Origin of the sequence: Streptomyces sp. NPDC049887 (assembly GCF_040656535.1) — a bacterium.
Taxonomy (GTDB): domain Bacteria; phylum Actinomycetota; class Actinomycetes; order Streptomycetales; family Streptomycetaceae; genus Streptomyces.
Map to the genome: position 1 here is coordinate 205,610 of NZ_JBFAMM010000009.1, position 54,865 is coordinate 260,474.

Consider the following 54,865-nt stretch of genomic DNA (forward strand, 5'->3'; position numbering starts at 1 on the left):
AACGCCAAGGTCAAGGTCGTCCAGTCCGGCACCGATCGCTGTGACCAGCCCAAGGACAGTATCTGCCGCCAGACCCCGGCCGACGGTCAGATGAACCAGGGCGACACCGTCCAGGTGGTCGTTTCCGAGGGCGCGCCGTTGGTCAAGGTGCCGGACGTCACGAAGGACTCCGAGGAGGACGCGACCAAGGAGCTCAAGGACAAGGGCTTCGATGTCGAGACCGAGTCCGTGGAGTCCGACCAGGAGGCCGGCACGGTCGTCGAGCAGGACCCCGAGGGCGGCACCCGGGTGGAGAAGGGTGAGACCGTCACCCTGAAGATCGCCAAGCAGGCCACCAGGCCGGTGCCGGACGTGGTCGGCAAGCCGTTCGACCAGGCCAACCAGCAGCTGACGCTCCTGGGCTACACGGTGGTGCGGCAGGACGTGGACTCGAACGAGGCCGCGGGCCAGGTCACCGCCCAGAGCCCGACGGCGGGTTCCAAGGAGGCCAAGGGCGTCACGATCACCCTCCAGGTCTCCAAGGGTCCGCAGACACCGCAGAGCCAGGTGCCGGAGGTGCGGAACCGTACTCTGGGTGAGGCCAGGGCCCTGCTGCAGCAGGCCGGCTTCAACAACATCCAGGTGCAGGGCGAGCAGAAGGACAACGCCCGGGTGATCCAGCAGACCCCGCAGCCGGGAACCCAGGGTGACCCCGCTCAGACCCAGGTGGTGCTGTTCACGATCCCCGGTGGTGACGGCAACGACGGCGGCGGCAACAACGGCGGGTTCATCGGCGGACGCGGCGACGACTAGCCTCCCGGCCACCGCGCTCCCGGGACACGGGAAAGAAGCCCCGGCACCTGATGGGTGCCGGGGCCTTCCCATGTCCGACGGCGGTCCTCAGGTTCGTCCGTGCGAGCCCCCGCCACGCCCGTACGAGCCCCCACCCGGTCGCGGGTCCTCCTCGCGGCAGCGGCCCGCGGTACCACCCGCCGGGCCCTGGGCCGGGCACCGTCGCGTACGGTGACGCGGCTCACCCGGGTGAGGTCACGACCTCCCGGTCACCGCTCCGGTCCCGGGACGCAGGGCACCGGTCGCGGTGCCGCGGATTCGCCGCGCCGCGCTCGCAGCGGCCTCGCTCACGACTGCCGCAGCTCCGCCGGCGGTGTACGGTCCCGGTCGACCCTCTCCGTGCGCTCGAGTTCGCCCCACACGATGTAGCGGTAGTCCGAGGTGTAGATCGGCGTGCAGGTGGTCAGCGTGATGTAGCGGCCCGGCTTCGTCCGGCCCGACTCCTTGGGCACGGGCTGGAGCACGTCCACGTTGTACTTGGACGTCTCCTTGAGGTCCTTGAAGACCTTGTAGATGTACCAGGTGTCCAGGGTCTCGAAGACGATCGAGTCGCCCGTCTTGATCTTGTGGATGTTGTGGAACTTGGCGCCGTGGCCGTCCCGGTGGGCGGCGAGGGTGAAGTTGCCCTGCTTGTCGGCCGGAAGGGCCGACTCGATGGGGTCGACGTAGTAGCCCGCCACACCGTTGTTGAGGGTCTTGGGGTCGGTGCCCTTCTTGACCAGGACTTCGCCGTTGCTCATGGCGGGCACGTGCAGGAAGCCGATGCCGTCCTTGGTGTCGAGCGCACCGGGCCCCCCGGCCCAGCGGTCGCGGACACGCTCGCCCTGCTCCGCGGCCTCGCGGTCGGCGATGACGTTCGTCCACCACAGCGAGTAGACGACGAAGAGGGCCAGCACCAGCCCCGCGGTGATCAGCAGCTCGCCGAAGACACTGATGACGCCGGCGATCCGGCTGCGCGCACGTGCCACTGCACCTGTCCCTGTCCCAGTCCCTGTTGTTCCCGCCCGGAGCCACGCCCGTGCGTCAGCCGACGAGCGCGTCCGGCTTGCCCTTGCTCCGCGGGCGTTCGTCGACCATCTTGCCCCACACGATCATGCGGTACGTACTCGTGAACTCGGGCGTGCACGTCGTGAGCGTGATGTACCGGCCGGGCCCGGTGAAACCGGAGCCGGCCGGCACGGGAGCGATCACCCCGACGTTCGAGGGCGAGGTCTGCGGCAGGATGCTGTGCATCTCGTACGTGTAGTACGTGTCCTGCGTCTCGACGACGATCGGGTCGCCCTGTGCGAGCCGGTTGATGTACCGGAAAGGCTCGCCATGGGTGTTGCGGTGCCCGGCGACCGCGAAGTTGCCCTGCTTCTCCTCGGGCATCGCCGTCCTGAGCCCGCCCTCGGCGTAGTGGCCGACCATGCCCCGGTCCAGCACCCGGTGCTTGTCGATGCCCTCGGCGATCGGCACGACGACGTCGAGCTTGGGGATGTGCATGATGGCGAATCCCTGCCCCGGTTCGAACTCGCCCGGAGCCCGGCCCTTCGCCCAGTCGTCCTGGATCCTGCTCGCCGCGGCGTTGGCCTGCTGGCCGGCCAGGATGTTGGTCCACCACAGCTGGTACGTGACGAACAGCAGCATCAGTACGCCGATGGTGATGAACAGCTCGCCGAAGGCCCGGCTGGCGATCACGGCCGGGCTGTCCTTGGCCGCGCGGGCCGCCCGCCGAGCCTCCACGCGGGACAGCGGGGCCCCCGTCTCCGAGGGTCTGGGCGTCGCACGCGGGGCGGTCGGTGCCCGGCGTCTACGGCCCCGTCCCCGCGCCTTGGCCGCCCTGCGGCGCTCGGCGCGGCCTCCGGTGGGCCGCTCGGGCTCCGACGGGCCGCCGGGCACCCGGAGCCCCGCGGTCTCGTCCTCGGGCGGGAAGAACGGCGAGGGCACGGCCGCGGTCGGACGGTCGGCTCCCGTCCCCGGCTGCGCCGCACGACCCGCCCCCGTCATGGAGCCGGTCCGGCCCCGGGACTGCTCCTGGAGCCGGGGTGTCTCCTCGGCCCGGGGATACGCCTGCTGTCCGTACCAGTCCTCCTGGTACGACGCCGCCGGGTACCGGTCGTGGTCGGGCCACTCCTGCGGCGTGGACTGCTGCGGCCCGCGCTGCCCGGGAACGTCCGGAGCGCGGTACCACGGCGGTCCCCCCTCGCCGTTCACGCCAGGGCCTTGCCCACCACCGGCGCGAGCCCCGCCGACCGGCCCACCGCCCCCGTGTCACCGCATTCCACCAGCCAGTTGGCCAGCATCAGATGGCCGTGCTCCGTGAGCACCGACTCGGGGTGGAACTGGACACCCTCGACCCGCTTGCCCCTGTGGCGCAGGCCCATGATGATTCCGTCCTCGGTGCGGGCCGTGACCTCGAGCTCGTCCGGTACGGTCGCCGGCTCCGCCGCCAGCGAGTGGTAGCGCGTCGCCGTGAAGGGCGAGGGCAGCCCGGCGAACACGCCCTTGCCCTCGTGCCGTACGAGCGAGGTCTTGCCGTGGAGCAGTTCGGGCGCCCGGTCGACCACCCCGCCGTAGGCCACGGCCATCGACTGCATGCCGAGGCAGACGCCGAAGACGGGGACGTCGGTGGCGGCGCAGTGACGGACCATCTCGATGCACACCCCGGCCTGTTCGGGGGCACCCGGCCCCGGGGACAGCAGCACCCCGTCGAAGCCGTCCTGCGCATGCGCGGTGGACACCTGGTCGTTGCGCACTACCTCGCACTCGGCGCCCAACTGGTACAGGTACTGGACGAGGTTGAAGACGAAGCTGTCGTAGTTGTCGACGACGAGAATCCGCGCGCTCACTGGCCGTCCACCGTCACGTCGTTGAACGGAAGCAGAGGCTCCGCCCAGGGGAACACGTACTGGAAGAGCGCGTACACGACCGCGAGGACCAGCACGAGCGAGATGAACGCCCGCACCCACGCGTTGCCCGGCAGATGCCGCCAGATCCAGCCGTACATGCCGTCCCTTTCCTTTCGGTACGGGACCAGATTAAAGGGCGCGGGGGGCCCGTGGGTCAGCTGTGGAAAGCTTCCGGTTTGCCGTGGGTCACAGGCCGTGTGGAGTCGAGGTGCGCCCAGACCACCAGTCGGTGGCTGCTGCCCCACTCCGGATCGCAGGTGGTGAGGGTGAGGTAGCGGCCCGGTCCGTCGAATCCGGACTTCACCGGAACGGCGTCGACGACTCCCACGTCCCCGGGCACGGTGCGGTACGGCTTGTTCCGGATGCGGTAGGTGAACCAGGTCGTCCCGTCGTTGAGGACGACCGCGTCGCCGGGACGAAGCCGCGGGAAGTCCCTGAACGGGTCCCCGTATGTCCGGCGGTGCCCGGCCACCGAGAAATTCCCCGTCGCGCCGAGCCGGGCGCTGCCCGCGTAGTGCCCGAGCCCCTTCTTCAGGGTTTCCGCGTCGGTGCCCTCCAGTACCGGCCAGTCCCAGCCGGCGCCGAAGCGCGGCACGTACATCACCGCGAAGGGCCTGCCGCGCTCGTACGGCCTCGCCGCCGGCGGAGCGGGATCCGCGGCGGGCGGCGGGGAGGCGGGGGGTCCGCTCGCCTCCGGTGCCGCGGACGGCGCCGGTGGTTGCCTCGCCCATTCCTCGTGGAGCCGGACGATCTCGTCGCCGGTCGCGCCCTCGGCCTTCACACCGGTCCAGAACAGCAGGTACGCCACGAACAGCACGATCACTGCGCCCGTGGTGATGCATATCTCACTCAACGTCCGGACGATCAGTCGCACCGACACGGGCCGGCCTCCCCGGGACTACTGCACGGGCTTCGCGTAGTGGAGATCCACTGTGCCCGAGTAGCCGGGGAGAGTCACCGCCTCGCGCTCGTCGACTTTCCAGCCCAGCCCGTACGCCTTCACGTAGAGCTGGTAGTTCTGGACCGCCGGGGAGGCGGTCAGCGCCCGCTTGAGCCGGTCCGGGTCGCCCACGGCGGTGACCTTGTACGGCGGTGAGTAGACCCTGCCCTGCAGGATCAGCGTGTTGCCCACGCAGCGAACGGCGCTGGTGGAGATCAGCCGCTGGTCCATGACCTGGATGCCGCGGGCGCCGCCCTGCCAGAGGGCGTTGACCACGGCCTGCAGGTCCTGCTGGTGGATGACCAGGTCGTTGGCCTGCGGTTCCGGGTAGCCGGGTGCCGCCTGGGCGTTCGGGGGAGCATCATTGAGGGTGACGGAGACCGCCCGGCCGCTGAGTTTCTCGGTCCCCGCGGCCGTCTCCAGCGCCCGGAGCTTCTCGTCCTCGGCCGCGGTGGAGCCGTCGTCGCGCCGGGCGAGGGCGTCGACGTCCTCACGGACCGCCGACGTGGACTCGTCGAGTTCGGCGTTCTCGTGGCTGCGCTGCTGGATCAGGTCGGAGAGCTTCAGCAGTGAGTCGTCGGTCCGGAGGTTGGTGCCCTTGGCCGTGTTGAAGCTGGTGACGAAGATCAGTCCGGCCAGCGCGAAAACGGCAGCGGTCAGCAACCGGACCGGCCGCCACGAGGAGCGTCGGACCGGCCCACCGGGGGAGTCGGCAGAATTGCTCAACGTACCCTTACCCTTCAGGCGCTGCGGAAGGACTACGCTAACGGACGCCCGGGGGAGGACCAGGTCCCCCTCATCCCCCGCCGGCGCCAGCCACAGTTTCCCCTGCGCGGTCACGCAGCGCATCGACAGGAGAGTCCCTCGTGCCGAAGTCACGTATCCGCAAGAAGGCCGACTTCACGCCTCCGCCGTCCTCGAAGCAGGCGACCAGCATCAAGCTGACCAACCGCAGCTGGGTCGCTCCGGTGATGCTGGCGCTGTTCCTGATCGGGCTGGCCTGGATCGTCGTCTTCTACGTCACCGACGGCTCGCTGCCCGTGAAGACCCTCGGCAACTGGAACATCGTGGTCGGCTTCGGCTTCATCGCGGGCGGCTTCGCCGTATCCACCCAGTGGAAGTAGCCGCGAGCGACGGCGGAGCCGGCGGACCGGTCGCTGTCAAGCTCTGCCCCTGAGTTATCCACAGCGTCGTCCACAGATGAGGAAAAGGTCTGACGATCTGTGGATAACTCTCCGGATGTTGACGCCGGTGTGACCACCAGGGCCGATCCAGCGACAAGCGCCCACCTTGTGCGCCCCCTGCCCTTCCTGGGAAAACCCAGGTCAGGGACAGGGGGCACAGTTGTTCCCCACAAGGCGCACAAGATCCGCCACACGCTGTGGACAACTTTGGGGAAAGCTCCCGCTCAGGCGAGCAGCGACTGGGTCCTCAGCACGATGGACAGGACCGAGGCGACCAGGACGAGGGCGCAGACGCCGACCTGTACGAGGACCCGCCGCTCACGAGGGGCGTGCACCATGCCGAACGCGATCACCGTGCCGCCGACCAGACCACCGACGTGGGCCTCCCAGGAGATTCCCGGCATGGTGAAGGTGATCAGCAGATTCAGCGCCAGGAGCGCGATCACCGGACGCAGGTCGTAGTCGAGCCGACGCAGCAGCACGGCCGTGGCGCCCAGCAGGCCCCAGATCGCCCCGGAGGCGCCGAGCGCACCCTGGTTCGGCTCCGCCAGCAGATAGACCAGCGCGCTTCCCGCCAGTCCGGAGAGCAGGTACAGCGCGAGATACCGCGCCCGGCCGAGCGCCGCCTCCAGCGGTCCGCCCAGCCACCAGAGCCCCAGCATGTTGAAGGCGATGTGCCAGATCTCCTGGTGCAGGAACATCGAGGTCACCAGTCGGTACCACTCGCCGTCGGCGACTCCCACGACCTCCTGGATCCGCGGGTTGAACGCCAGCCCGATGAGATCGAGCCGGTCCGCGATGGTCTGGTCGGCGAACACCGCGAGGAACACCGCGGCGTTGACACCAAGAAGGATCTTGGTGACGAGCCGGGGGTCACCCGAGGTGAGTTCGGCACCAGCGATCGTGCGGGGACGGCTCGCGGACGGGGCGTGTCCGGTGCCCGAACCCGTACGCACGCACTCCGGGCACTGGAAGCCGACCGACGCGCTGACCATGCAGTCGGGGCAGATCGGCCGCTCGCATCGGGTGCAGCTGATACCGGTCTCCCGGCCCGGGTGCCGGTAGCAGCTGGGCAGTCCGTGCGCGGCCCGGGGCCGGTCCGGGCTTCCTGGCACCTGATCCATGAGGTCCCCTCGTCTTCCGCGCGGGCTCCCGCGCAATGCTTCGCCCCGCTCGTCTTACGGACGAGCGGGGCGTAAAGGTTCCCGTACGGAACCCGGCTTCCGCGGACGATTCCCGCCGCGGCCCCCTGGGGGTCAGCCCTGGCGGGTCTCGATCACGACGGACTCGATCACCACGTCGTTCATCGGTCGGTCGGTGCGCGGGTTGGTCGGAGACCCCGCGATGGCGTCCACGACCTTCCGGCTGGCCTCGTCCGTGACCTCGCCGAAGATGGTGTGCTTGCGGGTCAGCCAGGCGGTGGGGGCCACGGTGATGAAGAACTGCGAGCCGTTGGTGCCCGGGCCGGCATTGGCCATGGCCAGCAGGTACGGCCGGTCGAAGGCCAGGTCGGGGTGGAACTCGTCGGCGAACTCGTAGCCCGGGCCTCCGGTGCCGTTGCCCAGCGGGTCACCGCCCTGGATCATGAAGCCACTGATCACCCGGTGGAAGACCGTGCCGTCGTACAGCCTGTCCGTCGACTTCTTCCCGGTCGCCGGATTGGTCCACTCACGCTCACCGGTGGCGAGCTCGACGAAGTTCTTCACCGTCTTCGGTGTGTGGTTCGGCAGGAGCCGGATGTCGATGTCGCCGTGGTTGGTCTTCAGGGTGGCGTGGAGCTGCTCGGCCACGATCTGCCTTCCGTAAGTCTTCTCTGACGTCCTCAGATCCTCCCACGGGAGAGTCGTGGACGCGGAAAATGACCCGGATGCCCGTCCCGCATGCCGTGCCGTCCCCCAACGGGCATGATTTCGAAAAGGGTGGAAAGGCGGATGGTGCCTTTGCTGGGTCGACAAACGCCCCAGACGCCCGCGAACGCCACCGAGGAGGAGGATCCCGTGACCCGCATGGACAGCGTGCGCGCCGCGACGGACACGGCCAAGGAGAGCGTGCTGCACGCCGCGGAAGCGGTGGCGCCGTACGCCGGCACGGCCAAGGACCAGGCCGCGGTCTACGCCCACCAGGCTCGTGTCGCCCTCGAGCCCAAGGTGAAGAAGGCCGCTCGCCAGGCGCGTCACCAGGCCCGCGTCCAGTACGAGTCCCATGTCGCACCGCACGTTCCGCCACAGGTGGACGACGCGGCTCACCGGGCCGCCGTCATGACCCGGAATGCCGCACGCCAAGCGGCGGACTACACGACCCCGCGCCTCGAGCACGCCGTCGCGGTGGCCCAGCCCGTGGGGCAGGAGGCCGTCACCCGGTCCGCCGCCGCCCTTGCCGCGCTGCGCGGTTCGGTCACGGCCGAGGACATCAAGAAGCTCGCGAGGAAGAACGAGCGGCGTGCGAAGTGCGGTCGCGCCGCGAAGGGCGCGCTGGTGGTCGGCGCCGTCGCCGCGGGACTGTTCGTGGTGTGGAAGTGGTGGGACAAGCAGGCGAATCCGGACTGGCTGGTGGAGCCTCCCGCCGCGACCGAGGTCCCGGACCGTTCACCGTCGTCGGTCGAGGGCGGCGATCAGTCGGTGCTGGACCCGGAGGTTCAGGCCAAGCAGGCGGAGAACGAGGCCGACTCGGACCGTGAGGACCGCCGCTGACGTTCCGGAGCGTCCGTCACCGGCGTTCTCCCGGCAGCACGGTCACCGGCCGGTCCTGCGGACCGCTGGGGGTGGCCCTGCCTGAACGCTGGTGCACGGCTTCGGCGGACCGTCGGGGGTTCGGCTCCGAGGACCGTCGCCCGTCCTGGGCGGAGGACTCGCGCCGGGGGTTGCGGGAGGATGCGCACCGGCCGGCCTCGCAGGGCCGTGGGCCCACACCCTTCGACCTCACCGTTCCCGACGACGTCGTCCTGCCTCCACCGATCGGTCCGGGCGGCAGGGGTTCCGGCCGCCTCGCACCGTCCCGGCCACACACGACATCGCTGACGACGCGTGGTGCAGGACGGTCGGGTCCGGGCGGGCGGAGCGCCTCGCGGCGCCTCATGCCGCTGCCGGAACGCGCGCCTCGTCCTCGAAGTGCGAGGACTCCCGCCGCGCCTCGGCCGCCTCGTCGAGGGTGGGCACCTTCCGGACGGCGGGCGAGGCACCGTGGGCCTCGGCACGGATCCGCTGCTTGATGGTCGGCGGCAGAGCGCGGTCGCGAGGGGTCCTCTGCCGCACCACCTGGTACCAGAAGCCGTGTACGGCCATGGTCCCGTGCGTCCCGGCTGCGGCCGGGGGCACCGGGCGCGCACCGGCGGAACGCTCGTGCGCCCCCGCTCTGCTGCCCGCGCTCCGCGCGCCGGGGACGGTGGGCTTGCGCTCCGCCGGGCCCTCCGGCTGACGGGGGCCGGCCGACTGCTCGGCGGCCTTGGCGGAGGGGGTGAGACCGAGGGAGGTGAGCAGGGTGACGATCAGGGAGACGAAGGCGGTCCACAAAGAGGTGACCTTGACGGCGGCCATGGCTCCTCGCTTTCGGATTGGGCGTTTTACATACGTTCCTCATGATGTGGACGCACCTCGAAAATCGTGGGACCTCGGCGTCGGGTCGGCGGATCTTCCGATGAACACCACCCGTGCGGCCTACCGGCCATGAGCCGCCGTCAGGACGGAACCGAGCACCCCACCCCCTGCCCGCCTGCGGAAACAGCCCGTGCCCGGCGCGCGGGCGATGCCTAACGCGGCGCCACGCATCCCGCAACCCGGAACGGATACCGGCCGCTGCTCCGGACGGGAATCGGAACGGGCACCCGGCGGGGAGGCCGCCGCCCGGCGGGCGGGGCCCTGGGCACGGGGCCGCGCGCCGCGGCGGACCCGTGCAGGGCTGGACGAGCGGCCCGGGGGTGCACGCCCGTCGGGGCCACGGGGGGACGCACCGGCCGCCCCGGCTCCGTCGCCCCGGCCCTCAATCATGGAAAAAGCCCTCTGATCTGCGCTTCCGCAGGTCAGAGGGCATTTCACCGGGTGGAGCCTAGGGGAGTCGAACCCCTGACATCTGCCATGCAAAGACAGCGCTCTACCAACTGAGCTAAGGCCCCGGAACGGAGACCAGAGTACCGGGTAACCCCCGGGATCTTCCAAAAGGATTAGGGCTCCCGGTATTCGACCACTCTCCGTAGGATGCTCGTCGGGTTCGCACCAGCGAAGCCACGCCAGGGGAAGCGATGGGGAGACGCAATATGGATGCAGCACAGCAGGACGCGACCGCCAGAGCGAGAGAGCTCCAGCGCAGCTGGTACGGGGAGCCGCTGGGGGCGCTCTTCCGACGGCTCATCGATGATCTGGGCCTGAACCAGGCCCGTCTTGCCGCGGTGCTCGGACTCTCGGCCCCGATGCTCTCCCAACTGATGAGCGGCCAGCGCGCCAAGATCGGCAACCCGGCGGTCGTCCAGCGTGTCCAGGCCCTGCAGGAGCTGGCCGGTCAGGTCGCCGACGGCAGCGTCAGCGCGGCCGAGGCCACGGACCGCATGGACGAGATCAAGAAGTCCCAGGGGGGTTCCGTGCTCACCGGCACGGGGCAGTCCACGACGAGCTCGGGAGCTCCGACCGTGCGCCGGGTCGTGCGGGAGATCCAGTCGCTGCTCCGTTCGGTGTCGGCGGCGGGCGACATCATCGACGCGGCGGACTCGCTCGCCCACACCCATCCGGAACTGGCAGAGTTCCTCCGGGTGTACGGCGCCGGGCGCACCGCCGAGGCGGTCGCCCACTACGAGTCGCACCAGAGCTGATCGAGGCCGGACGAGGGCGGGCGGGAAGCACGCCGGACGAAGCAGGACGCCGGAACAGGGAACCGGGAGCGGGCGCAGCGCATGGGTGAGGTCTTCGCTGGTCGGTACGAGCTGATCGACCCGATCGGACGCGGTGGGGTCGGCGCCGTGTGGCGCGCCTGGGACCATCGGCGGCGGCGCTACGTCGCCGCCAAGGTCCTGCAGCAGAGCGACGCCCACTCGCTGCTGCGCTTCGTCCGCGAGCAGGCCCTCCGCATCGATCACCCGCACGTCCTCGCCCCGGCCAGCTGGGCCGCGGACGACGACAAGGTGCTGTTCACCATGGACCTGGTGAGCGGCGGGTCGCTGGCGCACGTCATCGGCGACTACGGCCCGCTGCCGGCACGGTTCGTCTGCACCCTGCTCGACCAGCTGCTGTCGGGGCTCGCCGCGGTGCACGCGGAGGGGGTCGTGCACCGCGACATCAAGCCCGCGAACATCCTGCTGGAGGCCACCGGCACCGGGCGGCCGCATCTGCGGTTGTCGGACTTCGGCATCTCGATGCGGAAGGGCGAACCTCGGCTGACCGAGACGAACTACGTCCTGGGGACGCCCGGTTACTTCGCGCCCGAGCAGATGCTGGGCGCGGAGCCGGACTTCCCCGCCGACCTGTTCGCCGTGGGGCTGGTGGCCCTGTATCTGCTCCAGGGCCAGAAGCCCGACTCCCGGGCCCTGGTCGAGCACTTCGCCGCGCACGGCACCCCGGGCGCCCCGCAGGGGATTCCGGAGCCCTTGTGGCAGGTGCTCGCCGGCCTGCTCCAGCCCGATCCACACGCCCGCTTCCGTACGGCGACCGGCGCTCGGAAGGCCCTCACCTCGGCCGTCGAGCTGCTGCCGGAACCCGCCGTCGACGACGAGCCGGTGGAGGTCTTCGACCAACTGGGGCCGCTGCCCTCGGGCTTCGGCCCCGACGGCCCGGCGGGACGCGGACCGGCCGGGACGCGGACCGAAGCCGCGCCGGGCGGAGAACCGACGGGCGGGGAACCGGCGGGCGGGGAACCGACGGGCGGCCGCACCGGCCGCACCGGCCGCACGGACAGCGCTGGGCAGGCGCAGGAAGCCGCACAGGGCGACCACGCGGACTCCTGGTCGCCCCCACCCCGGCCTCAGCCGGATCCAGAGCCGCAGCCCGCGCCCGAGCAGACCGGACAGGCGCTCCGGGGCGGGCTCGGCACCCCGGGCGCCCCGCAGGGGGCTCCCCCGCCGACGCCGTCGGATACCGGCTCCTTCCATCTGCCCCCGCCGCCCCCGCGGCCGGCGCCGTCCCCCGCCGGGGATCTGCCGTCCGCCCCCGCGTCGCACGGCGCCCCCGCACCGGTGTCCACCCATGCCGGCTTCCCGCAGTGGCATCAACCACCGGCACAGGACTTCGCCCAGGCGCCGACCTCTGCGGTTCCGCACGAACAGCCCCTCACCCGCCCGTACACCGGCCACGGGCCCCAGGTCCCGGGTCAGGCGCATCCGGTGCCCTACGCGCCGCCCCATGCCTCCTCGGCCGTGCCTCTGCCCACGGCACGCAAACGACCGGGACCGCCCCCGAGGGTGGCGGTCCCCGTGCTGCTCGTCGCGCTGATCTGTTTCGCGGTCGGGATCTGGGCCCTCGCCCAGGCGTGAGCATCGGCGCGGGCACGAGGCGCACGGTCGCCGCGTGCGGCGGGCGCGGTCGCCGCGTGCGGCGGGCGCGGTCGCCGCGTGCGGCGGGCGGGGTCACCGGACGGCGGGCGGGGTCACCGGGCGGGAGGCGGGCCGTAGTCCGTCCGTGCCGTACCGTCGGCCTGTCCCGTACCCCCCGGACGACCGGATCCGGCGGCGGGCCCGTACCCGTGTCCGTACGGACCGTGCCCCGTGGTCTGCGCCCCACCGGGGCCGACCGGGGGACCGGGGGTGGGGAGCGGGGTGCCCGCCGGCACGCGCGGTGTGCCGAGCCCCTGCCCGGCACCGGCGGACGGCCCGTCCCCCGGTGGTGCGGCGGCCCGCCGCCGCGCCAGCAGCGTCCACGCGCCCAGGCCCAGGACCAGCACCGTCCCCGTGCCCACTCCGGCCACACCGACCAGCCGCATCGTGTCGCTCTTCTCGGCCTTCTCGCCCTCGGAGACGCCGAGGTCGCCGACCGGCTCCGCGTACGGCGGCGCGGCCTTGGCCTCGCCCTCGACGTTGACCCGCAGCGTCACGCCGAACTGCTTCTTGCCGAACTTCTGCTCCAGCTGGGGATTCAGGCTGACGGCGAGGTAGTAGTCGCCCTTGAGCCGCATGCCTTCCACCTTGTCGTCGCTGCCGAACCGGTTCTCGTAGGCGACCTCCGGCAGCGGGTCCAGTACGGCCTGCTTCTGCCGGCCGTCGTACGACCTCGTCCCGGCGTCCTCGACCAGAGCGCGTACGGGGTTGTACAGCCGCATGGTCAGGGCCTCGCTGACGAAGGTGGGGCCCTTGGTGTTCGTGCTTCCCAGGGAGGCGGTACCGAAGATCCGCTGCCCCCAGTCGAGCTCGACCCGGTAGAAGTAGGTGCGCCCCGCCTCCAAGCGGCCGCTCCACTCGCCCTCGGCGATCTCTGCCGCGTCGTTGAACCCCGTTCCGCCGGCGGCCTCCCTCGTCCCGCCCCCGGGCAGTCCCGGTGAGGCGGAAGGCCAATGGGTGGGGGCCTCGGTGGGTCCCTGCTCCTTCAGCCCGGGCTCGGTGACATGCCGGATCTCCAACTCCCAGTCCTCTGGGGCGGAGGCGCCGGCGGACGTGGGGTCCGCGTCTCCGGTCCTCTCCACGACCACGTTGTAGGCGCCGCCCTCCTGGCAGGTCGAAGGGCCGTTCCCGATCGTGCGGTGCGCGGTGGCGGCGAGCGGTCGGGCGAACCTCCCCGGCCCCACCTTGTCGTCGGCGCTGCTGCAGTCGGCACCCTGGCCGTTCTGGAGGCTGACCTCGATGCCGGAGTTGTATGCGAGCCCGGTCCCCGGGCCGGGGACGGCCACGACCGAGACGTACGCGTTCCGCTCGGCGTCCAGATCGACGCGGAAGTTGAGCTTCCCGCCCGGCCCGATCGAGGAGCGGTAGGTCGTACCGGTGTTCAGCTCCTCGGCGTCGGTGCTGCTCTCCGCGCCCTCGATCCGCTGTGCGCCCGCGCCGAAGACGTACGGGTCCGGCCGGTCGGCCGCCCCAGCCGGGGCAGTGGCCACTGCCGTCGCCGCGCACACCGCCGCCGTCACGACCGGCGCCACCCTGCCCCTGCTGCGCTGCCTCATCTCCGCGCTTCCCCTTGTCGTCTCCGCCGTCGCCCCGGGGACGCCGGCTGCCCGTACGGCCCGTAACGGCGCTCACGCATCCTGGCCGCGATCACCGGGCGGGACCGTCTGCCGCCGGGGCGGTCGTGGTGCCGGTCCATCCTGCCCCGCCGTCCGGGCCGCTGTCTTCGCGCGGTCGCGAATCGCCACCCCTGCCGCACGCGACCCGCGGAGGCCCCCGGGCAAGCAGACTTCACTCATGCAAGCAATCTATTTGCTCAAGCGAATTCAGGAGAGCTCGAAGCCACAGCGGCACGGACAGCACGGAGCCCCGGCCGCTCGGCGGCCGGGGCTCCGTCACTCTCAGACTGTATGCGTCTCACACACCCGAACCTGCGGGCACGGAGTCGGTCGCCTCCGTCCACAGATCCTGCTCGGCGCGATCCGCCTGGATCTGGCGGTACACGAGGAGCCCGCCGATGGCGGCCAGTGCGACCAGGAGAAGCTTCTTCACCGCGCGACCTCGTCTTTCCTTGACGTAGGGGACTTCTGGCGCCCGACTATACACACCGATCGATACCGATCGGTGACCTGCGTACGCCCCGGCCGGAGCCCCCCGAGTGGCCAACTCCCCCCACCGACACCAGGGATGGCCCGCCCGGGGGCACCGCCGATCCCGCCGCGGTACGTCACAGGGCGTGAACCGGACGCCCCGCCCCTCTCCCCCGTCCCGCCCTGCGCACCGCCCCCGGGCGTCTCCGGCGCCGTGACCGCCGCCGGGCGGACGACGGCGCCGGAGACGCCCCCCTCCGGCCCGTGCCCGTCCCGGCAGGCCCACCGCCAGGGCGGAAACCGGGGAGCGCCTCCCCGAGGACACGGGCATGTGCCGTCGCGGTCCGCGAAGGGTCCGGCCAGGTCCGGTGACGGTCGGCCCCGGCGAAGCGCAGCGCTCCCGGCTCCGCGCATGGGCGATCACGACCTGCCGACCGATCCGGCCGGTCCACTCGTCGCCGATTCGGCCATGAACGCCGAAGACCCCCGACCGTGATCGACCGGGGGTCTTCGTGCTGGTGGGGCTAACAGGATTTGAACCTGTGGCCTCATCCTTATCAGGGATGCGCTCTAACCAACTGAGCTATAGCCCCGCCGCGCTGCGCGCTGACCCCTGAAGGTTAGCGCACGTGGGGGGCAGTCCCAAAATCGGTTATCCACCCCCCGGGACCTCGGGCTATTCGTCCTCGGCCAGCGTGAGCTCGACTCCGCCCACGAACCCGGCGGAGAGGTTGTAGATGAAGGCGCCCAGCGTCGCCAGCGCCGTCGCCAGCACCACGTCGATGACCGCGATCACCGACGTGAAGAGGAGGACACGGGGGAGCGAGAGGAACGACTGGAGGTCGAAGCCGTTGCTCTCGTTCGAGCCCGTCGCCTCGCTGATCGTCCCACCGACCGTCGAGAAGACGCCCATGGCGTCCATGACCATCCACAGCACCGCCGCGGCGACGATCGTGCAGATGCCCAGGGCGATCGAGAGCAGGAAGCTGACCTTCATCACCGACCACGGGTCGGCCTTGGCCACCCGCAGACGGGCCTTGCGCGTACGGGGCTGTGTGGTCGCCCCGGTGCGCGGCCGGCGGACCGCCGCGCCCGCGCTCGTCTGCTGTCCAGGATGCTGCTGGCCGCCCTGCGTCCCCCCAGGAGGGGAGGGGTACGCCTGGGGCGGGTGGTACGGCTGGGTTCCCTGCTGCACCGCTTGCTCCCCACCATAGGTTTCGTGCGGGGGCTGCGGCCCCCGGGTGTCGGTCACGGTCGTCCCCCTGCCCTCGGCGGGGGCGCCCCCGGCCGGGGAGTTCGAGGCGGAGCCACTGGCGCCGTTCGTTCCGGAGGCGTCGCCGGCATCGGCCGATCCGGCGCCGGTGGCTCCACTCACGCTCTACTCCTCGTCGTGCTCTCCGGCCGAGGGCTCCGCGCCCTGGCCGTTCTCGGCGGCCTCAGCGGCCACGGCAGCCTCGGGGGTCCCGGCCTCGGCGCCCGCTTCGGCGTCCCCGACCCCGTCGACCTCCTCGGCCTCGCGACCTGCCTCCGCGTTGCGCGCGATGCCCACGACGGCATCGCGCTTGCCGAGGTTGATCAGTTGGACGCCCATGGTGTCACGGCCCGTCTCCCTGACTTCATTGACTCGCGTACGAATCACACCACCGGACAACGTGATGGCGAGGATCTCGTCGGTCTCCTCGACCACCAGCGCGCCGACCAGCGAACCGCGGTCCTCCACGATCTTGGCGGCCTTGATGCCGAGGCCACCGCGGCCCTGGACGCGGTACTCGTCGACGGCGGTCCGCTTGGCGTATCCGCCGTCCGTGGCAGTGAACACGAAAGTACCGGGCCGCACCACATTCATCGAGAGCAGTTCGTCGCCCTCGCGGAAACTCATGCCCTTCACACCCGACGTGGCACGGCCCATCGGGCGCAGCGCTTCGTCCGTCGCGGTGAACCGGATCGACTGGGCCTTCCTGCTGATCAGCAGCAGGTCGTCCTCGGCCGACACCAGCTCGGCCCCGATCAGCTCGTCATCGCCGCCGTCCTCCTTCTCGCGGAGGTTGATGGCGATGACACCGCCGGAGCGCGGGGAGTCGTAGTCCTTCAGCGGGGTCTTCTTCACCAGGCCCGCCTTGGTGGCGAGGACCAGGTAGGGCGCGGCCTCGTAGTCGCGGATCGCGAGGATCTCGGCGATCTGCTCGTCCGGCTGGAAGGCCAGCAGGTTGGCGACGTGCTGGCCGCGGGCGTCGCGGCCGGCGTCCGGCAGCTCGTACGCCTTGGCCCGGTAGACCCGTCCCTTGTTGGTGAAGAACAGCAGCCAGTGGTGCGTGGTGGAGACGAAGAAGTGGTCGACGATGTCGTCTTCCTTGAGCTTCGTGCCCCGCACGCCCTTGCCGCCGCGCTTCTGCGAGCGGTAGTCGTCGGTCTTCGTGCGCTTCACATAGCCGCCACGCGTGATCGTGACGACGATGTCCTCCTCGGCGATCAGGTCCTCGATGGACATGTCGCCGTCGAAGGGCACCAGCTTGGAGCGCCGGTCGTCGCCGAACTTCTCGACGAGGGCGGCCAGCTCCTCGCTGACGATGCCGCGCTGCTTCTCGGGGGAAGCGAGGATCTGGTTGTACTCGTTGATCTTCGCCTGGAGCTCGTCGTGCTCCTGCACGATCTTCTGGCGCTCCAGGGCGGCCAGCCGGCGCAGCTGCATCTCGAGGATCGCGTTGGCCTGGATCTCGTCGATCTCCAGCAGGCCCATCAGGCCGCCGCGTGCGACCTCGACCGTCTCGCTGCGCCGGATCAGCGCGATGACCTCGTCGATCGCGTCGAGTGCCTTGAGCAGACCGCGCAGGATGTGGGCGCGCTCCTCGGCCTTGCGCAGCCGGAACTTGGTCCGGCGGACGACGACCTCGATCTGGTGCGTCACCCAGTGGCGGATGAACGCGTCCAGCGACAGCGTGCGCGGCACCCCGTCGACCAGCGCCAGCATGTTGGCGCCGAAGTTCGTCTGCAGGTCGGTGTGCTTGTACAGGTTGTTGAGGACGACCTTGGCGACGGCGTCGCGCTTCAGCACGATGACGAGGCGCTGACCCGTGCGGGACGAGGTCTCGTCACGCACGTCGGCGATGCCGCCGATCTTGCCGTCCTTCACCAGGTCGGCGATCTTCTGCGCGAGGTTGTCCGGGTTGACCTGGTACGGAAGCTCCGTGACCACCAGGCACTGGCGGTTCTGGATCTCCTCGACCTCGACGACCGCGCGCATGGTGATGGAGCCGCGGCCGGTGCGGTACGCCTCCTCGATGCCCTTGCGCCCGACGACCAGCGCACCGGTCGGGAAGTCCGGGCCCTTGATCCGCTCGATCAGCGCGTCGAGGAGCTCCTCGTGGGTGGCCTCCGGGTGCTCCAGGGCCCACTGGGCTCCGGCCGCGACCTCGCGCAGATTGTGCGGCGGAATGTTGGTGGCCATACCGACGGCGATACCGGCGCTGCCGTTGACCAGGAGGTTCGGGAAACGCGACGGCAGGACCGTCGGCTCCTGGTTGCGGCCGTCGTAGTTGTCCTGGAAGTCGACGGTCTCCTCGTCGATGTCCCGGAGCATCTCCATGGACAGCGGCGCCATCTTGCACTCGGTGTAGCGCATGGCGGCCGCCGGGTCGTTGCCCGGGGAACCGAAGTTTCCGTTCGAGTCCACCAGCGGCATCCGCATCGACCACGGCTGCGCGAGACGGACCAGCGCGTCGTAGATCGAGGAGTCGCCGTGCGGGTGGTACGTACCCATGACGTCACCGACGACGCGGGCGCACTTGTAGAAGCCCTTCTCGGGCCGGTAGCCGCCGTCGTACATGGCGTACAGCACACGGCGGTGGACGGGCTTGAGGCCGTCCCGCACGTCGGGCAGCGCACGCGACACGATGACGGACATCGCGTAGTCGAGGTAGGAGCGCTGCATCTCCGTCTCGAGCCCGACGGGCTCGATCCGCAGCTGCTGGCCTTCCTCTTCGGTGCCGGTGGTGACGGGAGCGGGGGTGTCCCCGTTGGGGACGGGGGAGGTCTCGTCGGCCATTGCTGGTCTTCAGTCCTTTCGAGCGGTCAGCTGAGACCGACTCAGATGTCGAGGAAGCGGACGTCCTTGGCGTTGCGCTGGATGAAGGAGCGCCGTGCCTCGACGTCCTCGCCCATCAGCACCGAGAACAGGTCGTCCGCCTGCGCGGCGTCGTCCAGCGTGACCTGGCCGAGGACTCGGTGCTCGACGTCCATCGTGGTGACGCGCAGTTCCTCGGCGTTCATCTCACCGAGACCCTTGAAGCGCTGGATCGAGTCCTCCTTGATCCGCTTGCCCTGCTGCTTGCCGAGCTCGACGAGGGCGTCGCGCTCCCGGTCCGAGTACGCGTACTCGAAGTCGTCGCGGCCCCACTTGATCTTGTAGAGGGGGGGACGGGACAGGAACACGTGGCCCGCCTCGACCAGCGGCCGCATGAAGCGGAAGAGGAAGGTCAGCAGCAGGGTGTTGATGTGCTGGCCGTCGACGTCGGCGTCCGCCATCAGGATGATCTTGTGATAGCGCAGCTTCTCGATGTCGAAGTCTTCGTGGATACCGGTGCCGAAGGCCGAGATCAGGGCCTGGACCTCGGTGTTCTGGAGGATCTTGTCGACCCGCGCCTTCTCGACGTTCAGGATCTTGCCCCGGATCGGCAGGATGGCCTGGTACATCGGGTTGCGGCCGGACTTGGCCGAGCCGCCGGCGGAGTCACCCTCGACGATGAAGATCTCGCACTTGGTGGGGTCGTTCGACTGGCAGTCGGACAGCTTCCCCGGCAGCGAGGCGCTCTCCAGCAGGCCCTTGCGGCGCGTCAGGTCGCGGGCCTTGCGGGCGGCGACACGGGCCGTGGCGGCCTGGATGCCCTTGCGGACGATGTCCGCGGCCTCGTTGGGGTTGCGGTCGAACCAGTCGGTGAGGTGCTCGTTGACCACCTTCTGGACGAAGGTCTTCGCCTCCGTGTTGCCCAGCTTGGTCTTGGTCTGGCCCTCGAACTGGGGCTCGCCCAGCTTGACCGAGATGATCGCGGTCAGGCCTTCGCGGATGTCCTCACCCGTGAGGTTGTCGTCCTTCTCGCGGAGCAGCTTCCGGTCCCTGGCGTAACGGTTGACCAGGCCCGTGAGCGCGGCGCGGAAGCCCTCCTCGTGGGTACCGCCCTCGTGCGTGTGGATCGTGTTCGCGAAGGAGTAGACGCCCTCGCTGTACTGCGAGTTCCACTGCATCGCCACCTCGACGGAGAGCAGCCGCTCCTTGTCCTCGGCCTCGATGTCGATGACCGTGGGGTGGATCAGCTCGCCCTTGCGCGAGTTCAGGTACGTAACGAAGTCGACGATGCCGCCCTCGTAGTGGTACTTGACCGTGCGCGCCTGGGGCTCGGCCGCCGCCTCCGCGTCCGGGTCGTCGGCGCCGACGGTCGCCTTCGCGGACTCGCGCTCGTCCGTCAGCGTGAGGGTGAGGCCCTTGTTGAGGAAGGCCATCTCCTGGAAGCGGCGCGAGAGCGTCTCGAAGGAGTACTCCGTCGTCTCGAAGATGTCCGGGTCGGCCCAGAAGGTGACCGTGGTGCCCGAGTCCTCGACCGCTTCGTGCTTCGCCAGCGGGGCGGTGGGCACGCCCGTCTTGTAGTCCTGCGTCCACCGGTGGCCGTCCCGCTTGATCTCCACCGAGACCCTGGTGGAGAGCGCGTTGACGACGCTCACGCCGACGCCGTGCAGACCGCCGGACACGGCGTAGCCGCCGCCCCCGAACTTGCCGCCAGCGTGCAGGACCGTGAGGACGACCTCGACGGCCGGCTTCTTCTCCACGGGGTGGATGTCGACGGGGATACCACGGCCGTTGTCCACGACCCTGACCCCGCCGTCGGCGAGGATGGTCACGTCGATCGTGTCCGCGTGCCCGGCGAGGGCCTCGTCCACGGAGTTGTCGACGACCTCCTGGACGAGGTGATGAAGACCACGCTCACCGGTCGACCCGATGTACATGCCGGGGCGCTTGCGGACCGCGTCCAGACCCTCGAGGACGGTGATCGCGCTGGCGTCGTACGAGGACGGCCCCAGGCCCTCGCGGGTCTCGTCGGCGGCAGTGGAAGGAATGTTCTCGTTGGGGTTGCCGGAATCGGCCACGAAGCGCCCTTTCTGGCACAGCACAAACCGTTCTCCGGGCAGGCCGGACCGGCTGCGTCGTTCGGCTGTAATCGACGTGTCCCGCACAGTGGCGGGATTCTCCACCAGTCTACCGGTACCTCAGACACGAATGGGGGTTTGCCGGTACCTGAGTCCGCATGTGCCGCCCTCAACGGGCGGCTGCCGACTCCCCATATTCGGGAAGGGCCCCCAGGAGGCTCACACGGGCTTTGAGAGCTTCGGCCTGTCAACCTCCCGCTACGGTGAGGGACACCCCTTGCGCCCCATGAGCACCACCGCTCCCGAGAACGAGCCGACGGGCGGCGCGGGCACGGGGATCGGAGGCGCATCTGGAGCGCCTGCGGGGCATCTGACCTGCGGCGATGATCGCCGTCGGCCGGCTCGGGGTCTCGCGGCAGAGGGGTGGAGGGCGCGGAGGGGCTCGGCGCTCCCCGACGGGCGGGGCCGTCCGGCTCCGGGGGGAACGGGTCACCGCGCCTCCGGGACCGTGTCCGCCGGGCGGCTGTCCACAGGCTGGGGACCGCGCCAGGAACCGCAGGAACCTGCCCGCAACCCGCCCGCGCGGCAGCCTGCGGCGGGAGGGAGGCGAGGCGCGGATGTGATGCGGACCACTACGCGAGGGCGGCGGGGGACGGCCCGTCGGTCGTGGCGGCGGCCCGCTGCTTACGGGACGGCGCGAGGTCCCGCGCCGGCCGGCGGCTCAGCCGTAGGTGTCGCCGGGGCCCGTACTCCCGGGCGCGCGCAGGGGGCCGAAGCGGCGGGCGGGGCCGCCGGGACCCAGAACCTTGATCATCCGGACCGTGCCCTGACCGAGGTCCTCGTTCAGCCGGGCAACGAGCCGGGGCGCGAGCAGCCGCAGTTGGGTCGCCCACGCCGTCGAGTCGCACTGGACCGTGAGGACGCGCTGGTCCGGATCCTCGTCGTACCGCAGCGGAACACAGTGCTTCGCCAGGTCCTCGCCCACGATCTGCGGCCAGCGGCCCATCACACCGCCCACCGCCGCGGGCGTCTCCCAGCCCCGCTCCGTGATCAGCCGGTTGATCGCCGCGCCCAGCGGCAAGGGGTCCCGGCCGTCCGCACGTGCCCCGGACCGCAGTCCGCCGCCCCGCCTGGCCTGACGCTTCTCCTGCGCGGCCGCGCCCCGGGCGCGGGCCTGCTCCTTCGCCGCGCGCAGCGCCACACGCGCGAGGTCGACACCGGAGGGCTCGGGCACCGGGTTCGACGCGGGCCCCTGCATCGGGCCCGTCCTGGACGACGACGGGATCTCGTTCCCGCTCATACGCGTTCCACCGCTCCGTCCGCGACCCTGTACCGCGCCCCCGCCAGCACTCCCGGAACGTCGTCGTCCACCGCCGCCGTCACCAGCACCTGTTCGCCCGGAGCCACCAGCTCCGCCAGCCGCTCCCGCCGCCGGGCGTCGAGTTCGGCGAACACGTCGTCGAGCACCAGCACCGGTTCGTTGCCCTCGGCCCGCAGCAGGTCGTACGAGGCCAGCCGCAGCGCGAGCGCGTAGGACCAGCACTCGCCATGACTGGCATAGCCCTTCGCCGGCATCTCGCCCAGCCTGAGCAGCAGCTCGTCGCGGTGCGGTCCGACGAGAGTGACCCCGCGCTCGATCTCCTGCCCGCGCGCCTCGCCCAGCGCGGCCACGAGGTGCTCGCACAGCTCCTCGCGCGACTGGGCCGGGCCGCCGCCCGCCGACCCGCGGTACTCCAGCGTGACCGGACCACCCCCGGGCGCCAGCTGTTCGTAGGCCTTGTCGGTCAGCGGCTGCAGGGTGGCGATCAGATCCAGCCTTCGTGCCAGCAGCTCCGCTCCGGCCCGGGCCAGGTGCTCGTCCCAGACGTCCAGGGTCGACAGGTCCATGGAGCGGCCGCCGTGCCGGCGCGCCATCGCCGCCGACTTCAGCAGGGTGTTGCGCTGCTTGAGCACCCGCTCGTAGTCCGACCGCACTCCGGCCATCCGAGGAGAGCGGGCCGTGATCAGCTCGTCCAGGAAGCGCCGGCGCTCGCCGGGATCGCCCTTCACCAGGGCCAGGTCCTCCGGCGCGAACAGCACGGTCCTGACGATCCCCAGCACGTCCCTGGGCCTGACCTGCGATGATCTATTGATCCGCGCCCGGTTCGCCTTCCCCGGGTTGAGCTCCAGCTCGATGAGCTGGGACCGCTCCCCCTGGGCGACCGCGGCCCTGATGACCGCCCGTTCCGCCCCCGTCCGCACCAGCGGCGCATCCGAGGCGACACGGTGGCTGCCCAGCGTCGCGAGATAGCCGACGGCTTCCACCAGATTGGTCTTGCCCTGCCCGTTGGCCCCCACGAAAGCGGTGACGCCCGGCTCGAGCGGGACCTCGACCCGGGCGTACGAGCGGAAGTCGGCCAACGACAGATGCGTGACATGCATATGGACGCCGACCTCCCCCGGCCTACCGCTTACTGCTCCGAACAGACCGCTTGCCGCAGCCTGTGGATGACTAGTTGCTCTCGACCGCGTGCCCGCCGAACTGGTTGCGCAGGGCCGCGATCATCTTCATCTGCGGGGAGTCGTCCTGACGGGACGCGAACCGCGCGAACAGGGACGCGGTGATCGCCGGAAGCGGCACCGCGTTGTCGATCGCGGCTTCCACGGTCCACCGGCCCTCGCCGGAGTCCTGCGCGTAACCGCGGATCTTCTCCAGGTGCTCGTCGTCGTCCAGCGCGTTGACCGCGAGGTCGAGCAGCCAGGAACGGATGACCGTGCCCTCCTGCCACGAGCGGAAGACCTCGCGCACATCGGTGACGGAGTCGACCTTCTCCAGCAGCTCCCAGCCCTCGGCGTAGGCCTGCATCATGGCGTACTCGATGCCGTTGTGGACCATCTTCGCGAAGTGGCCGGCGCCGACCTTGCCCGCGTGCACCGCGCCGTGCTCGCCCTCCGGCTTCAGCGCGTCGAAGACCGGCTGGACCTTGGCGACGTTCTCCTCCGAGCCGCCGTACATGAGCGCGTAGCCGTTCTCCAGGCCCCAGACGCCTCCCGACACACCGCAGTCGACGAAGCCGATGCCCTTGATGCCCAGCTCGACGGCGTGCCTCTCGTCATCCGTCCACCGGGAGTTGCCGCCGTCGACGACCACGTCGCCGGGCGACAGCAGTCCGGCCAGCTCGTCGACGGTGGCCTGGGTCGCCGCGCCGGCGGGGACCATCACCCACACCACCCGCGGGCCCTCGAGCCTGTCCACGAGTGCCTCGAGGCTGGGGACGTCGGAGAGGTCCGGGTTGCGGTCGTAACCGATGACGGTGTGGCCTGCGCGGCGGATGCGCTCGCGCATGTTGCCGCCCATCTTGCCGAGGCCGACGAGACCGAGCTCCATCAGAAAGAATCCTTACGGTGTGGCGTTTCGTACCCGCGTCCGAGCCTACGCCGGGACACGGGCACACACCTGTGGGGGCCGGCGCTCATAAGTACAGGCCGGACAAGGGCTGAAGCGGTCCGGCAGCCCGGCCGGACCGGGGCTCAGCCGCTGAGACGCACCGGCATGATCAGGTACTTGTACGCCTCGTCCGCCTCCGCGTCCACGGCGGGCTTGCCACTGAGCAGCGCCGGCTTGGTGGAGGTGGTGAAGGAGAGCTGCGCGACCGGGGAGTCGATGGCGCTGAGCCCGTCCAGCAGGAACGTCGGGTTGAAGGCGATCGAGATGTCGTCGCCCTCCAGCTGGGCGTCCACGCGCTCCACAGCCTGTGCGTCGTCGCTGGAACCCGCCTCCAGGATCAGCACGCCCTGCTCGAAGCTGAGCCGCACCGGGGTGTTGCGCTCGGCGACCAGGGCGACGCGCTTGACGGCTTCGACGAACGGAGCGGTCTCGATCACGGCCACGGAGTTGAACTCGGTGGGGAAGAGTGTCCGGTACTTCGGCAGGTCGCCCTCGAGCAGACGAGTCGTCGTCCGCCGCCCGGCGCCCTCGAAACCGATCAGCCCCTCCCCGGCACCGGAGCCGGACAGTGCCAGTGTGACCGTGTCACCGCTGGTCAGTGCCTTGGCGGTGTCGAGCAGGGTCTTGGCGGGCACCAGGGCGACCGCGGAGGCGTCCGGGGACTCCGGCTTCCACAGGAACTCGCGGACCGCGAAGCGGTAGCGGTCGGTGGAGGCCAGGGTGACGGTGTCCCCCTCGATCTCGATCCGCACACCGGTGAGCACGGGCAGCGTGTCGTCACGGCCGGCGGCGATGGCGACCTGGGCCGCGGCCGAGGCGAAGACCTCGCCGGGGACGGTGCCGGTCGCGGTGGGCATCTGGGGCAGCGCCGGGTACTCCTCCACAGGAAGGGTGTGGAGTGTGAAGCGGGAGGAACCGCAGACCACGGTCGCCCGTACACCGTCCGTGGAGATCTCCACCGGGCGGTTGGGGAGGGCGCGGCAGATGTCGGCGAGAAGGCGGCCGGAGACGAGGACCGTCCCGTCCTCCTCGACCTCGGCCTCTACCGAGACCTTCGCGGAGACCTCGTAGTCGAAGCTGGAGAAGCTGAGCGCGCCGTCCTCCGCCTTCAGAAGAAGGCCCGCGAGAACGGGCGCCGGCGGACGTGCCGGGAGGCTCCGGGCCACCCACGCCACCGCCTCCGCGAGTACATCGCGCTCCACCCGGATCTTCACCGGAACCGCCTCCTGCTGTTGCTCGCTCGCCCTGCCGGTCTTCTTCGGCACACGGGACCCCGACCGGTGGTGGGGTCCGATGCCGGGGACCAGTCTGACGCACGGCACGGACACTCGGTGCGGCTCGGGGTCAAGTCGAGACGAGCGGCAGCCGGGGCTCCGGCAGCGAGTTGTGCACAGGCCCCCCTTCCAAACGAATTCCCCGGTATCTCTGAGTGGGAGTAGTAGTAGGGGCTGTGGAAACCGTGGATAACGCCATCCACGCAGGTCAGACCCTAATTTTTGTCCACCGGGCCTGTGGGTGGGAGCAGTGGACAACCGGGGCGCGCTGTGGACACCGGAAAGTTCTGCACACCCGATGCACAGGTCACAGGGACTTCTCCCCAGCGCCGTCCCCAGCTTTACCCACGTTCCCCACAGGCCAACCCGGCGCCTTGGTGTGACGCCTTTCACTCGCTCCAGTGAGCACGGGCGTTTCGTTGCCGAACAGTGGACAGGCGTGTGGAGAAGCTGTGGGCAACGCCGCCGTGCCTGTGGGCCGGGTGGGGACAACGCGGTTCCAGTCCTGTGGACGGCCTGTGCGTCCACAGCCTGTGGAGCACGGTTGGACACAAATCCACACGCTGCTGACCTGCCATGATCAAGTCCAGAGCGCCACTCCTGTGGACACAATCTGAACAACTCACAGGTCCCCAGGCTGTGGATGGAAGATTCTTCCCACTTCTGTGGAGAACGGCCGCGCCGAGCCACCTAATCGAACAGCGAGAGGGCCTCGCGGTGCCGGCGGCCTGGAGGGGCTGGAGCGGGACGGGGCGGAGAGGGCCGGATACGGCGGGGTGCGCCGGGAGCAGACGTCGGGTCACCGGGCAAAGGACCGTCTGCCCGGTGCCCACCGGGCGGACGGGGATCGGAACCACACGGGTGGCGGCCCGCGTATGCCGCCGGGCCGGCGCAGTACGGGGGCAGCCGCGGGTGCGGAGGGAGGCAGCGTCCCCGCCGACCGGGTCCTTCGGGCGCTGGGGCGGGGGACACGGACGCGGTGCGCGCCCGCGCGGCCGGGCCGCGGAGCGGTCCGAGTGGCCGCGGGCCCCTGGTCCGTCAGCCGTTCTTGATGCGGTTGGTGAGCTCGGTGACCTGGTTGTAGATGGAGCGTCGCTCGGCCATCAGTGCGCGGATCTTCCGGTCCGCGTGCATCACCGTCGTGTGGTCCCGCCCGCCGAACTGCGCACCGATCTTCGGCAGCGACAGATCCGTGAGCTCCCGGCACAGGTACATGGCGATCTGACGCGCGGTCACCAGTACCCGGCTGCGCGAGGAACCGCAGAGGTCCTCCACCGTCAGCCCGAAGTAGTCGGCGGTCGCCGCCATGATCGCGCTTGCGGTGATCTCCGGGGCGGAGTCCTCCCCGCCCGGGATGAGGTCCTTCAGGACGATCTCGGTGAGGCCGAGGTCCACCGGCTGCCGGTTCAGGCTCGCGAACGCCGTGACCCGGATCAGCGCGCCCTCCAGCTCGCGGATGTTCCGCGAGATCCGGGAGGCGATGAACTCCAGCACCTCCGGGGGCGCGTTGAGCTGTTCCTGCACCGCCTTCTTGCGCAGGATCGCGATACGGGTCTCCAGCTCCGGCGGCTGGACGTCGGTGGTGAGACCCCACTCGAAGCGGTTCCGCAGCCGGTCCTCCAGAGTCATCAGCTGCTTGGGCGGCCGGTCGGAGGACAGCACGATCTGCTTGTTCGCGTTGTGGAGCGTGTTGAAGGTGTGGAAGAACTCCTCCTGGGTCGACTCCTTGCTCGCGAGGAACTGGATGTCGTCGACCAGCAGGATGTCCACATCGCGGTAGCGCTTGCGGAAGGTGTCGCCCTTGCCGTCGCGGATCGAGTTGATGAACTCGTTGGTGAACTCCTCCGAGCTCACGTACCGCACCCGGGTGCCGGGATAGAGGCTGCGCGCGTAGTGACCGATGGCGTGCAGGAGGTGGGTCTTGCCGAGCCCCGACTCCCCGTAGATGAAGAGGGGGTTGTACGCCTTCGCCGGTGCCTCGGCCACCGCGACGGCGGCCGCGTGGGCGAACCGGTTGGAGGCGCCGATGACGAAGGTGTCGAAGAGGTACTTGGGGTTCAGCCGGGCGTGCGGCTCACCGGGGCCCGGGGCCGGCGCGGGCTTCGCGCCGAGGGGACCGGGCGCACCACTTCCACCGGGCGCACCCGGAACCGGCGCTCCGGACCCCGTGCCGCCGTGCCGCGGGGCCCCGGGGTCGGGGAGCTCGTGCCGGTCGTGGCGCTGGTGGTCATGGCGCTGGTGGTCGTACTGCCCGCGGTCGGGCATGGGCGAGCGGTAGTCGTGCTGCGGTTGCGGGGGGCGGGCCGTGGCGTAGGGGTCGCGCTCCTGGAAGCCGCCGAGCCGTGGCTGCTGCCAGGACAGGTCCTCCTGGGTGCGCGGCCAGGCGCCGGGCTCCGGGCGCTGCTGCTGGTACTCGGGATAGGCGGGGCGGGCGCTCGGCAGACCGTCGTCGTCCCCGGACCGATGGCCGTAGCCGTCGTAGGCGTCGCCGTGGCGCGGCTCGTCGTGCTGCGGACCCGGGTAGCGGGAATGCTGCTGCACGGGCGGCGGCGACGCGGCGACGGGCTCGGCCGCGGAGTCGTCGACAGTGATCGCGATCCGGATCGGGCGTCCGCATTCGCGGCTGAGGGTGTCGCTGATCAGCGGCGCCAGCCGACCCTCGAGCACGCGCTTGCCCCATTCGTTGGGGACGGCGAGGAGAGCGGTGTCGGCCACCAGCGCCAGCGGCTGGCAGCGCTCGATCCACTGCTTGTCCTTGGGCTCGATGCCCTGCTGGCCTTCTCCGAGAAGCTGTTCCAGCACTCGTGGCCACACTGCGGCAAGATCGGCAGGTACGTCAGCCACAAGGCACGCTCTCTCACAGGTCCCACGAATATGTGGTTCTCGGGACGGGTCGGTCAGGCCCGGCAGGCGGGTAGGAAAGGAATTCGAGTCCAGTCACGGTAGTCAGGGCGACCCGTGCGGTTCAAGTTGTTGTCCACAGCCTGTGTACAGTCGGTGCCGCAGTGACCCTGGTTTGACCGGATGGCGTAGCCGCGCGTACCGTAACCAGGTCGAGTTGTCGATGGCTGCTGCCGCCTGCCTCCGATGGGCAAAGATCACGATCAATGGATCACGATCGGTGATTGTGAAGCGGTGCACTCGGGCGTATTGCGAGCTACTCGTGGGCGCACGGTGACAGCCAGGCGATGCCCCGCCACCACACGAATCATTACTGGAGCCCCCGAGTGAGCAAGCGCACCTTCCAGCCGAACAACCGTCGTCGCGCGAAGACCCACGGCTTCCGGCTGCGGATGCGCACCCGTGCCGGCCGCGCGATTCTCGCGTCCCGCCGCAGCAAGGGTCGCGCCCGCCTGTCCGCCTGATCTGCAGCACAGGTCATGACGTGCTGCCTACCGAAAATCGGCTGAGGCGGCGCGAGGACTTCGCGACCGCGGTACGCCGGGGACGCCGGGCCGGACGCCCGCTTCTCGTCGTCCATCTTCGCAGCGGTTCAACGGACCCGCACGCGCCTGGGGAGAGCGCTTCCCCGACGCGTGCGGGTTTCGTCGTGAGCAAGGCGGTAGGTGGTGCGGTGGTGCGGAACCGGGTGAAGCGGCGGCTTCGCCATCTGATGCGCGAACGACTGTCCGAGCTGCCCCCCGGTAGCCTGGTGGTCGTACGGGCGCTGCCCGGAGCGGGCGACGCCGAGCATGCACAGCTGGCCCGAGACCTGGACGCCGCTCTCCAGCGGTTGCAGGGAGGGGGCGCGCGATGAAGTACCCGCTGCTGGCTCTGATCAAGCTGTACCAGTGGACGATCAGCCCGCTGCTGGGCCCCGTCTGCCGGTACTACCCGTCGTGCTCCCACTACGGGTACACCGCCATCGACCGGCACGGCGCGGTGAAAGGCACGGCACTGACTGCCTGGCGCATCCTGCGGTGCAACCCGTGGTCGCCCGGCGGTGTGGACCACGTCCCTCCCCGTAAACGACCTCGTTGGCACGAGCTGCTGCGCGGTGGCAAGGGCGGGCAACCCCCTGAGACCAGCCCGGCCGCAGAGACCTCGCCCAATGCTCAAGGAGCCTGATTAGTGGACACGATTGCCAGTCTCTTCAGCTTTATCACCACACCCGTCTCCTGGATCATCGTCCAGTTCCACAAGTTGTACGGGGCGATCTTCGGCCCGGACACGGGCTGGGCATGGGGACTGTCCATCGTGTCCCTGGTGGTGGTCATCCGTATCTGCCTGATCCCGCTCTTCGTGAAGCAGATCAAGTCGATGCGGAACATGCAGGCGCTCCAGCCCAAGATGAAGGCGATCCAGGAGCGCTACAAGAACGACCGACAGCGTCAGTCCGAAGAGATGATGAAGCTGTACAAGGACACGGGTACCAACCCGCTGTCCTCGTGCCTGCCCATCCTCGCGCAGTCGCCGTTCTTCTTCGCGCTGTACCACGTGCTGAGCAAGATCGCCTCGGGTGACACCATCGGCGTCCTCAACCAGCAGCTGGTGAACAGCGCACGCGAGGCCCACATCTTCGGTGCGCCCATCGCCGCGAAGTTCACGGACTCCGCGGAGAAGGTCGCGGCACTCAACGCCTCTGTGACGGACGTCCGGGTCGTCACCGCGATCATGATCGTCCTGATGTCCGCGTCCCAGTTCTACACGCAGCGCCAGCTGATGCAGAAGAACGTGGACCTCACGGTCAAGACGCCGTACATGCAGCAGCAGAAGATGCTGATGTACATCTTCCCGGTGATCTTCGCCGTCACGGGTATCAACTTCCCGGTCGGTGTCCTCGTCTACTGGCTGACCACCAACGTGTGGACCATGGGCCAGCAGATGTACGTGATCAACCAGAACCCGACGCCCGGTTCCAAGGCGCAGGACAACTACCTGCAGCGTCTGCTGAAGAGCGTCAGCTCCCATGGCGAGGTTCGTGGCCGTCGCAGGCGTTCGGTCGTGCAGGCCATTGTGGCCAAGGGCGCGGACCGCAATGACAACGAGCGCAAGTTCATCGCCGGCCTGGCCAAGGCGGGCTTCGCAGCTCAGGCGGACGGCACCGTGATCAAGAGCGACACGGTCACGGCGGATGCCGAGGGCGGCGCCGCCGCCCGGCGTCAGCAGCCCAAGCGCCAGAGCAAGGCCCAGCGCCAGTCGGGCGGTACCCATCAGACGGGCGAGACCAAGCCTTCGCTGGAGAAGCAGCAGGACACACCGCCGAAGCCGGCGGGCAAGAGCTCTCCCGGCACCCCTCGCCAAGCCAAGTCCGGACAGCGCAAGGGCTCGCAGCGGCCCAAGCACCCGTCGTCCAAGAAGTAAGAAGGAGTCCATCCGTGACGGAAGGCACCACCTCCGCCGCCGCCGAGGGTGGCGACACCCTGACCCGCCTGGAGCAAGAGGGGGAGATCGCCGCTGACTACCTCGAGGGCCTGCTCGACATCGCCGATCTCGACGGCGACATCGACATGGACGTCGAGGCGGACCGGGCCTCGGTATCGATCATCAGCGACTCGGGCAGCCGTGACCTGCAGAAGCTCGTGGGCCGCGATGGCGAGGTGCTGGAGGCGCTCCAGGAGTTGACCCGGCTCGCCGTCCACCGGGAGACCGGGGACCGCAGCCGTCTGATGCTGGACATCGCGGGCTTCCGTGCCAAGAAGCGCGCCGAACTCGCGGAGCTCGGCGCCAAGGCCGCGGCCGAGGTCAAGAACACGGGTGAACCCGTGAAGATGAAGCCGATGACCCCGTTCGAGCGGAAGGTCGTTCACGACGCGGTCGCGGCCGCCGGTCTGCGCAGCGAGTCCGAGGGCGAGGAGCCGCAGCGCTTCGTCGTCGTCCTCCCTGCCTGACCTACAGCGTTCTGTCGGCCCCGTCTGTTCGCAGGCGGGGCCGAACTTTGTCAGCCTGATAATTCAGCCACTACAGCGCGGTGCGGTACGGAAGGACGGTTCCGGTGACGGAGGCAGCAGAGCTTCCCCAGGCGCCAGAAGAGGCGCGGACGGTATTCGGTGAGTTCTTCCCTGAGGCCGTCAGGTACGCGGAGCTGCTCGCGGATGCGGGAGTCAAGCGCGGCCTGATCGGCCCCCGTGAGGTGCCGCGGCTGTGGGAGCGGCACCTCCTGAACTGCGCGGTGCTGTCCGAGGTCGTCCCCGAGGGGGTGACGGTGTGCGACGTGGGCTCCGGTGCCGGACTGCCCGGCATTCCACTGGCTCTCGTGCGGACTGACCTCAAGATCACCCTGCTGGAGCCGCTGCTGCGTCGTACGAACTTCCTTCAGGAAGTCGTGGAGCTGCTGGGGCTGGACCATGTCACGGTGGTGCGTGGCCGGGCCGAGGAAATGCTCGGCAAGCTGCCCCCCGTGCACGTGGTCACCGCGCGCGCTGTGGCGCCCCTGGACCGCTTGGCCGGTTGGGGCGTACCGCTGCTGCGGCCCTATGGGGAGATGCTTGCTCTCAAGGGCGACACCGCCCAGGAGGAACTCGACGGGGCACGGGCGGCGCTGAGCAAGCTCGGTGTGGTGGAGACCTCCGTGGTTCAGGTCGGACAGGGAATCGTCGATCCCTTGTCCACGGTGGTCCGTGTCGAGGTCGGGGAGAGCCCGGGCGGGGTGCGGTTCGCCGCCAAGAGGGCCAAGGCCGCTCGCGCCGGCCGCGTCCGTCGCCGCCGCTGAGCTGTTCCGCCACCGCAGTCCGATTGCGGCCCGGCGTCCCCGGTACGTACGCATTGCGGAGTGTCGCAACGATGTGACCCTGCGGCGTGTGCATCGTGTTTCACGTGAAACGTCGCTCACTGCTGCAGGGAATCATCAGCCGTGGCCGTGCGGCCGCCGCGCCGCGTGACCGCAAGCCGCTCGCGAGGGTTACTGACTTGTCCACAGAGGTGGAATTCTCCACAGAACCACCGGCCTCGCTGGTTCGGGACCCCGAAACCATGGCAGGCTCTGTTCATCGCGAGCCTGAAGTCGAGGAGAGTGAATCCTTGCGGTCCGACGCCAACATCGCGGGACCGATGACCGATCCGGTCCCTGGTCCCCGTACCGAGTCGGCGGGGGAGGATGTTTCACGTGAAACACCGCCGCCGATGGACGACACCCCCATTGGTCGTGCTGCCCAACTGGCGGTGGAGGCTCTGGGTCGTGCCGGTGAGGGTCTCCCCCGACCTGAGCAGACGCGCATCATGGTCGTCGCCAACCAGAAGGGCGGGGTGGGCAAGACGACGACGACGGTCAACCTTGCCGCCTCGCTGGCGCTGCACGGTGCGCGTGTCCTTGTGATCGACCTCGACCCGCAGGGAAACGCATCCACAGCCCTGGGTATCGACCACCACGCCGAAGTGCCCTCGATCTATGACGTCCTTGTCGAGAGCAAGCCGCTCTCCGACGTGGTCCAGCCCGTCCCGGATGTCGAAGGGCTCTTCTGCGCCCCGGCCACCATCGATCTCGCCGGTGCGGAGATCGAGCTGGTGTCCCTGGTGGCACGGGAGAGCAGACTGCAGCGAGCTATCCAGGCCTATGAACAGCCGCTGGACTACATCCTGATCGACTGCCCACCGTCGCTCGGCCTGCTGACCGTCAATGCGCTCGTGGCAGGTGCCGAGGTGCTGATCCCGATCCAGTGCGAGTACTACGCGCTGGAGGGGCTGGGGCAGCTTCTGAGGAATGTCGATCTGGTGCGTGGACATCTCAACCCAGCGCTCCATGTCTCCACGATTCTGCTCACCATGTACGACGGTCGCACCAGACTCGCCTCCCAGGTCGCGGAGGAGGTGCGCAGCCACTTCGGCGATGAGGTGCTGCGAACGAGCATTCCGCGATCCGTCCGCATCTCCGAGGCGCCCAGCTATGGGCAGACCGTTCTCACCTACGACCCGGGCTCCAGCGGCTCGCTGTCGTATCTTGAGGCTGCCCGTGAGATCGCGCTGCGCGGTGTGGGGATCCACTATGAGGCCCATCCCGCCCATGTGCTCAGCCAGAACAGCCAGCAGAGTTTGTCGGAGGGGATCCAGTGAGCGAGCGACGTAGAGGTCTGGGGCGTGGGCTCGGTGCGCTGATCCCGGCAGCTCCACAGGAGAGGCCGGACTCTTCGGAGGCGGCAGCAGGCTCCCCGGTCCTGACGACGGACCGGGGTGTGGCCGCGGCAAAGGTCACCACACTCCCTGCCGGCCCTCTCGCCCCGGAGCAGCGTGTGGCCGAGCCGGAGGCGGAGGTCCTTTCCGAGCCGAATTCGGCCGGTGCGCACTTCGCCGAGGTGCCGCTGGACGCCATCACCCCGAACCCCCGGCAGCCGCGCGAGGTGTTCGACGAGGACGCGCTCGCCGAGCTGGTGACCTCCATCAAGGAAGTGGGGCTTCTTCAGCCGGTCGTCGTACGGCAACTGGGAGCCGAGCGGTACGAGCTCATCATGGGAGAGCGCCGCTGGCGAGCCTGCCGAGAGGCGGGCCTCGAGCGCATCCCTGCGATCGTGCGTGCAACCGACGACGAGAAGCTCCTGCTGGACGCGCTTCTGGAGAATCTCCACCGGGCACAGCTGAACCCGCTGGAAGAGGCTGCCGCCTACGACCAGTTGCTGAAGGACTTCAACTGCACCCACGACCAGCTGGCCGACCGGATCGGACGCTCGCGTCCTCAGGTTTCCAACACTCTGCGACTGCTCCGTCTCTCCCCTCCCGTGCAGCGCCGGGTGGCGGCCGGCGTGCTGTCCGCCGGTCATGCCAGGGCACTGCTCTCGGTGGAGGACTCGGAGGAGCAGGACAAGCTGGCCCACCGCATCGTGGCCGAGGGCCTCTCGGTGCGAGCCGTGGAAGAGATCGTGACCCTGATGGGGTCCCGCCCCAAGAGCACACCGAAGTCCAAGGGCCCTCGCGCCGGTGCACGCCTGTCTCCCGCGCTCAACGATCTCGCATCCCGTCTCTCTGACCGCTTCGAGACCCGGGTGAAGGTCGACCTCGGCCAGAAGAAGGGCAAGATCGTCGTGGAATTCGCCTCGATGGAGGATCTCGACCGCATCCTCGGCACTCTCGCCCCGGGTGAGGGGCGGGTCATGGAGAAGGGACTCTCCGAGGAGGCCGCGGACCAGGAGGCCTGAGCCTCGCCTCAGCCATCAGGGCGGATCGTGTCCGGTACTCGGCGGACACGGTCCGCCCTTTGCCGTCTCACAGTAGGCGTGTCCCCGCTGGGTGGATACGATGCGTTCTGGTATGGCGCATCCACCTTGACCCATCTCAGAGGAAGGCGAGCCATGCGATCGGTGAGCCGCGGCCACCTACTGACAGCCGGACTGGGCATTGGCGCGGTCGGCGGATTCATCGGCAGCCTGCTCCTGGAGCGGAGTGCGCTGTCCTCTGCTCTTGGCGCGGCAGTCGAAGGAAGTGAGGAACAGCCTTCATGGGCCGTCGGCTCGTCCCGCTCACGCTGGACAACCTTTCAGACCTCCCGAAGCGCTGCCGAGCCTGTGTCTTCTGGGAGCTTGATCCAGTCAGTGGAGAAGCAGCAGTAAAGGCCGGCAGACCCGAGCTCGAGAAGGAGGCCTGGATCTCGGCCGTCCTGCTCGAGTGGGGATCGTGCGGCCGTGTCGTCTACGTCGACGATGTGCCCGTCGGCTTCGTGCTCTACGCCCCGCCCGCCTATGTTCCGCGCTCGACCGCTTTCCCCACCAGTCCGGTGTCCCCCGATGCCGTGCAGCTGATGACCGCATGGATCACTCCCGGTTACCAGGGGCAGGGACTGGGGCGAGTGATGGTGCAGACAGTGGCCAAGGATTTGCTTCGTCGGGGCTTCAAGGCGATCGAGGCATTCGGGGACGCCCGCTGGACCGAGCCCGCCTGTGTGCTGCCGGCCGATCATCTCTTGGCGGTGGGCTTCAAGACGGTTCGCCCGCACCCCACCCACCCTCGGCTGAGGCTTGAGCTGCGTACGACGCTCTCCTGGAAGGAGGATGTGGAGCTGGCCCTCGACCGGCTGCTGGGCGCGGTCCAGAAGGAGCCGGCTCTGCGACCGCTGTAGGTGTCCTGGCAGAGCGACGGACGCAGAGACGCCGAATGGGCCAACCCGCCGGGGGTTGGCCCATTCGTGTTTCACGTGAAACGAAGGCGTCAGGCCTTTGTGACCTCATCGCCGATGAAGGCGTCCAGCTCACGGACGAGCATGGCCTTCGGCTTGGCGCCGACGATGGTCTGGGCCACCTCACCGTTCTGGTACACGTTCAGCGTCGGGATGGACATGACGCCGTACTTGGCGGCCGTGGCCGGGTTCTCGTCGATGTTGAGCTTGACGACCTCGAGCTTCTCGCCGTGCTCGGCAGCGATGGCCTCCAGCGAAGGGGCGATCTGGCGGCACGGCCCGCACCACTCGGCCCAGAAGTCGACGAGCACAGGCTTGTCGCTCTTGAGGACTTCCTCTTCGAAGGTCGCATCGGTCACGGTCTTGAGGGCCACGGTGGACTCCTTAGCTTGCAGGGTGGGGTGGGATCGCGAGGGTGTCAGACGGCCGCTGCGGCGGACTTCTCCTCGTCCGCGAGGGCAGCGAGGAAGCGTTCGGCGTCCAGGGCGGCGGAGCAGCCGGTACCCGCGGCGGTGATGGCCTGCCGGTAGGTGTGGTCGACCACGTCGCCGGCGCCGAAGACGCCGGTGAGGTTCGTTCGCGTCGACGGAGCATCCACCTGCAGGTAGCCCTCCTCGTCCAGCTCCAACTGCCCCTTGAAGAGCTCGGTGCGAGGGTCGTGGCCGACGGCGATGAACAGTCCTGTGACCGACAGCTCGCTCGTCTCGCACGTCTTGGTGTTGCGCAGAGTCAGACCCGTGAGCTTCTGATCGCCGTGGATCTCTGCCACTTCGCTGTCCCAGGCGAACTTGATCTTCGGGTCGCCGAAGGCGCGCTCCTGCATGGCCTTGGAGGCACGGAGGCTGTCACGACGGTGGACGACGGTGACGGACCTGGCGAAGCGGGAGAGGAAGGTGGCTTCCTCCATCGCGGTGTCGCCGCCACCGACGACCGCGATGTCCTGGTCCTTGAAGAAGAAGCCATCACAGGTGGCACACCAGGAAACGCCGCGCCCCGAGAGGGCGTCCTCGTTCGGCAGGCCGAGCTTCCGGTGCTGGGAACCGGTGGTGATGATGACGGCCTTGGCGCGGTGCACCGTACCGGCGGTGTCCGTCACGGTCTTGATCTCGCCCGCCAGGTCGACGGCGACAACATCGTCCGGGACCAGCTCAGCACCAAAGCGCTCCGCCTGTGCCCGCATATTGTCCATGAGATCCGGGCCCATGATCCCGTCGCGGAAGCCGGGGAAGTTCTCCACCTCGGTGGTGTTCATCAGCGCGCCGCCGGCGGTCACGGCGCCCTCGAACACCAACGGGTTCAGCGACGCACGCGCGGTGTACAGCGCGGCCGTGTAGCCGGCCGGCCCGGAGCCGATGATGATCACGTTACGGACGTCGCTCACGGGTTTCTTCCTCGTCTCTGCAGACTGCCTACTGCCTACTGGGGCCGGTCAACGACTCTCACCCCACCCAACGGATCCTAAGGGGCATGCATTCCCGCCAGGGACGAGCGGCACGGAGGCTGTTTCAAGGGCGGGCGTAGGCACGGGTCAGAAGCAGCTCGCCCCTGTCTGCAGGGGCGGTTTCCACACATGCCGCCGCCACTACATAGGCCTGTACCCGGGAGGAGTCCTCGGCGTGCGGCAGCACCAGGAGAAAGGCCGGTGTGCCCTCGAAAGTACCCCGATCGACCGCGATCGCCGCATCAGTGCGACCTGTGCCCTTCTGGACACAGGGAGGCACCGAAACGGCCGGAGAGCGCAAGGGGGTGGCTTCCGCGCCGACGGAGGTGTCCTTCTCCACTCGGGGGCCGGTCGCCGTCCAGCTCCCGGAGTCCTTGCGAGCCCCCTCGGAGGAGAGGAGCGAGTGCACTCGTGTCGGCAGAGTCGTTGCCGTGAAGTCATGACCGCCCGATGCGGGACTCGCGACGGCGTCAGCCTTTCTCTCGGAGGTGTCGTTGCTCGGGCCTCCGAGAGTCTGCAGAAGCACCACACTCAGACCGACTGCGGCAGCGCTGAACGCGGCAGTGACCACGGTGACACGCCGCCGCCGACGAGCAGAGGGGGCACGGCCCGGCCCGGCGGCCGCACGAGGGTGTCCGGCGGGGCGATCGGACGCCGAGCTGTCGGGGTGCTGCTGTGCCGTGGTCGCTGTTTCACGTGAAACATCGGTCGGCTCATCAGCCGGGGCAGTGGCGTTCAGCAGAGCCTCGGCCGCCAATGCCGCGTCGATACGACCGGCGATGTCGGCCGGCATGCGCTGCGGGCCGGGCAGGCTGCCGAGCAAGCCGCGGATCTCCTCGAGCGAGGCACGTACGTCTGTACACAGATCGCAGCCTTCGAGATGCTTCCTCACGACCGCTTGGCGAGTCGGCGGGAGAAGCCCTTCGGCGAGATCGGCGATCTCGGACACGTCCGGGTGCTGAGCCGTGCCGGTCGTGGAGGTCACGTGCGTCCACCTCCGCCCTTCACAGCAGCAGGACCATTCGGCCCTGCGTCCCTTTCTCCGGTCGCCGGTGGGACGGATGCCCCAGGCGTCCGGTTCCTTCCCCCGTCGGGGACGCCGCTATCCCTCGTGTCTCCGCGTAGATGCGTGAGCAGAGGAACCAGGCGGGCCCGGCCGCGGGCGCATCTGCTCTTCACGGTGCCCGTCGGGACGTCCAGCACCCGGGCCGCCTCCGCAACCGGGTATCCCTGCATATCGACCAGCACCAGCGCAGCACGCTGGTCGACGGGCAGCGTGGCGAGCGCGGCCAGGAGCTCGCGATGGAGATCCTGGCGCTCTGCGGGTGCCTCGGCGGACTCATGGGGCTCGAGGAGCTGCTCCAGCCGCTCGGTGTCGTCCACCGGCGAGGTCTTGCGGGACGCCGTCTTGCGGGCCCGGTCAAGACAGGCATTGACGGTGATGCGGTGGAGCCAGGTCGTCACGGCGGACTGCCCCCGAAAGGTGTGGGCAGCCCTGAAGGCCGAGACAAAGGCGTCCTGTACGGCGTCCGCGGCTTCCTCCCGGTCCCCCAGCGTGCGCAGGGCCACCGCCCAGAGCCGATCGCGGTGGCGCCGTACGAGCTCACCGAAGGCATCCGGATCCCCGGCGACGTGGCGGGCCAGCAAATCCTGGTCACTGACGTTGCCGAGCGTGTGGTCCTCCATCGCCGCCTCCCCTCCCCAGCCACCGCGAACACGACCGGCGACGGTGCGCCGGCCCGTGCAGGCATCAGCCCAGGACGTTGATCTCCGAGATTCCGCCCCTGTAACGGTCCGATGAGCCTGCCGCGGGAAGCTCGGTCAGGTGGATCAGCACGTACCGGGTGCGCGTCGGACGTTCCAGCGTCTTCTTCACCTGCTCGCCGACCTTCTCGGACTGGCTGAGCCGATGTGAGAAATCGCCGAGGGACGTGGGACTCGATGCGTTCTCGTCGGCAGCGAGCACCTCTATCGTCTGCCCGCTGGTGGACATGGCGATGTCGAACCCCGTGACGGTTTGTACGGATCCAAGATCAACGACTATTCCGCTGCCGTCCTTGCGCTGCGGCAGGTTTCCGAAGTTCGGATAACCCAGGTACTCGGGCGTGATCCACGCGGTCTCCGGCTTGCCGTCCACGGCCAGGGGTACCTGGTCCTCTTGGATCCCCGTACCGCCGGGCATGAACTCCGTCGCACCGGTGATCTTCAGCGGCTTCCCCGGAGAGGCGGGCCGCTTGTCGTCCTTGTCGTCGCCGCCCGCTGTCTGGGTCGCGCCCTTGGGGTCGCCCCCCGAGGGGCTCCGGTTGTCCAGCAGCTTGTCGGCGATCTGCCAGCTTCCCAGTCCCAGTGCGGCGATGAGCAGGGCGGACACCGTCCACTTCAGAAGCTTGCCGGTGCGGCTCTCCAGCGGCGCCGGCGGGACCACCACCGGCTGCGACATGCCGCCGCCGGGGTGGGCCGACGTACGGCCGTATGTGCCCTGTTGGTACGTGGTGCGCTGGTAATCCGGCGGGGCGGTGAAGGCCGGCTCCGGCGGGCGGATCCGGGGCATTGCCGCCACTGCCTTGGCAAGCTCGTCGGGAGTCGTGCAGGGCGGCTCCTGGCGGGACGCGGTGGCCCCGTCATTGACCAGGGCGCGCATCGCCAGCTCGGACAGCCCGCGGTGGACGCCGGCACGCACCTGATCGGGAGCGATCAGCCCAACGCCCTTGGGAAGCCCGGAGAGGCCGTACGCGTCGCTCTCGTAGGGCCAGCGCTGAGTCAACGCGGCGTACAGCAGAGCCCCGATCGCCTCGGTGTCCGTCCGCTGCGGCCGGTCGGCGCTGATGCCGCGCAGAGCAGCGTTCACGGCGAGGCCGCGGATCCTGTACTGGCCCGTGGAACTGCGGAGTACGGCACCGGGAGTGAGCCTCAGATGAGCGAGACCCTCCCGATGGGCCGCTGCCATGGCCTGGGAGAGCTGGCTCACCAACTGGTAGGTGTCATGGGCCTCCATCGGCCCTGCGGCGAGCAGCGCGGTGAGCTCGGTCGCGTCGGGCAGCCACTCATGCACGACGTAGACGAGGTCGTTCTCCTCGACGGCGTCCAGCACCTGCACGAAACGGGGGTCGCCCAGCAGAGCCGCCGACCGGGCCGCGGCCAGCACGGACCGAGCCCGAGGGTGGTCGGCAGGCAGAATGTGCACGCCGACGGCGCGGCGCAGTTTCTCGTCGACAGCACGCCAACTGCTGAATCCGTCCAGACGGGTGACGCACTCTTCGAGGCGGTATCGTCTGGCGAGTTTGTGACCGCTGTGCAGTTCGGGCGCGCTGATGGCCGACTGCTCCCGGGTCTTCCGTTCGCCGCCCGCGTCCTGAACGCCCTGATCCGTCGCCTCGTCGGCGTGCGCCTCCCCGTCGGTCGCGGCCTTGTCCGCCTCGGCGGCCAGCGGGTCGTCACCGCTGTTGTCGGCCACGTCGACGGCAGCCGTGCTACGTTCCGCCACCGTCGTTCCCTGCCTCCCCATCCGTTGCGCCAAATCCAACAGCCATGCCAATTGTGCCCACAGTCCGCCGCTATGCACGACACACGGTGGCGGACGATGGTTGTGCGGGGACGGCCGGTCCCTACCGACCGAGTCGGCCGCGCACCATGCCGACCAGGGTGTTGAGCTCCTGGATTCTCATCCTTCTGGCCGCGACGAAGAAGACTCCGAGCAGGATCGCACCACCCGCGACGAGTGCGACGAGCGATCCGAGCGCGCCCTCGCCAAGGGCCTTCAGCACGAAGTAGCCCACGATGCCACCCACGGCGGCCGCCGGCACGGATGCCAGGCACAGCCGGGCGTAAGTACGCACCACGTGGGTGCCGTCGAGGTCGCCGCCCAGCCTGTTCCGCAGCCGCCGCCAGGCGACTCCGACGCCGACCGCGTACGCGAGGCCGTAGGAGCCGGCCATGCCGACCACGGCCCACTCGGCCGGAAGGAGGAAGTAGCAGGCCGCCGAGGCGGCCGCATTCACCGCGGCCACGATCACGGTGTTGTAGAAGGGCGTGCGGGTGTCCTCGTAGGCGTAGAAGCCGCGGAGGACCACGTACTGGACCGAATAGGGGATCAGACCGAGGCCGAACGCCATCAGGATGAAGCCCATCGAGCGGGCCGCCTCGGTGCCCGCCGACGCGTACAGCAGGGTGCACATCGGGACGCCCAGTGCCAGGAAGGAGAACGCGACCGGCACGATCGCGACCGCCGAGTTCCGCAGCCCCTGGGAGATGTCGTCGCGGACCGCGCCGGGGTCGTCGTCGTGAGCGGCTCGGGAGATCCTCGGCAGCAGGGCCGCCATCACCGACACGGTGATGATCGCCTGAGGCATGCCCCAGATCAGCTGGGCGTTCGAGTAGGCGAGGAAACCCGCCCCGTCCTTGCCGGACGCCGCACCGGCGGCGGTGGAGAGCTGGGTGACCACGAGCACACCGGCCTGGTTGGCGAGGACGAACAGCACCGTCCACTTGGCGAGCTTGATGGTCTTCCCCAGGCCCTGGCCCTTCCAGTCGAAGCGAGGGCGGAAGCGGAAACCCGTCTCTCGGAGGTAGGGAATCATCGCGAGCGCCTGGACGACGAGACCGAGCAGGGTACCGATGGCCAGCAGCCGCACGCCTTCCGGCGGGATCGTCCGGACGCTCATCTGCGACTCGGCGAAGCTGCCATAGACCCAGATGAACAGGCCGAAGGTGAAGATGATGACGATGTTGTTGAGGACCGGCGTCCACATCATCGCGCCGAACCTGCCGCGGGCGTTGAGGATCTGCCCCATGACCACGTGCACACCCATGAAGAAGATCGTGGGCAGACAGAAGCGGGCGAACGTGACGGCGACGCTGTTGGCCGGGGGGTCGCCGGCGATCGTCGGCGACAGGGCCTTGATCAGCAGTGGGGCCGCGAACACGGCGATGAGGACGATCGCGCCGAGGGCGACCATGACGAGCGTCAGCAGCCGGTTGGCGTATGCCTCCCCGCCGTCCTCGTCGTTCTTCATGGCCCGGACGAGCTGCGGGACGAACACCGAGTTCAGTCCCCCACCCACCGTGAGGATGTAGATCATCGTCGGCAGGGTCAGGGCGATCGTGTAGGCGTCGCCGAGCAGCGCGGCGCCGAGTGCCGCGGTGATCACCAGGCTGCGGACGAAGCCGGTGAGGCGGGACACCATGGTGCCGGCGGCCATGACGGCGCTGGACTTCAGCAGGCTGGAGGCCCGGCCCCCGCTCCCCTTCCTGGCGGCGGGCGCCGGCGCGGGGGCGGGCTGCGGCTCCCGCGCCGGTTCGGCGGGAGCCGTGGTGCGCCCCGTGGTCTGCTGGTCCCGGTAGAGGTGGGCGAACGCGTCGGGCTCCGGCTTCTCCTCACCGGCCCTGGTCACCAGGTCGTCCACGCCGGTGAACTGCACGGTCCTCGCATCGTCACCGTAGGGCAGATGACGCGATGGGCCGTCCGGCTCGGGCGGCGGCGTCTGGGCCCAGATCCGGGGGTCGGGAGCGTGCTGCTGAGCCGGGGGCTGCTGGTACAGCGGCTGGGGCTGCTGAGCGCTGCCCGGCGGCGGTGGGGGGTGCGCGGCGCGGTCGTAGAGCGCCTCCGACACGGGATCCTGGGCCGAGAGATCACGCGACCGGTACGGATCGTGGTCGTACGCGTCCTGGATGTACGGGTCGTCGGACGCCTCGCCGGCCTGTGGCGGCACCTGGGCCGCCGCCGAAGGCTGCTCAGCCTGCTGAGGGCCGTGTGAGGGGTACGGAGCGCCCGAGGAGGGCGCGGTGCCGTCCGCGCCCTGCCCGCGGTCACCGTCGTACGGCGCGTTCATGGTTACCCCACCTCATCGTCCGGCCCGCCGGCCACGACATCGCTCAACGGTCCACCTTCTCACCCGCACCCGACGGGTCGGCGCTTTCCGGTCCGGTGTCCGGTGTCGGGTCACTCGGCTGCTCCGGGGTGTCGGCCGCTCCGCTGTCGTGGGCCTCATCAGCCGCTTCGCCCGCGGTGGCAGCTTCCCGGGCCGCCGCCCGCTTGCGCTGGGTGTACATCCTGACGCCTGCGAGGACGAGAAGGAGCACACCTCCGGCGATGACAAGCATCACGGTCGGAGTGATCTCGGAAGCCTTGACCGTGAAGGTCATCGGTCCGCCGTACAGCTTGCCGTCCTCTGTGTACAGCTGGGCCGTGACCTGAACCGGACCGTTGGCGTTTGCGGCCGCAGTGAACTTCACCGACTGGCTGTGCCCGCCGTTGATCTTGATGGGCTGCTCGGCGATCACATTGCCGCCGTCGAGCCTGAGCCGGGTCGGGTTCGAGGACTTCAGCCGGAGGACGAGGTTGTCGACCCCCTGGACCAGCTTGTTCTGCACCGTCACGGGAATCGTCGCGCTGCGGCCCGACAGGGTCAGAGCCGACTTCTGGATCAGCCGCACCTCGGTGGTGAGGTCCTCCAGGTAGCTCTGCACACCGGTGCGGTACTGGGTGGCCACTCCCGCCCTACCGCGCCAGGACGTGGACATCTCGCGGTTGATCGCGTTGCCGAACGGGGTCACCACCCGGTCCGGGGACGTGAGGATGACCTTGAAGTAGTCCAGGGTCTCCTGCGTGCTCTTGATGTCCTGGAAGGTCTGGACGGGCAGCTCGCGGGCCCTGAGGTTCTTCGGGTACTGGGATGCGGCCGGTACGCGGGTCGTGGCGTTCGGGTCGGGCTTGGCCTCGGCGGCCGCGATCAGGTCCAGGGGCTGGGTCCAGCGCTGGCCGGCCAGCCCCTGCAGTGCCCGGGCCATGGCCTGTGCCTGGCCTGTCGTCGGCATCCGCTGAGGAGCGACCACGATGCTGCGCTGGGCGTCCGGCGCCTGGTGCGTCAGAGACAGTGACTGGGCCAGGAACTGCTGGACCGCGAGAGTGGAGGCACCGGCCTTGCTCAGGTCCCCGTAGAAGGCCTTGGAGAGCCGTGCGTCCGCGACCACGGCCGTCGTGCCGCCCCCGATGGGCCGTGCGGCGGAAGGCGTGTACGAGACCGATCCGGTCTCCTTGAGGCTGTCGCTGCGAGCGATGATGTTGTGGGCGCCCGCAGACGTGGCGACGTCGACGATCGACGGATCGACGGCGCCTTCCACAGGCCAGGCGAAGTCCGTCGACGGCTTCACATGGAGGACGGTCTCCACCGTCGTCTCCGCCACCGCCGTCGCAGGCTGCAGATGGCTGAGCGAGCCGGAGACGTCCTTGCCGCGGTGTGCGAGGGACGCCAGATCGGGATCGGCGAACGGAAGCGCGACGACCGGGCGATCCTGGACCGCCTGCTCCAGGGAGCTGAGCCACTGCCTGGCCACGGCCTGGTTCCGGCCCGGCACGGTGTCGCCCGTCTCCGTCCTGACCTCGTAGTTCCGGGTCATCGCATCGACGGTGGCGAGCAGATCCGGATCGATGACCCAGGTGATGGGGAGCTGACTGCCGAGGGAGACGAGTTGCTCCAGCCTGCCCCCGGGCGCGAGCTCGGCGGCGAGCGCGTCGTTCTCGAAGACCGGGGTCTGCTGCTCGTCCGATCCGGTCTCCGCCGAGAGGTGGGTGTTGGAGATCAGGGGCCAGAGGAAGGTGAGCTGGGTCCGCTTGTCCACGGCCTCCGGCTGCCAGGGGAGGAAGGTGCGCTCGATGCCGAGGACCTGGTCGTACCCCCCGGCGGCCCGCCCGGAGAGTGAGACACCCAGCTGGTAGACCCCTGCATCGTCCAGCTTCAGCTTGCTGACCGGGACGGTCAGGGTGAAGTCCTCGCTGATCCCGGTGGCGAGCCGGTCGATCTTGACGCGGTACGGACCGCCGAGTGCCTTGGCGTCGGCCCCCGGGGTGTAGCCGGTGGTCTTCGCGGCCTCGTCGATGTCAGGGCGGCCCGACATACGCGGTCCGACGCGCAGGTCGACCTCTGCGTCGGTGATGGTCTTCTTGCCCTTGTTGGTGACGGTGCCCGAGATGGTGAGAGTGTCGTCCTTCACAGGGACGCTGGGAGAGAGGCTGTTCAGCGCGACCTCGACGGTGTCGGCCTCGCTCGCCCTGTCCGCGGCGTGCGTGACCGGTGCCGCCGGCAGATACAGCAGACCGGCGAGCAACGGAGCTCCCGCGAGGAGGGCGGCTGCGCGCCGCAACCACCGGCGGGCAGGAGAGGTAGCCATCCCCTGGAATTCTGCCGCCTCGGCCACGCGCTCGTCCGTCCCTCGTCGTCTCTTGCCGTTGGTGGGTGTCGCTAGGTGCGTCCCCGCATGGTAACGAGGTGCGCTGTGGCGAAGTGCTCGGGACTGCTCCACATGATCGGAAGGGCGGTGCCGGTGGGCGGGAAACAGGGACGCCGCAGGGCCGCAGGTGCACGTACCCTTTTCTGTTGTGCCGAACGCCAACGAAGACAACCTCACCGAACTGAGCCAGGTGCAGCGCCGCGCCGTGAGCCAGCTGCTGCGCGTGTCCCCGGTCGCCGATGATCTCGCCCGTCGATTCCAGGATGCCGGATTCCGTCTGGCGCTGGTCGGTGGCTCCGTACGGGACGCCTTGCTCGGTCGGCTCGGCAATGATCTCGACTTCACCACGGATGCCCGTCCTGACGACGTTCTGAAGATCGTCCGTCCCTGGGCGGACTCCGTGTGGGAAGTGGGCATCGCCTTCGGTACGGTCGGCTGCCAGAAGGACGGCCACGTCGGTGACGGTGTTCAGCGCTTTCAGATCGAGATCACGACCTACCGCTCCGAGGCTTACGACCGGACCTCACGGAAGCCGGAGGTCTCCTACGGCGACTCCATCGAGGAAGACCTGGTCCGTCGGGACTTCACCGTGAACGCCATGGCCGTCGGCCTTCCGGAGAAGGAGTTCATCGACCCTCACGGAGGGTTGCAGGACCTTGCCTCGCAGGTGCTGCGTACCCCGGGGACCCCGGAGGACTCGTTCTCCGACGATCCGCTGCGGATGCTGCGTGCGGCACGGTTCGCCGCTCAGCTCGACTTCGAGGTTGCGCCTGAGGTCACCGCCGCGATGCAGGAGATGTCCGACCGTATCGACATCGTTTCGGCCGAGCGGGTCCGTGATGAGTTCAACAAGCTGATCCTCGCCCCGAACCCCCGCAAGGGGCTCGCGCTGCTCGTGGACACGGGCCTCGCCGAACACTTCATGCCGGAACTGCCGGCGCTGCGGCTGGAGAGTGACGAGCACCATCGGCACAAGGACGTGTACGAGCACTCACTGATCGTGCTGGAGCAGGCCATCGCCCTTGAGGACGACGGGCCGGACCTCGTGCTGCGTCTCGCCGCTCTCCTCCACGACATCGGCAAGCCGAGGACCCGGCGCTTCGAGCCGGACGGGCGAGTCTCCTTCCACCACCACGAGGTGGTGGGTGCCAAGATGACCAAGAAGCGACTCACGGCGCTGAAGTACTCCAACGACATGGTCAAGGACATCGCTCGCCTCGTGGAGCTGCATCTGCGCTTCCACGGGTACGGCACCGGCGAGTGGACCGACTCGGCCGTCCGGCGTTATGTGCGCGACGCCGGCCCGCTGCTCGAGCGTCTGCACAAGCTGACCCGTTCCGACTGCACCACGCGCAACAAGAGGAAGGCGAGCGCCCTTTCGCGCACCTACGACGGGCTGGAGGGGCGCATCGCCCAACTCCAGGAGCAGGAGGAGCTGGACGCGATCCGGCCGGACCTGGACGGCAATCAGATCATGGAGATCCTGGGGGTCGGCCCCGGACCCGTCATCGGGAAGGCCTATGCATTCCTGCTCGAGCTACGGCTCGAGAACGGGCCGATGGGGCACGACGACGCGGTGGCGGCGCTCAAGGAGTGGTGGGCGAGCGAGAGCTGATCGCTGGCGAAGGCATGTTTCACGTGAAACATGCCTCTGCGTCGAGGGTCAACGGGCGATGTTTCACGTGAAACATCGCCCGTCACCTTTCCAGGGTTCCAGGGTTCCAGGGTTCCAAAGGCTTCAGGGATTCGAGGGTTCAGGGGCTCCAGGGCCTCAAGGGCTTGCTCCGGTTCGGCGCCAGCGCAGTAGGGTCGCGGCGCTCAGGCCGTAGAGCGCGGCGAGCAGGGCGACCAGCGGGACGGATCGTCCGTCCGGAGGCAGCATCAGCGCCGTCACTCCGGCGGCGCCGACGAAGGCGACGTTGAAGAGCATGTCGTAGAGGGAGAAGACACGGCCTCGGTACTCATCGTCGACGGAGGTCTGCACGACCGTGTCAGTCGTGATCTTGGACCCTTGTGTGACCAGCCCCAGGGCGAATGCGGCGATGAGGATCGGCGCGGGAGCGAAGGTCAGTCCCAGGGCCGGTTCCAGAACGGAGGCCGTGCCTGCGAGGGTCGCCATCCATCCGTAGTGGCCGAGCCGGTCGACCCCCCAGGGCGTGATGACGGCGGCGGCGAAGAATCCGGCGCCGGAGAGTGCCACGGCCAGGCCGAGGAGCTTCAGGCCCTGTGACTCCGTGGAGGACCAGGTGTACCGGCAGAGCATGAGGACCATCACGGTCAGTGCGCCGTAGCAGAAGCGGAGCATGGTCATCGCGGCAAGGGCCTGGGCGGCGGTTCGTCGCGCAGCCAGATGGCGTAGTCCGCTGACGAGCCCTCGGGCGGTCGAGGTCAGGGCCGCACCGAGCCGAGGCTGTAGCAACTGCGGATCGGGGCCCAGGAGTTCGCGCTCCATACGGAGGGAAGCGAGAGCCGCGCAGAGATAGAGCGTCGCGCCGAGAAGCACGACGATTGCGTCCGAGCCGGAGCCGGCGATGCGTACGGCGAACGCGAGGCCGCCGCCGGCCGTGGCTGCGAGAGTGCCCGCCGTCGGGGAGAGCGAGTTGGCCATGACGAGTCGCTCCTCGTCGACGACCCGGGGAAGTGCCGCGGAGAGCCCCGCCAGGACGAAGCGGTTGACTGCCGTGACGCAGAGCGCGGAAACGAAGAAGAGCCCTTCCGGGACGGGGGCGAGCATCAGCACGGCTGTGCAGCACGCGAGGATCGCCCGCAGGAGATTGCCGTGGAGGAAGACCTGCCGGCGCGGCCATCGGTCCAGGAGGACGCCCGCGAACGGACCGATGAGGGAGTAGGGCAGGAGGAGCACCGCCATGGCCGCGGCGATCGCTCCGGGGGATGTCTCCCTCTCCGGCGAGAAGACCACGTACGTGGCGAGCGCGACCTGGTACACGCCGTCGGCCGACTGCGACAGCAGCCGTACGGCGAGCAGACGGCGGAAGTTCGTCAGGCGCAGGAGTACGCGCAGATCACGTACGACAGGCATGTGGGCAAGCGTCACACACGAGGAGAGTCCCCGGGCAGATGCCACGGGGACTCTCGACGGGGCGGGAGGACGGCGGAGTACGCGGTCCGGTGCCGGACTAGCGCTCGACCTCGCCCTTGATGAACTTCTCGACGTTCTCGCGTGCCACGTCGTCGAAGTACTGGACCGGCGGGGACTTCATGAAGTACGAGGACGCGGAGAGGATCGGGCCGCCGATGCCGCGGTCCTTGGCGATCTTCGCGGCGCGCAGCGCGTCGATGATTACTCCGGCGGAGTTCGGGGAGTCCCAGACCTCGAGCTTGTACTCCAGGTTCAGCGGGACGTCACCGAAGGCGCGGCCCTCCAGGCGGACGTAGGCCCACTTGCGGTCGTCCAGCCATGCGACATAGTCGGACGGGCCGATGTGGACGTTCTTCTCGCCGAGCTCCCGGTCGGGGATCTGCGAGGTGACGGCCTGGGTCTTGGAGATCTTCTTGGACTCCAGCCGCTCGCGCTCGAGCATGTTCTTGAAGTCCATGTTCCCGCCGACGTTCAGCTGCATCGTGCGGTCCAGGACGACGCCCCGGTCCTCGAAGAGCTTCGCCATCACACGGTGCGTGATCGTGGCGCCGACCTGCGACTTGATGTCGTCACCGACGATCGGCACACCGGCGGCGGTGAACTTGTCCGCCCACTCCTTGGTGCCCGCGATGAACACCGGGAGGGCGTTGACGAAGGCGACCTTGGCGTCGATGGCGCACTGGGCGTAGAACTTGGCGGCGTCCTCGGAGCCCACCGGCAGGTAGCAGACGAGAACGTCGACCTGCTTGTCCTTGAGGACCTGGACGACGTCGACCGGAGCCTCGGCGGACTCCTCGATGGTCTCGCGGTAGTACTTGCCGAGACCGTCGAGGGTGTGACCGCGCTGGACGGTCACGCCGGTGGACGGCACGTCGCAGATCTTGATGGTGTTGTTCTCGCTGGCACCGATGGCGTCCGCGAGGTCGAGGCCGACCTTCTTCGCGTCGACGTCGAAGGCGGCGACGAACTCGACGTCGCGGACGTGGTAGTCGCCGAACTGGACGTGCATCAGACCCGGCACCTTGCTGCCCGGGTCGGCGTCCTTGTAGTACTCGACGCCCTGCACCAGCGAGGCGGCGCAGTTGCCCACGCCGACGATGGCTACGCGAACCGAACCCATTCCGGCTGCTCCCTGTGTGTTCTCGTGCGAGACCCTGCTCAGGCGCGGGGTCTCAGTTGGTGGTGTCTTCGGACGGATCCGGCGGGGTGGGGTGCCGCGCCGCGGCACCCTCGGGGGACGCTTCGTCCCCGTGCCGGGGCAGGCCGCCCGACTCTCCAGATGTGTTGTCCTGCCGAGCGGCTTCCCCGGTGGCCGTGGACCGTCGCTGGTCCCGCCCCGCCCGCTCGCTCTCGATGAGTTCGTTCAGCCAGCGCACCTCGCGCTCGACGGACTCCATGCCGTGCCGTTGAAGCTCCAGCGTGTAGTCGTCCAGGCGCTCTCGTGTGCGGGCGAGGGAGGCGCGCATCTTCTCCAGACGCTCCTCCAGCCGACTGCGCCGGCCTTCCAGCACCCGCATCCGCACCTCGCGCTCCGTCTGGCCGAAGAACGCGAAGCGGGCCGCGAAATGCTCGTCCTCCCAGGTGTCGGGGCCGGTGTGGGACAGGAGCTCTTCGAAGTGCTCCTTGCCCTCGGCCGTCAGCCTGTAGACGATCTTGGCCCGGCGCCCCGCGAGCGAGGCGGCGAGGGCGTCCTCGGGAGCGCTGCCCGGCTCCTCGATCAACCAGCCGTTGGCGACCAGCGTCTTGAGGCAGGGGTAGAGGGTCCCGTAACTGAAGGCCCGGAAGATCCCCAGTGAGGTGTTGAGCCGCTTGCGCAGCTCGTACCCGTGCATGGGGGCCTCACGGAGCAGGCCGAGAACGGCGAACTCGAGGATGCCGGAACGTCGGCTCATCGATCGCCTCCTCTGCCTTGCCGGATGGTTATGCCGTGCTGATGTATCGAATCGATACATCCAGACGATAGAGCGACGCTTCTGCTGCGACAAGAGGGGCCCTTGTGACCGGCATCACATCATCAATTCGCAGCAAGTGAGTTGCCTGATTTGGAGTGAATTATCAGCCCCAGGGGTTTTTGTTCGTGCGTAGTCTGTGCGCCATGCAGACCACCGGGAACCGTGTGACGCCAGGAGGCGTCCTCGTCCTGGATGCATTGCGGATGAGCCCTCCGCCGGGCTGGTCCGTATTGATGTCGGGGGGGACCGATCTCAACTGCCGCTTCCAGGCGTTCGCGCCTGCTCGAGGAGTAGTCGTTCGATGAGCGAGCACCGTCGCAAACCGCCGCAGCCCGAGGGCGGCGGACGTGCCGCGGCCCGGCGCGCCGCCCAGCAGTCTCCGACCGGCCGCCGCGCGGCCCGGGGCGCAGGCACCAGCTCTCCCTCCGCGCCGCACGGAGAAGAGCAACCGTACGAGGGCCGGGCCGCGGCCCGGCGCGCCGCCCAGCACGGTGGGGGCGGTCGCAGAAGGGCCTCGGAGGCCGGCGGCGCCGGGATCGGCGGTCACGGTGGTGGCCGCCGCGGTGGCGGCGGTCCGGGAGGACCGGGGCGCGGCCGGGGCGGTGGCCCCGGGAAGAAGCGGCTGATCGACTATCCGCGCCACGACAAGTACGGCTGGCGCCGCTGGGTGCCGTCGTGGAAGCTCGTGGCCGGCCTCTGCCTCGCGTTCCTCGGCAGCCTGATGACCGCCGGGACCATCGCGTACGCGGTGGTGGGGATTCCCGAGCAGGGCAAGGCCGCCAAGGCGCAGAACAACGTCTACTACTGGGCCGACGGGTCGCAGATGGCCGCGACCGGCGGTGAGGTCAACCGTCAGATCATCTCGATCGACAACATCCCCTCCCACATGCAGAACGCGGTGATCTCGGCCGAGAACAAGACGTTCGAGACCGACAAGGGCATCGACCCGATGGGTATCGCCCGTGCCGTGGTCAACATGGCGAAGGGCGGTCAGACCCAGGGCGGCTCGACGATCACCCAGCAGTTCGTGAAGAACGCCATGCTCGGCGACCAGTCCCAGACCTTGAGCCGCAAGGTCAAGGAACTCTTCATCTCCATGAAGGTCGGCACCGAGCTCGACAAGTCCAAGATCATGGAGGGGTACCTCAACACGTCGTACTACGGCCGCGGCGCCTACGGGATCCAGGCCGCCGCCCGCACCTACTACGGCAAGAACGCCAAGGACCTCACCGCGAGCGAGTGCGCCTTCCTCGCGTCGCTGCTCAAGGGTGCGACGTACTACGACCCCGCCGGGGCGACGGAGATCGACCCCAAGGCCACGCCGAAGGCCAACACCGAGCGGGCCACCAAGCGCTGGACGTGGATCCTCGGCGAGATGCGCAAGGACGGGCACCTCACGGACGCGGAGCACGCGGAGGCCGTCAAGGTCTTCCCGAAGCCCCAGAAGCCGAAGAAGAACGCGCAGCTCGGCGGTCAGACCGGTTATCTGGTCGACCTCGCCAAGGCCTACTTCATCAACAACAACGACCAGAACATCACCGCCGAAGAACTCGCCAAGGGCGGCTACGAGATCCACACGACCTTCGACAAGAAGAAGGTCGACAAGCTGACCAAGGCCGTCGAGGACGTCCGCAAGAAGAACATCGACGCGAAGAAGCGCCCGGAGACGGACACCCACGTCCAGTTCGGCGGCGCCTCCGTGGACCCCAAGACTGGCGCGATCGTCGCCATCTACGGCGGTGAGGACGCGACCAGGCACTTCACCAACAACGCGGACAAGACCGGGGCCCAGGTCGGCTCGACCTTCAAGCCGTTCGTGCTCGCCGCGGCCATGCGGGACGGCGTGCGCGACCCCGGTTCCGGACCCGTCCAGGGACCGGACGAGCGCACGATCGTCGACCCGGACAAGAGCCGGTACAACGGCGTCAACAAGCTCAAGATCAAGCAGTACGACGGCAGCGTCTGGCAGAACGAGAAGGGCGAGGAGTGGCTGCAGCGCAACGACGGTGACGAGTCCTACGAGGACATCAGCCTCCGCGAAGCGATGATCCACTCCGCCAACTCGCCCTTCGTCCAGCTGGGCATGGACGTCGGCATCGACAAGGTGCGCGAGGCGGCGGTGGACGCCGGGCTGCGCGAGGACTCGCTGGTCGAGTCCGACGTCCCCTCCTTCTCGATCGGCATCTCCGACCCCAGCGCGATCCGCATGGCCGGCGCCTATGCCACCTTCGCGGCCAACGGTGAGCAGCGCGAGCCGTACTCGGTGAAGCACGTGGAGCACCGCGGCAAGGTGATCTTCAAGCACGAGGACAAGTCGGAGCGGAAGTTCTCCTCGGCCGTCGCCAGCAACGTCACCGACGTGCTGCGGGACGTCGTCGAGGACCCCGACGGCACGGGCCGCAACGCCCGTCTCCCGGGTCGTGACGTCGCCGGCAAGACCGGTACCACCGACGGCAACAAGTCGGCGTGGTTCGTCGGTTACACACCGCAGCTGGCGACCGCCATCGACATGTACCGGATGGACGACGACGCGGAGAACAAGAACCGCAAGTTCCTGGAGATGTTCGGAACGGGTGGTCAGCAGAAGATCCACGGTTCGTCGTTCCCGTCCGAGATCTGGCACGACTACATGGAGGACGCGCTCAAGGGCACCGAGGTCGAGCGCTTCTCCGAGCCCGAGCCCCTCGACGCCGACGCCGTCTACGGCGGCGGGCTGAGCAGCCCCGAGCCGACCCCTTCCGAGACCCCGTCGGAGACCCCTTCCGAGACGCCGTCGGAGACCCCCTCCGAGACCCCGTCCGAGTCCCCGAAGCCCTCGGAGTCCTGTGACCGGTTCGACTGGACCTGTGACCCGACGGCCGGCCAGGACGGTGACCCGACCAACGGCGGGACCGACACCGGCACCACCGACGGCGGAGCCACGGACGGTGGTGTGACCACCAGCCCGTCACCGCCCACGGGCGGCAACGGCAACGGCACCCAAGGAAACGGCAGCGACGGCGGCTGGCTGGGAGGACCGGAGGGCTGACGACGCGCCCGGCACACGCCGAGAGGGCCGTGGCACCCGGAGGGCGACTCCGGGGTGCCACGGCCCTCGCCGTTGTCCACAGACCGTTGTCCACAGGCGTACGCGGTGGCCGCCTCGTACGGCAGGATGTGCTCCATGGCCAGCCCGGAGAAGACGATGCCGCAGCACGACGAGGCGCGGGTCAGCCCCACGCGGAGGGACGAGATCGCGGCCGCCGGCAGTGAGCTGATCGGGGGCCCTCTCGGGCGGTGGGCGCGGGTCGGCGGCAGCCGGCTCACGCCCGTCAGGGTCGTCGCCCTGGTCGCGATCGGGATGTTCGCGCTCGGCATGGTGCAGAAGATCCCCTGCTACGACTGGGCGTGGTTCCGGGGCACCAGCTCGCAGTACACGCACGCCTGCTACTCCGACATCCCGCATCTGTTCCTCGGACGCGGCTTCTCCGACGGCCTGGTGCCTTACTTCGACCGGCTGGACGGCGACATGGAGTACCTCGAGTACCCCGTGCTGACCGGCCTGTTCATGCAGGTCGCCGCCTGGCTCACCCCGTCCGGCGGCTCCGTCCAGCACCGCGAGCAGATCTACTGGATGGTCAACGCGGGCATGCTGATGATCTGCGCCGCGATCATCGCCGTGTGCGTCGCGCGGACCCATCGCCGCAGGCCGTGGGACGGACTGCTGGTGGCCCTGGCACCCGCATTCGCCCTCACCGCCACCATCAACTGGGACCTGCTGGCGGTCGCCCTCACCGCGGCGGCGATGCTCATGTGGTCGCGCGGCCGGGCTCTGGCCTTCGGCATCCTCATCGGGCTCGCCACCGCAGCCAAGCTGTACCCGGTGCTCCTCCTGGGCCCCCTGCTGGTGCTGTGCTGGCGGGCCGGCAGGTACCGGGAGTACGGGACGGCGCTCCTCGGCGCGGCGGGGGCATGGCTGGTGGTGAATCTGCCGGTGATGCTGGCGGCGCCCGAGGGGTGGAAGAAGTTCTACACGTTCAGTCAGGAACGGCAGGTCGACTTCGGGTCCTTCTGGCTGATCATCACGCAGCGAACGGGTGAGTCGATCGAGGTCGACACGGTCAACACCTATGCCACGACGCTCATGCTGCTGGCGTGCGCCGGTATCGCCGGGCTGGCCCTCACGGCTCCGCGCAGACCCCGGTTCGCACAGCTCGCCTTCCTGGTCGTGGCGGCGTTCGTCCTGACCAACAAGGTCTACTCACCGCAGTACGTGCTGTGGCTGATCCCCCTCGCCGCGCTGGCCAGGCCACGCTGGCGGGACTTTCTGATCTGGCAGGCCTGCGAGGTCATGTACTTCCTGGGCATCTGGATGTACCTCGCGTACACGACGAGCGGGGACAAGCACCAGGGCCTGCCACCGGAGGGCTACCAGCTGGCGATCGCCGTGCACCTGCTGGGAACGCTCTACCTGTGCGCCGTGGTCGTGCGGGACGTCCTCATGCCCGAGCGTGACGTGGTGCGACAGGACGGTTCGGACGACCCGTCCGGTGGTGTCCTGGACAGGGCGACGGACGCCTTCGTGCTCGGCCGGGCAGCCCACCCGCCGCGGCATGCGGCACACGCGGTGGAGGGCCTGCGGGTGGAATGGGGCAGGACCGGCCCGGTGGCCCGCTGAGCGGGCCCAGGCGCCCGCTCGCGGATCCTTTCGGGGCAGGGTCCCCGAGGTTGCCGGGACGCGACACGCCCTAGCTGTTCTGTCCGGGGAGGTTGTGGACGGGTGATCCAGATCTCGGCTGAGGGATCTTGAACGGGTGAGGGCCTTCCGGGTTCGGTGTGGATTGCGAC

The 54,865-nt window shown here is 69.2% G+C and carries 46 protein-coding genes and 2 tRNA genes (1 of these 48 only partly in view); 17 read left to right on the plus strand and 31 right to left on the minus strand.

Annotation, left to right across the window (positions count from 1 at the left end):
- On the plus strand, positions 1–792 hold the 3' end of the coding sequence (gene pknB, locus AB0J10_RS14275; protein WP_363061293.1) for a Stk1 family PASTA domain-containing Ser/Thr kinase. The gene continues 1,206 nt to the left of window position 1, outside the view; the window shows 792 of its 1,998 coding nt (coding positions 1,207–1,998); its start codon lies beyond the left edge, outside the window; the stop codon is at positions 790–792.
- 326 nt (positions 793–1,118) lie between these two features.
- Here pknB and AB0J10_RS14280 read toward each other — a convergent pair whose 3' ends face one another.
- Genes AB0J10_RS14280 through AB0J10_RS14305 form a run of 6 tightly spaced genes read right to left on the minus strand, consistent with a single transcriptional unit; the run spans position 1,119 to position 5,388 of the window.
- Positions 1,119–1,799, minus strand: coding sequence for a class E sortase (locus tag AB0J10_RS14280; RefSeq protein ID WP_363061295.1), 681 nt, complete (start codon positions 1,797–1,799; stop codon positions 1,119–1,121).
- A gap of 55 nt (positions 1,800–1,854) precedes the next feature.
- The gene (locus tag AB0J10_RS14285) at positions 1,855–3,027 is read right to left on the minus strand and encodes a class E sortase (RefSeq protein ID WP_363061297.1); all 1,173 of its coding nucleotides are present in this window, start codon (positions 3,025–3,027) and stop codon (positions 1,855–1,857) included.
- Positions 3,024–3,662: an aminodeoxychorismate/anthranilate synthase component II gene (locus tag AB0J10_RS14290; protein WP_363061299.1), complete on the minus strand. Its 639-nt coding sequence runs from the start codon at positions 3,660–3,662 to the stop codon at positions 3,024–3,026. The genes AB0J10_RS14285 and AB0J10_RS14290 overlap by 4 nt, the downstream gene beginning before the upstream one ends.
- Positions 3,659–3,820 (minus strand): hypothetical protein, encoded by a 162-nt coding sequence (locus AB0J10_RS14295; protein WP_269729442.1) that lies wholly within the window; start codon positions 3,818–3,820, stop codon positions 3,659–3,661. Before AB0J10_RS14295 ends, AB0J10_RS14290 begins: the two co-directional genes overlap by 4 nt.
- Before the next feature lie 56 nt (positions 3,821–3,876).
- Positions 3,877–4,602, minus strand: a complete 726-nt coding sequence (locus AB0J10_RS14300) for a class E sortase (RefSeq protein WP_363061302.1) — start codon at positions 4,600–4,602, stop codon at positions 3,877–3,879.
- Between the two features lie 18 nt (positions 4,603–4,620).
- Positions 4,621–5,388, minus strand: coding sequence for a DUF881 domain-containing protein (locus AB0J10_RS14305; RefSeq protein ID WP_363061304.1), 768 nt, complete (start codon positions 5,386–5,388; stop codon positions 4,621–4,623).
- Between the two features lie 140 nt (positions 5,389–5,528).
- Between AB0J10_RS14305 and crgA the strand changes: the two genes are divergently transcribed.
- The gene (gene crgA / locus AB0J10_RS14310) at positions 5,529–5,786 is read left to right on the plus strand and encodes a cell division protein CrgA (RefSeq protein WP_138054182.1); all 258 of its coding nucleotides are present in this window, start codon (positions 5,529–5,531) and stop codon (positions 5,784–5,786) included.
- Between the two features lie 284 nt (positions 5,787–6,070).
- Here crgA and AB0J10_RS14315 read toward each other — a convergent pair whose 3' ends face one another.
- Positions 6,071–6,970: a rhomboid family intramembrane serine protease gene (locus AB0J10_RS14315; protein ID WP_363061306.1), complete on the minus strand. Its 900-nt coding sequence runs from the start codon at positions 6,968–6,970 to the stop codon at positions 6,071–6,073.
- Between the two features lie 132 nt (positions 6,971–7,102).
- Positions 7,103–7,636: a peptidylprolyl isomerase gene (locus tag AB0J10_RS14320; RefSeq protein WP_363061309.1), complete on the minus strand. Its 534-nt coding sequence runs from the start codon at positions 7,634–7,636 to the stop codon at positions 7,103–7,105.
- Positions 7,637–7,843: 207 nt separating this feature from the next.
- Between AB0J10_RS14320 and AB0J10_RS14325 the strand changes: the two genes are divergently transcribed.
- Positions 7,844–8,536: a DUF5324 family protein gene (locus AB0J10_RS14325; RefSeq protein ID WP_363061311.1), complete on the plus strand. Its 693-nt coding sequence runs from the start codon at positions 7,844–7,846 to the stop codon at positions 8,534–8,536.
- 381 nt (positions 8,537–8,917) lie between these two features.
- On the opposite strand, the gene AB0J10_RS14330 is transcribed toward AB0J10_RS14325, so the two are convergent.
- Positions 8,918–9,379 carry a DUF6344 domain-containing protein gene (locus tag AB0J10_RS14330; protein ID WP_363061313.1) on the minus strand — a complete coding sequence of 154 codons (462 nt, stop codon included), beginning with the start codon at positions 9,377–9,379 and terminating at the stop codon, positions 8,918–8,920.
- A 502-nt stretch (positions 9,380–9,881) separates the two neighbouring features.
- Positions 9,882–9,954: transfer RNA gene (locus AB0J10_RS14335), tRNA-Ala, on the minus strand.
- A gap of 141 nt (positions 9,955–10,095) precedes the next feature.
- Between AB0J10_RS14335 and AB0J10_RS14340 the strand changes: the two genes are divergently transcribed.
- On the plus strand, positions 10,096–10,644 hold the full coding sequence (locus AB0J10_RS14340; RefSeq protein WP_363061315.1) for a DNA-binding protein: 549 nt from the start codon (positions 10,096–10,098) through the stop codon (positions 10,642–10,644).
- Positions 10,645–10,725: 81 nt separating this feature from the next.
- Positions 10,726–12,297 carry a protein kinase gene (locus AB0J10_RS14345; RefSeq protein ID WP_363061317.1) on the plus strand — a complete coding sequence of 524 codons (1,572 nt, stop codon included), beginning with the start codon at positions 10,726–10,728 and terminating at the stop codon, positions 12,295–12,297.
- Between the two features lie 113 nt (positions 12,298–12,410).
- Here AB0J10_RS14345 and AB0J10_RS14350 read toward each other — a convergent pair whose 3' ends face one another.
- From AB0J10_RS14350 to dnaA, 11 genes are all read right to left on the minus strand, one after another.
- Positions 12,411–13,913 carry a hypothetical protein gene (locus AB0J10_RS14350; RefSeq protein ID WP_363061319.1) on the minus strand — a complete coding sequence of 501 codons (1,503 nt, stop codon included), beginning with the start codon at positions 13,911–13,913 and terminating at the stop codon, positions 12,411–12,413.
- A 358-nt stretch (positions 13,914–14,271) separates the two neighbouring features.
- Entirely contained in the window at positions 14,272–14,406 is a 135-nt protein-coding gene (locus AB0J10_RS14355) for a DLW-39 family protein (RefSeq protein ID WP_003958712.1), read from the minus strand.
- A gap of 554 nt (positions 14,407–14,960) precedes the next feature.
- Positions 14,961–15,037: transfer RNA gene (locus AB0J10_RS14360), tRNA-Ile, on the minus strand.
- A gap of 83 nt (positions 15,038–15,120) precedes the next feature.
- The gene (locus AB0J10_RS14365; RefSeq protein ID WP_363061394.1) at positions 15,121–15,696 is read right to left on the minus strand and encodes a DUF3566 domain-containing protein; all 576 of its coding nucleotides are present in this window, start codon (positions 15,694–15,696) and stop codon (positions 15,121–15,123) included.
- Between the two features lie 126 nt (positions 15,697–15,822).
- On the minus strand, positions 15,823–18,486 hold the full coding sequence (gene gyrA, locus AB0J10_RS14370; protein ID WP_363061322.1) for a DNA gyrase subunit A: 2,664 nt from the start codon (positions 18,484–18,486) through the stop codon (positions 15,823–15,825).
- A 41-nt stretch (positions 18,487–18,527) separates the two neighbouring features.
- Complete coding sequence (gene gyrB / locus AB0J10_RS14375) at positions 18,528–20,603, minus strand: DNA topoisomerase (ATP-hydrolyzing) subunit B (protein WP_363061324.1); 2,076 nt, start codon at positions 20,601–20,603, stop codon at positions 18,528–18,530.
- A 697-nt stretch (positions 20,604–21,300) separates the two neighbouring features.
- Positions 21,301–21,837: a DciA family protein gene (locus AB0J10_RS14380; RefSeq protein WP_363061396.1), complete on the minus strand. Its 537-nt coding sequence runs from the start codon at positions 21,835–21,837 to the stop codon at positions 21,301–21,303.
- A 38-nt stretch (positions 21,838–21,875) separates the two neighbouring features.
- Positions 21,876–23,000: a DNA replication/repair protein RecF gene (gene recF, locus AB0J10_RS14385; protein WP_363061326.1), complete on the minus strand. Its 1,125-nt coding sequence runs from the start codon at positions 22,998–23,000 to the stop codon at positions 21,876–21,878.
- Between the two features lie 70 nt (positions 23,001–23,070).
- The gene (gnd, locus tag AB0J10_RS14390; protein ID WP_363061328.1) at positions 23,071–23,946 is read right to left on the minus strand and encodes a phosphogluconate dehydrogenase (NAD(+)-dependent, decarboxylating); all 876 of its coding nucleotides are present in this window, start codon (positions 23,944–23,946) and stop codon (positions 23,071–23,073) included.
- A 143-nt stretch (positions 23,947–24,089) separates the two neighbouring features.
- Positions 24,090–25,220, minus strand: a complete 1,131-nt coding sequence (dnaN, locus tag AB0J10_RS14395) for a DNA polymerase III subunit beta (protein WP_358665142.1) — start codon at positions 25,218–25,220, stop codon at positions 24,090–24,092.
- A gap of 1,098 nt (positions 25,221–26,318) precedes the next feature.
- Positions 26,319–28,124, minus strand: a complete 1,806-nt coding sequence (gene dnaA / locus AB0J10_RS14400) for a chromosomal replication initiator protein DnaA (protein ID WP_363061330.1) — start codon at positions 28,122–28,124, stop codon at positions 26,319–26,321.
- Between the two features lie 383 nt (positions 28,125–28,507).
- Between dnaA and rpmH the strand changes: the two genes are divergently transcribed.
- The 9 genes from rpmH (at position 28,508) to AB0J10_RS14445 (ending at position 35,262) form a co-directional block, all read left to right on the plus strand.
- A complete protein-coding gene (gene rpmH / locus AB0J10_RS14405; protein WP_003956500.1) occupies positions 28,508–28,645 on the plus strand; it encodes a 50S ribosomal protein L34 in 138 nt (45 codons plus the stop codon).
- Positions 28,646–28,665: 20 nt separating this feature from the next.
- On the plus strand, positions 28,666–29,037 hold the full coding sequence (rnpA, locus tag AB0J10_RS14410; protein ID WP_138054200.1) for a ribonuclease P protein component: 372 nt from the start codon (positions 28,666–28,668) through the stop codon (positions 29,035–29,037).
- A complete protein-coding gene (gene yidD, locus AB0J10_RS14415) occupies positions 29,034–29,348 on the plus strand; it encodes a membrane protein insertion efficiency factor YidD (protein WP_363061333.1) in 315 nt (104 codons plus the stop codon). The genes rnpA and yidD overlap by 4 nt, the downstream gene beginning before the upstream one ends.
- A 3-nt stretch (positions 29,349–29,351) precedes the next feature.
- Complete coding sequence (gene yidC, locus AB0J10_RS14420) at positions 29,352–30,584, plus strand: membrane protein insertase YidC (RefSeq protein WP_363061335.1); 1,233 nt, start codon at positions 29,352–29,354, stop codon at positions 30,582–30,584.
- 14 nt (positions 30,585–30,598) lie between these two features.
- Positions 30,599–31,111 carry a R3H domain-containing nucleic acid-binding protein gene (locus AB0J10_RS14425; RefSeq protein ID WP_363061338.1) on the plus strand — a complete coding sequence of 171 codons (513 nt, stop codon included), beginning with the start codon at positions 30,599–30,601 and terminating at the stop codon, positions 31,109–31,111.
- A 104-nt stretch (positions 31,112–31,215) separates the two neighbouring features.
- Positions 31,216–31,932 (plus strand): 16S rRNA (guanine(527)-N(7))-methyltransferase RsmG, encoded by a 717-nt coding sequence (rsmG, locus tag AB0J10_RS14430; protein ID WP_363061340.1) that lies wholly within the window; start codon positions 31,216–31,218, stop codon positions 31,930–31,932.
- 260 nt (positions 31,933–32,192) lie between these two features.
- Positions 32,193–33,269 (plus strand): ParA family protein, encoded by a 1,077-nt coding sequence (locus AB0J10_RS14435; protein WP_363061398.1) that lies wholly within the window; start codon positions 32,193–32,195, stop codon positions 33,267–33,269.
- Entirely contained in the window at positions 33,266–34,345 is a 1,080-nt protein-coding gene (locus tag AB0J10_RS14440; protein ID WP_363061342.1) for a ParB/RepB/Spo0J family partition protein, read from the plus strand. Before AB0J10_RS14435 ends, AB0J10_RS14440 begins: the two co-directional genes overlap by 4 nt.
- A gap of 299 nt (positions 34,346–34,644) precedes the next feature.
- A complete protein-coding gene (locus AB0J10_RS14445) occupies positions 34,645–35,262 on the plus strand; it encodes a GNAT family N-acetyltransferase (protein ID WP_138054205.1) in 618 nt (205 codons plus the stop codon).
- 89 nt (positions 35,263–35,351) lie between these two features.
- Here the strand turns inward: AB0J10_RS14445 and trxA are convergent, their stop codons facing one another.
- The 7 genes from trxA to AB0J10_RS14480 all read right to left on the minus strand — a co-directional run bounded on the left by trxA (position 35,352) and on the right by AB0J10_RS14480 (position 44,953).
- The gene (gene trxA / locus AB0J10_RS14450; RefSeq protein ID WP_093655607.1) at positions 35,352–35,693 is read right to left on the minus strand and encodes a thioredoxin; all 342 of its coding nucleotides are present in this window, start codon (positions 35,691–35,693) and stop codon (positions 35,352–35,354) included.
- A gap of 44 nt (positions 35,694–35,737) precedes the next feature.
- Positions 35,738–36,700, minus strand: coding sequence for a thioredoxin-disulfide reductase (gene trxB, locus AB0J10_RS14455; protein ID WP_363061345.1), 963 nt, complete (start codon positions 36,698–36,700; stop codon positions 35,738–35,740).
- A gap of 124 nt (positions 36,701–36,824) precedes the next feature.
- Positions 36,825–37,745 (minus strand): hypothetical protein, encoded by a 921-nt coding sequence (locus tag AB0J10_RS14460; protein ID WP_363061347.1) that lies wholly within the window; start codon positions 37,743–37,745, stop codon positions 36,825–36,827.
- On the minus strand, positions 37,742–38,446 hold the full coding sequence (gene sigM / locus AB0J10_RS14465) for an RNA polymerase sigma factor SigM (protein ID WP_363061349.1): 705 nt from the start codon (positions 38,444–38,446) through the stop codon (positions 37,742–37,744). The genes AB0J10_RS14460 and sigM overlap by 4 nt, the downstream gene beginning before the upstream one ends.
- A 64-nt stretch (positions 38,447–38,510) precedes the next feature.
- Entirely contained in the window at positions 38,511–40,244 is a 1,734-nt protein-coding gene (locus AB0J10_RS14470) for a protein kinase family protein (protein WP_363061351.1), read from the minus strand.
- A 121-nt stretch (positions 40,245–40,365) separates the two neighbouring features.
- Positions 40,366–42,588, minus strand: a complete 2,223-nt coding sequence (murJ, locus tag AB0J10_RS14475; RefSeq protein ID WP_363061354.1) for a murein biosynthesis integral membrane protein MurJ — start codon at positions 42,586–42,588, stop codon at positions 40,366–40,368.
- Between the two features lie 43 nt (positions 42,589–42,631).
- A complete protein-coding gene (locus tag AB0J10_RS14480) occupies positions 42,632–44,953 on the minus strand; it encodes a DUF6049 family protein (RefSeq protein ID WP_363061356.1) in 2,322 nt (773 codons plus the stop codon).
- A 181-nt stretch (positions 44,954–45,134) separates the two neighbouring features.
- Between AB0J10_RS14480 and AB0J10_RS14485 the strand changes: the two genes are divergently transcribed.
- Positions 45,135–46,601, plus strand: a complete 1,467-nt coding sequence (locus AB0J10_RS14485; protein WP_363061358.1) for a CCA tRNA nucleotidyltransferase — start codon at positions 45,135–45,137, stop codon at positions 46,599–46,601.
- A gap of 156 nt (positions 46,602–46,757) precedes the next feature.
- On the opposite strand, the gene AB0J10_RS14490 is transcribed toward AB0J10_RS14485, so the two are convergent.
- From AB0J10_RS14490 to AB0J10_RS14500, 3 genes are all read right to left on the minus strand, one after another.
- On the minus strand, positions 46,758–48,026 hold the full coding sequence (locus tag AB0J10_RS14490) for an MFS transporter (protein WP_363061360.1): 1,269 nt from the start codon (positions 48,024–48,026) through the stop codon (positions 46,758–46,760).
- A 97-nt stretch (positions 48,027–48,123) separates the two neighbouring features.
- On the minus strand, positions 48,124–49,206 hold the full coding sequence (locus AB0J10_RS14495; protein ID WP_269729470.1) for an inositol-3-phosphate synthase: 1,083 nt from the start codon (positions 49,204–49,206) through the stop codon (positions 48,124–48,126).
- Positions 49,207–49,258: 52 nt separating this feature from the next.
- Positions 49,259–49,978: a helix-turn-helix transcriptional regulator gene (locus AB0J10_RS14500; protein ID WP_363061362.1), complete on the minus strand. Its 720-nt coding sequence runs from the start codon at positions 49,976–49,978 to the stop codon at positions 49,259–49,261.
- 361 nt (positions 49,979–50,339) lie between these two features.
- Between AB0J10_RS14500 and AB0J10_RS14505 the strand changes: the two genes are divergently transcribed.
- Both AB0J10_RS14505 and AB0J10_RS14510 read left to right on the plus strand, forming a co-directional pair.
- Entirely contained in the window at positions 50,340–53,066 is a 2,727-nt protein-coding gene (locus AB0J10_RS14505) for a transglycosylase domain-containing protein (protein ID WP_363061364.1), read from the plus strand.
- 135 nt (positions 53,067–53,201) lie between these two features.
- Positions 53,202–54,695 (plus strand): glycosyltransferase 87 family protein, encoded by a 1,494-nt coding sequence (locus tag AB0J10_RS14510; protein WP_363061366.1) that lies wholly within the window; start codon positions 53,202–53,204, stop codon positions 54,693–54,695.
- Positions 54,696–54,865 lie beyond the last annotated feature (170 nt).

Excerpts from the sequence above, each read along its gene's own strand:
- AB0J10_RS14435 (WP_363061398.1), top strand. The coding sequence starts at position 32,193 with ATGGCAGGCTCTGTTCATCGCGAGCCTGAAGTCGAGGAGAGTGAATCC.
- gyrA (WP_363061322.1), bottom strand. The coding sequence starts at position 18,486 with ATGGCCGACGAGACCTCCCCCGTCCCCAACGGGGACACCCCCGCTCCC.
- AB0J10_RS14330 (WP_363061313.1), bottom strand. The coding sequence starts at position 9,379 with ATGGCCGCCGTCAAGGTCACCTCTTTGTGGACCGCCTTCGTCTCCCTG.
- AB0J10_RS14510 (WP_363061366.1), top strand. The coding sequence starts at position 53,202 with ATGGCCAGCCCGGAGAAGACGATGCCGCAGCACGACGAGGCGCGGGTC.
- recF (WP_363061326.1), bottom strand. The coding sequence starts at position 23,000 with ATGCATGTCACGCATCTGTCGTTGGCCGACTTCCGCTCGTACGCCCGG.
- AB0J10_RS14500 (WP_363061362.1), bottom strand. The coding sequence starts at position 49,978 with ATGAGCCGACGTTCCGGCATCCTCGAGTTCGCCGTTCTCGGCCTGCTC.
- AB0J10_RS14315 (WP_363061306.1), bottom strand. The coding sequence starts at position 6,970 with ATGGATCAGGTGCCAGGAAGCCCGGACCGGCCCCGGGCCGCGCACGGA.
- AB0J10_RS14445 (WP_138054205.1), top strand. The coding sequence starts at position 34,645 with ATGGGCCGTCGGCTCGTCCCGCTCACGCTGGACAACCTTTCAGACCTC.
- yidD (WP_363061333.1), top strand. The coding sequence starts at position 29,034 with ATGAAGTACCCGCTGCTGGCTCTGATCAAGCTGTACCAGTGGACGATC.
- AB0J10_RS14295 (WP_269729442.1), bottom strand. The coding sequence starts at position 3,820 with ATGTACGGCTGGATCTGGCGGCATCTGCCGGGCAACGCGTGGGTGCGG.
- sigM (WP_363061349.1), bottom strand. The coding sequence starts at position 38,446 with ATGGAGGACCACACGCTCGGCAACGTCAGTGACCAGGATTTGCTGGCC.
- murJ (WP_363061354.1), bottom strand. The coding sequence starts at position 42,588 with ATGAACGCGCCGTACGACGGTGACCGCGGGCAGGGCGCGGACGGCACC.
- AB0J10_RS14340 (WP_363061315.1), top strand. The coding sequence starts at position 10,096 with ATGGATGCAGCACAGCAGGACGCGACCGCCAGAGCGAGAGAGCTCCAG.
- gnd (WP_363061328.1), bottom strand. The coding sequence starts at position 23,946 with ATGGAGCTCGGTCTCGTCGGCCTCGGCAAGATGGGCGGCAACATGCGC.
- AB0J10_RS14495 (WP_269729470.1), bottom strand. The coding sequence starts at position 49,206 with ATGGGTTCGGTTCGCGTAGCCATCGTCGGCGTGGGCAACTGCGCCGCC.
- AB0J10_RS14380 (WP_363061396.1), bottom strand. The coding sequence starts at position 21,837 with ATGCAGGGGCCCGCGTCGAACCCGGTGCCCGAGCCCTCCGGTGTCGAC.
- AB0J10_RS14350 (WP_363061319.1), bottom strand. The coding sequence starts at position 13,913 with ATGAGGCAGCGCAGCAGGGGCAGGGTGGCGCCGGTCGTGACGGCGGCG.
- AB0J10_RS14490 (WP_363061360.1), bottom strand. The coding sequence starts at position 48,026 with ATGCCTGTCGTACGTGATCTGCGCGTACTCCTGCGCCTGACGAACTTC.
- AB0J10_RS14345 (WP_363061317.1), top strand. The coding sequence starts at position 10,726 with ATGGGTGAGGTCTTCGCTGGTCGGTACGAGCTGATCGACCCGATCGGA.
- AB0J10_RS14505 (WP_363061364.1), top strand. The coding sequence starts at position 50,340 with ATGAGCGAGCACCGTCGCAAACCGCCGCAGCCCGAGGGCGGCGGACGT.